The sequence below is a fragment of the Micromonospora polyrhachis genome (assembly GCF_014203835.1).
Taxonomy (GTDB): Bacteria; Actinomycetota; Actinomycetes; order Mycobacteriales; family Micromonosporaceae; genus Micromonospora_H; species Micromonospora_H polyrhachis.
In genome coordinates, this window is sequence record NZ_JACHJW010000001.1 from 1959837 (window position 1) to 2017507 (window position 57671).

At 67.6% G+C, this 57671-nt stretch carries 55 protein-coding genes, 1 tRNA gene and 1 other RNA gene (2 of these 57 cut by a window edge); 19 read left to right on the forward strand and 38 right to left on the reverse strand.

The window, feature by feature from the left end; genetic code table 11:
- The 3 genes from FHR38_RS08005 to FHR38_RS08015 form a co-directional block, all read left to right on the forward strand.
- Positions 1-738, forward strand: the end of a protein-coding gene (locus FHR38_RS08005) for an alpha/beta hydrolase (protein ID WP_184534074.1). It extends 897 nt beyond the left edge of the window; 738 of the gene's 1635 nt are visible here — the last part of the coding sequence; its start codon lies off the left edge, out of view; it ends in the stop codon at positions 736-738.
- 83 nt (positions 739-821) lie between these two features.
- Positions 822-1253, forward strand: coding sequence for a hypothetical protein (locus FHR38_RS08010; RefSeq protein ID WP_184534075.1), 432 nt, complete (start codon positions 822-824; stop codon positions 1251-1253).
- 101 nt (positions 1254-1354) lie between these two features.
- Complete coding sequence (locus FHR38_RS08015; RefSeq protein ID WP_184534076.1) at positions 1355-1687, forward strand: hypothetical protein; 333 nt, start codon at positions 1355-1357, stop codon at positions 1685-1687.
- Between the two features lie 74 nt (positions 1688-1761).
- On the opposite strand, the gene FHR38_RS08020 is transcribed toward FHR38_RS08015, so the two are convergent.
- The 6 genes from FHR38_RS08020 to FHR38_RS08045 all read right to left on the reverse strand — a co-directional run bounded on the left by FHR38_RS08020 (position 1762) and on the right by FHR38_RS08045 (position 5190).
- A complete protein-coding gene (locus tag FHR38_RS08020; protein WP_184534077.1) occupies positions 1762-2424 on the reverse strand; it encodes a hypothetical protein in 663 nt (220 codons plus the stop codon).
- Positions 2421-3059, reverse strand: coding sequence for a hypothetical protein (locus tag FHR38_RS08025; RefSeq protein WP_184534078.1), 639 nt, complete (start codon positions 3057-3059; stop codon positions 2421-2423). The genes FHR38_RS08020 and FHR38_RS08025 overlap by 4 nt, the downstream gene beginning before the upstream one ends.
- Before the next feature lie 15 nt (positions 3060-3074).
- Positions 3075-3335, reverse strand: a complete 261-nt coding sequence (locus tag FHR38_RS08030; RefSeq protein WP_184534079.1) for a hypothetical protein — start codon at positions 3333-3335, stop codon at positions 3075-3077.
- A 159-nt stretch (positions 3336-3494) separates the two neighbouring features.
- Complete coding sequence (locus FHR38_RS08035) at positions 3495-3917, reverse strand: hypothetical protein (RefSeq protein WP_184534080.1); 423 nt, start codon at positions 3915-3917, stop codon at positions 3495-3497.
- 158 nt (positions 3918-4075) lie between these two features.
- Positions 4076-4285, reverse strand: a complete 210-nt coding sequence (locus tag FHR38_RS08040; RefSeq protein ID WP_184534081.1) for a DUF397 domain-containing protein — start codon at positions 4283-4285, stop codon at positions 4076-4078.
- Complete coding sequence (locus FHR38_RS08045; protein ID WP_221448948.1) at positions 4282-5190, reverse strand: helix-turn-helix domain-containing protein; 909 nt, start codon at positions 5188-5190, stop codon at positions 4282-4284. Before FHR38_RS08045 ends, FHR38_RS08040 begins: the two co-directional genes overlap by 4 nt.
- A 305-nt stretch (positions 5191-5495) precedes the next feature.
- Here FHR38_RS08045 and FHR38_RS08050 point away from each other — a divergent pair, with 305 nt between their 5' ends.
- From FHR38_RS08050 to FHR38_RS08085, 8 genes are all read left to right on the forward strand, one after another.
- On the forward strand, positions 5496-5783 hold the full coding sequence (locus FHR38_RS08050) for a hypothetical protein (RefSeq protein WP_184534082.1): 288 nt from the start codon (positions 5496-5498) through the stop codon (positions 5781-5783).
- Positions 5780-7879 (forward strand): hypothetical protein, encoded by a 2100-nt coding sequence (locus tag FHR38_RS08055; RefSeq protein ID WP_184534083.1) that lies wholly within the window; start codon positions 5780-5782, stop codon positions 7877-7879. Before FHR38_RS08050 ends, FHR38_RS08055 begins: the two co-directional genes overlap by 4 nt.
- Before the next feature lie 183 nt (positions 7880-8062).
- Positions 8063-8692 (forward strand): TetR/AcrR family transcriptional regulator, encoded by a 630-nt coding sequence (locus FHR38_RS08060; RefSeq protein WP_184534084.1) that lies wholly within the window; start codon positions 8063-8065, stop codon positions 8690-8692.
- Positions 8689-9915 carry an NADH:flavin oxidoreductase gene (locus tag FHR38_RS08065; RefSeq protein ID WP_312881959.1) on the forward strand — a complete coding sequence of 409 codons (1227 nt, stop codon included), beginning with the start codon at positions 8689-8691 and terminating at the stop codon, positions 9913-9915. The genes FHR38_RS08060 and FHR38_RS08065 overlap by 4 nt, the downstream gene beginning before the upstream one ends.
- Before the next feature lie 14 nt (positions 9916-9929).
- The gene (locus tag FHR38_RS08070; RefSeq protein ID WP_184534085.1) at positions 9930-11633 is read left to right on the forward strand and encodes a 3-ketosteroid-delta-1-dehydrogenase; all 1704 of its coding nucleotides are present in this window, start codon (positions 9930-9932) and stop codon (positions 11631-11633) included.
- A gap of 20 nt (positions 11634-11653) precedes the next feature.
- Positions 11654-12445, forward strand: coding sequence for an SDR family NAD(P)-dependent oxidoreductase (locus FHR38_RS08075; protein WP_184534086.1), 792 nt, complete (start codon positions 11654-11656; stop codon positions 12443-12445).
- A 63-nt stretch (positions 12446-12508) separates the two neighbouring features.
- The gene (locus FHR38_RS08080) at positions 12509-13354 is read left to right on the forward strand and encodes an SDR family oxidoreductase (RefSeq protein ID WP_184534087.1); all 846 of its coding nucleotides are present in this window, start codon (positions 12509-12511) and stop codon (positions 13352-13354) included.
- Between the two features lie 170 nt (positions 13355-13524).
- Entirely contained in the window at positions 13525-14121 is a 597-nt protein-coding gene (locus tag FHR38_RS08085; RefSeq protein WP_312881961.1) for a M23 family metallopeptidase, read from the forward strand.
- A 144-nt stretch (positions 14122-14265) separates the two neighbouring features.
- Here the strand turns inward: FHR38_RS08085 and FHR38_RS08090 are convergent, their stop codons facing one another.
- On the reverse strand, positions 14266-15831 hold the full coding sequence (locus FHR38_RS08090; RefSeq protein ID WP_184534089.1) for a plasmid pRiA4b ORF-3 family protein: 1566 nt from the start codon (positions 15829-15831) through the stop codon (positions 14266-14268).
- A gap of 125 nt (positions 15832-15956) precedes the next feature.
- Entirely contained in the window at positions 15957-17165 is a 1209-nt protein-coding gene (locus FHR38_RS08095; protein WP_376771391.1) for an IS30 family transposase, read from the reverse strand.
- A gap of 240 nt (positions 17166-17405) precedes the next feature.
- Between FHR38_RS08095 and FHR38_RS08100 the strand changes: the two genes are divergently transcribed.
- Positions 17406-18320, forward strand: a complete 915-nt coding sequence (locus tag FHR38_RS08100) for a DNA-processing protein DprA (RefSeq protein WP_184534090.1) — start codon at positions 17406-17408, stop codon at positions 18318-18320.
- Positions 18321-18577: 257 nt separating this feature from the next.
- Here FHR38_RS08100 and FHR38_RS08105 read toward each other — a convergent pair whose 3' ends face one another.
- Both FHR38_RS08105 and FHR38_RS08110 read right to left on the reverse strand, forming a co-directional pair.
- Positions 18578-18835, reverse strand: a complete 258-nt coding sequence (locus tag FHR38_RS08105) for a hypothetical protein (protein ID WP_184534091.1) — start codon at positions 18833-18835, stop codon at positions 18578-18580.
- Positions 18836-18913: 78 nt separating this feature from the next.
- Positions 18914-19816: an IS982 family transposase gene (locus tag FHR38_RS08110; RefSeq protein WP_184531708.1), complete on the reverse strand. Its 903-nt coding sequence runs from the start codon at positions 19814-19816 to the stop codon at positions 18914-18916.
- A 343-nt stretch (positions 19817-20159) separates the two neighbouring features.
- Between FHR38_RS08110 and drmA the strand changes: the two genes are divergently transcribed.
- The 3 genes from drmA to drmC are packed head-to-tail and all read left to right on the forward strand — an operon-like array spanning position 20160 to position 26310.
- Positions 20160-23675 (forward strand): DISARM system helicase DrmA, encoded by a 3516-nt coding sequence (drmA, locus tag FHR38_RS08115; RefSeq protein WP_184534092.1) that lies wholly within the window; start codon positions 20160-20162, stop codon positions 23673-23675.
- Positions 23672-25510: an MrfA Zn-binding domain-containing protein gene (gene drmB, locus FHR38_RS08120; protein WP_184534093.1), complete on the forward strand. Its 1839-nt coding sequence runs from the start codon at positions 23672-23674 to the stop codon at positions 25508-25510. The genes drmA and drmB overlap by 4 nt, the downstream gene beginning before the upstream one ends.
- Positions 25510-26310 (forward strand): DISARM system phospholipase D-like protein DrmC, encoded by an 801-nt coding sequence (gene drmC, locus FHR38_RS08125; protein WP_184534094.1) that lies wholly within the window; start codon positions 25510-25512, stop codon positions 26308-26310. The genes drmB and drmC overlap by 1 nt, the downstream gene beginning before the upstream one ends.
- 132 nt (positions 26311-26442) lie before the next feature.
- Here the strand turns inward: drmC and FHR38_RS08130 are convergent, their stop codons facing one another.
- From FHR38_RS08130 to FHR38_RS08210, 16 genes are all read right to left on the reverse strand, one after another.
- Positions 26443-27048 carry a TlpA family protein disulfide reductase gene (locus FHR38_RS08130; protein WP_221448949.1) on the reverse strand — a complete coding sequence of 202 codons (606 nt, stop codon included), beginning with the start codon at positions 27046-27048 and terminating at the stop codon, positions 26443-26445.
- Between the two features lie 71 nt (positions 27049-27119).
- On the reverse strand, positions 27120-28019 hold the full coding sequence (ccsA, locus tag FHR38_RS08135) for a cytochrome c biogenesis protein CcsA (protein WP_184534096.1): 900 nt from the start codon (positions 28017-28019) through the stop codon (positions 27120-27122).
- A complete protein-coding gene (locus FHR38_RS08140) occupies positions 28012-29523 on the reverse strand; it encodes a cytochrome c biogenesis ResB family protein (RefSeq protein ID WP_184534097.1) in 1512 nt (503 codons plus the stop codon). The genes ccsA and FHR38_RS08140 overlap by 8 nt, the downstream gene beginning before the upstream one ends.
- An 11-nt stretch (positions 29524-29534) precedes the next feature.
- Positions 29535-30344: a cytochrome c biogenesis CcdA family protein gene (locus FHR38_RS08145; protein ID WP_184534098.1), complete on the reverse strand. Its 810-nt coding sequence runs from the start codon at positions 30342-30344 to the stop codon at positions 29535-29537.
- 4 nt (positions 30345-30348) lie between these two features.
- A complete protein-coding gene (locus FHR38_RS08150; RefSeq protein ID WP_184534099.1) occupies positions 30349-31443 on the reverse strand; it encodes a tetratricopeptide repeat protein in 1095 nt (364 codons plus the stop codon).
- A gap of 574 nt (positions 31444-32017) precedes the next feature.
- On the reverse strand, positions 32018-33424 hold the full coding sequence (locus FHR38_RS08160; protein ID WP_184539391.1) for an ammonia-forming cytochrome c nitrite reductase subunit c552: 1407 nt from the start codon (positions 33422-33424) through the stop codon (positions 32018-32020).
- A gap of 9 nt (positions 33425-33433) precedes the next feature.
- Positions 33434-34009, reverse strand: a complete 576-nt coding sequence (gene nrfH, locus FHR38_RS08165; protein ID WP_312881963.1) for a cytochrome c nitrite reductase small subunit — start codon at positions 34007-34009, stop codon at positions 33434-33436.
- A gap of 212 nt (positions 34010-34221) precedes the next feature.
- On the reverse strand, positions 34222-34581 hold the full coding sequence (locus FHR38_RS08170) for a hypothetical protein (RefSeq protein WP_184534102.1): 360 nt from the start codon (positions 34579-34581) through the stop codon (positions 34222-34224).
- Positions 34582-34727: 146 nt separating this feature from the next.
- Positions 34728-35426 (reverse strand): response regulator, encoded by a 699-nt coding sequence (locus tag FHR38_RS08175; RefSeq protein ID WP_184534103.1) that lies wholly within the window; start codon positions 35424-35426, stop codon positions 34728-34730.
- A complete protein-coding gene (locus FHR38_RS08180) occupies positions 35423-37144 on the reverse strand; it encodes a sensor histidine kinase (RefSeq protein ID WP_184534104.1) in 1722 nt (573 codons plus the stop codon). The genes FHR38_RS08175 and FHR38_RS08180 overlap by 4 nt, the downstream gene beginning before the upstream one ends.
- Before the next feature lie 451 nt (positions 37145-37595).
- Positions 37596-38171: a TIGR03086 family metal-binding protein gene (locus FHR38_RS08185; RefSeq protein WP_184534105.1), complete on the reverse strand. Its 576-nt coding sequence runs from the start codon at positions 38169-38171 to the stop codon at positions 37596-37598.
- A complete protein-coding gene (locus FHR38_RS08190; protein ID WP_184534106.1) occupies positions 38158-38625 on the reverse strand; it encodes an SRPBCC family protein in 468 nt (155 codons plus the stop codon). Before FHR38_RS08190 ends, FHR38_RS08185 begins: the two co-directional genes overlap by 14 nt.
- Entirely contained in the window at positions 38622-38969 is a 348-nt protein-coding gene (locus FHR38_RS08195; protein WP_184534107.1) for an ArsR/SmtB family transcription factor, read from the reverse strand. Before FHR38_RS08195 ends, FHR38_RS08190 begins: the two co-directional genes overlap by 4 nt.
- A gap of 493 nt (positions 38970-39462) precedes the next feature.
- Positions 39463-40353: an aminoglycoside phosphotransferase family protein gene (locus tag FHR38_RS08200; protein WP_184539393.1), complete on the reverse strand. Its 891-nt coding sequence runs from the start codon at positions 40351-40353 to the stop codon at positions 39463-39465.
- A gap of 78 nt (positions 40354-40431) precedes the next feature.
- Positions 40432-41544, reverse strand: a complete 1113-nt coding sequence (locus tag FHR38_RS08205; RefSeq protein ID WP_184534108.1) for an FUSC family protein — start codon at positions 41542-41544, stop codon at positions 40432-40434.
- Positions 41545-41886: 342 nt separating this feature from the next.
- On the reverse strand, positions 41887-42321 hold the full coding sequence (locus FHR38_RS08210) for a VOC family protein (RefSeq protein ID WP_184534109.1): 435 nt from the start codon (positions 42319-42321) through the stop codon (positions 41887-41889).
- A gap of 238 nt (positions 42322-42559) precedes the next feature.
- On the opposite strand from FHR38_RS08210, the gene FHR38_RS08215 reads away from it, so the two are divergent.
- The gene (locus FHR38_RS08215) at positions 42560-43726 is read left to right on the forward strand and encodes an epoxide hydrolase family protein (protein ID WP_184534110.1); all 1167 of its coding nucleotides are present in this window, start codon (positions 42560-42562) and stop codon (positions 43724-43726) included.
- Positions 43727-43894: 168 nt separating this feature from the next.
- Here FHR38_RS08215 and FHR38_RS08220 read toward each other — a convergent pair.
- From FHR38_RS08220 to FHR38_RS08230, 3 genes are all read right to left on the reverse strand, one after another.
- A tRNA-Ala gene (locus tag FHR38_RS08220) sits at positions 43895-43967 on the reverse strand.
- Positions 43968-44134: 167 nt separating this feature from the next.
- Positions 44135-44725, reverse strand: coding sequence for a YqgE/AlgH family protein (locus FHR38_RS08225; RefSeq protein ID WP_184539395.1), 591 nt, complete (start codon positions 44723-44725; stop codon positions 44135-44137).
- A gap of 11 nt (positions 44726-44736) precedes the next feature.
- Positions 44737-45093 (reverse strand): VOC family protein, encoded by a 357-nt coding sequence (locus FHR38_RS08230; protein WP_184534111.1) that lies wholly within the window; start codon positions 45091-45093, stop codon positions 44737-44739.
- A gap of 79 nt (positions 45094-45172) precedes the next feature.
- Here FHR38_RS08230 and FHR38_RS08235 point away from each other — a divergent pair, with 79 nt between their 5' ends.
- Positions 45173-45976, forward strand: coding sequence for an S-methyl-5'-thioadenosine phosphorylase (locus tag FHR38_RS08235; RefSeq protein WP_184534112.1), 804 nt, complete (start codon positions 45173-45175; stop codon positions 45974-45976).
- A gap of 165 nt (positions 45977-46141) precedes the next feature.
- Entirely contained in the window at positions 46142-47752 is a 1611-nt protein-coding gene (mdlC, locus tag FHR38_RS08240) for a benzoylformate decarboxylase (protein WP_184534113.1), read from the forward strand.
- Between the two features lie 60 nt (positions 47753-47812).
- On the opposite strand, the gene FHR38_RS08245 is transcribed toward mdlC, so the two are convergent.
- The 8 genes from FHR38_RS08245 to pruA form a co-directional block, all read right to left on the reverse strand.
- Positions 47813-48760 carry a hypothetical protein gene (locus FHR38_RS08245; protein ID WP_184534114.1) on the reverse strand — a complete coding sequence of 316 codons (948 nt, stop codon included), beginning with the start codon at positions 48758-48760 and terminating at the stop codon, positions 47813-47815.
- Between the two features lie 154 nt (positions 48761-48914).
- Positions 48915-49290: a transfer-messenger RNA gene (ssrA, locus tag FHR38_RS08250) on the reverse strand.
- A 216-nt stretch (positions 49291-49506) separates the two neighbouring features.
- A complete protein-coding gene (gene smpB / locus FHR38_RS08255) occupies positions 49507-49983 on the reverse strand; it encodes an SsrA-binding protein SmpB (RefSeq protein WP_184539397.1) in 477 nt (158 codons plus the stop codon).
- A 120-nt stretch (positions 49984-50103) separates the two neighbouring features.
- On the reverse strand, positions 50104-50979 hold the full coding sequence (gene ftsX, locus FHR38_RS08260; protein ID WP_184534115.1) for a permease-like cell division protein FtsX: 876 nt from the start codon (positions 50977-50979) through the stop codon (positions 50104-50106).
- Between the two features lie 145 nt (positions 50980-51124).
- Complete coding sequence (gene ftsE, locus FHR38_RS08265) at positions 51125-51805, reverse strand: cell division ATP-binding protein FtsE (protein WP_184534116.1); 681 nt, start codon at positions 51803-51805, stop codon at positions 51125-51127.
- A gap of 118 nt (positions 51806-51923) precedes the next feature.
- Positions 51924-53045, reverse strand: coding sequence for a peptide chain release factor 2 (gene prfB, locus FHR38_RS08270; RefSeq protein ID WP_184534117.1), 1122 nt, complete (start codon positions 53043-53045; stop codon positions 51924-51926).
- 114 nt (positions 53046-53159) lie between these two features.
- Positions 53160-53675 carry a PadR family transcriptional regulator gene (locus FHR38_RS08275; protein WP_184534118.1) on the reverse strand — a complete coding sequence of 172 codons (516 nt, stop codon included), beginning with the start codon at positions 53673-53675 and terminating at the stop codon, positions 53160-53162.
- Between the two features lie 398 nt (positions 53676-54073).
- Positions 54074-55702 (reverse strand): L-glutamate gamma-semialdehyde dehydrogenase, encoded by a 1629-nt coding sequence (gene pruA / locus FHR38_RS08280; RefSeq protein ID WP_184539399.1) that lies wholly within the window; start codon positions 55700-55702, stop codon positions 54074-54076.
- 286 nt (positions 55703-55988) lie between these two features.
- Between pruA and FHR38_RS08285 the strand changes: the two genes are divergently transcribed.
- Positions 55989-57203 carry a hypothetical protein gene (locus FHR38_RS08285; protein ID WP_246446381.1) on the forward strand — a complete coding sequence of 405 codons (1215 nt, stop codon included), beginning with the start codon at positions 55989-55991 and terminating at the stop codon, positions 57201-57203.
- Between the two features lie 57 nt (positions 57204-57260).
- Here FHR38_RS08285 and FHR38_RS08290 read toward each other — a convergent pair whose 3' ends face one another.
- Positions 57261-57671 carry the 3' portion of a DUF6912 family protein gene (locus tag FHR38_RS08290; protein ID WP_184534119.1) on the reverse strand. 102 nt of this gene lie beyond the right edge of the window, so the window shows 411 of its 513 coding nt (coding positions 103-513); the start codon falls outside the window, past its right edge; it ends in the stop codon at positions 57261-57263.

The window sequence follows — 57671 nt, forward strand, 5'->3', positions numbered from 1 at the left end:
CTCGCCGACCCGACCAAGCCCCGCGCGTACCTGATCGGTTTCTCCTCTGCCGACGACGGCCGGGCCATCGTGTCGGTCGGCAACCCGGACGCGGCTAACAACGTGCTGACCTGGGTGCCGGGCACCGGCGCTGAGCTGTCCAAGATCGGCGGCGACATCATCCGGACGGACCGAATGGCAGAGGATGCCAGGAAAGCCGACCCCACTCGAGAGACAGCCGTGCTGCTGTGGCTTGGCTACGACGCGCCCGACAGCATCCCAGAAGCCGCACAGGACAAGTACGCCGACAACGGGGCGCCGGACCTGTCCCGCTTCCAGAATGGTCTGCGAGTCACCCATGACGATGAACCATCTCGCAACGTCGTACTCGGACACAGCTACGGGTCCACCGTCATCGGCCACACGGTCACCGGTCCCGGTATCAACGCCAACGACCTGATCTTCCTCGGCTCGCCCGGCGTCGACGTCAACTCGGTCAACGACCTCAACGGCTTCCCACCGGATCGGGTATGGGCCTCCCGCGCCGAACACGACATGATCAAACGCATACCCGACTGGGACCTTGCCCACGGCAACGACCCGACCCGCGACGACTTCGGTGCCCGGACCTTCCGCAGCGACCCCGGCGACCCAGACAACGAAGGCAAGACCCACTCCGCCTACTGGGACGAAGGCAACGAAGCTCGCCTCAACGTTTCTCGAATCGTCACCGGCAAACACGACGAGGTCACCAGATGAATCACTCCAGGCAATGGCGGCTCGCGCTAGTGGCACTCCTCGTCACCGCCAGCTTGGCGACGGCCTGTGGAAAGGATAAAGGCATGCAGCCCACCGAAAACAAAGAGCAGGCGACCCAGACGGTTAAGAACATCGTGCAGGAGGCATTCCAGCAGCTTCCACCGGGTGCCGAGCTGGAAATGACCCGCGCCGGTATTGGCGAGCTCCCCTGTGATGATCCCACCGACGGCGGACCCGCCGGACGAATATTTATCGAGATCGACTATCAGGTGCGCTTCAAGCAAACCTGGCCGTCCGAGCAGACGATATCCATATTGGCCGGGTACTGGGAGCGACACAACTACAAGATCGTTCGCGATTCGCGGGCCCACAAAAGCCCGCAACTTGTCGTCGAACGCCGCGACGACGGCTACCGGGTCATCATCGAACTGTGGGACCGTGGTGGCTACTACGACGTCTACCTCGGCGGCAGCTCACCCTGCGTCTGGGAAACCGGCACCCCCGACCCTCAGTAAGCGATGTCAGAGCCTTGGCGCTTCCTCCGCTCTGATGGTGATAACGATGGCGATTCAACTCGTGGTAGCAAGGCCCGGTTAGGTCGAGGCTGGAGGCACAGGTGAGGACAGTACGACGTGGCCTGCTTGAAGCGGCGGTTCTATACACGCTCGGAATGCTCGTCGCGGCGCTGGGCGCGGCCGGATGGACTCTGGCGGATAACGGCAGCTTCCGCTGGCGATTCGGCGTACTCCTTGTCGTCAGCGGCACTCTCCTCACCCTTACCGGCGGCGGCCTCCAGATGAGCCGGTTTGCGACCAAGGAGATAAGGGTGCTCCTCGGGGCATCCCCCGAGCGGGAAACCGCGACAGGCAGTCAGGTGCTCACCAGCTTCGGCGTTTTCCTGCTCGTCGCCGTCCCGCTCATCGCGACTGGCATGACCCTCACGGCGTAGGCAACCGTCGTACGTGCGCTGAACACCGGTAGCAGTAGGGCGCATCCGACGGAAGCCACCTCGGGAGCGCTGATTCAGATGCTCATCAGGTAGCCGCGCAGATCTTCGTTCGCGAGCCGCAGCAAGGTCAGGGAATCTTCGACATGAGTACGGGCGCTGGTAAGGCGCGCGTGGGTCTGCTGAACAACCTCGGACCGGCCGCCGGACAACATCATCATCACCCGGTCATGTGTCCCCCGCATCGCCTCGCTCACGCCGCCCAGCGCCTCATGCGCCCGCTCGATCTGCTGGATGACATCCCCGATGCCAGAAATGACCTGCCCGGCCTCACCGATCGGCCCGCTCCAGAAGTGCGCCACCCGTGGCGTACGGGTCCGGCCGTTGCTCCCGCTCCCCCGTCGACAGCCGCGCCCACCAGCACCGCCTACCTGACTGTCCTGAGAACCGGCCGCCGCCCGCTGTTCACGCCGTTCCCGCAGATGGTCCATGCCCGCCGCGACAAAGGCTTTGCCGCTGGAACCGAGCAGGCCACCGAGGATCGCACCACCGGTCGCAGCCATCGACGGGTTCAACGGAACCCCGAGTCGCGTGGCGGCAACCCCGAGCAGCATTCCGAGAGCCGCACCACCCCACTCCGCAAGCTTCCCGAGCCCTTCCTTCGCACCCTCATACTTCAACCGCCGCGCGAACGGCCGTTCCTTGGGCTCCTGACGCTGTCCCCTGCGGCGATACCTCATGATCCAACGAGGGGATCAAGGAAGCCGCAGCTCGTCGCGATAATCATCGGCAGATTTTGGGCGACTTCGCCCGCCACGCTCGCCGGAGTGAAGCCCAGCGGCTCCCCGCCATCGGCGACGTGTTCCGAGTCATCGGCGTAGTAGGCGCACGCCTCCCACAGATTCGGATGCAGGTAAGCGAAGGACCACTGCATGAACACTGTGTTTGGAAGGGCGACGGCGGCTTTTCCGGCGAAGCCGATGCGGTGCAGGTGAGGTTCCTCGGGTGTGGAGCCAAGCCCCTGGCCCAACGGCAGAAGCTTGTGACGCCGGAACACCGGCTCCAGGTTGCTGTCCGGGTCGAACTCGACCAGAAGGCCACGGTTGAGCAGGTCATCCACAATCTGGGCGGCCCGGCGCTCCGGCTTCGGTGCGGTCTCCAACAGCCGGATCAGCGACGCCCGGTTCACCGCCAACTTCGCATGCGACTCGGCGTCGATAAAGGCGGCTGCCCACACCGCCGCCTCAGCCTCAGTCAGCTCTACCAGGTCATCGCCTAGGTGGATCTCGTAGCACTCCGGCGTCGGGTCCGGTGGCCGGACGTAGCGAAACCGCGGCCCCATGGACAGCCCAACTGGCACGATCACGGACGACATCAAAACCTCGCTCTTCTAGAACCCAGCGACGTAGCTGCGGGTCGCCTCAACCGCGCCCTGCCCGAGCGCCGCCGCCTCGTGCAACTTCTGCTTGACCTGCTCCATCCGGGCCAACGCCTCAGCCACCCGAGGGTGGCTGGTGCCGCTGGTGACGGCTCGCAGCAACGCAACCGTCTGCTCCATCGACTCCGCAACGGCCCTGATCTGCGCCATCTGCTGAGCGGTCTGGTCGCCGAACTGGGCCACCCCCGCCTTGACCTCTTCTACGGACGCCATCGTCAGTCCCTCCCCAGTGGACACGGAAGTTCCGACGCTGACCGTACCCGAACCGGCACCATCCGTCAGCCCGCGCCCACCCCCGCCCTGCTGTTGCCTACAGGGAAACAGAGCAAAGGAAGCGAGCAAGATCGGTCCGAAATCTGGGAAAGCTCTCAATCACATGTGCTCTGCTGCAAGCTCCTCAACTTCCTTGAGAAACTCCTCAAGCTGCGCCTCGGTGAAATCGAAATCCGGGAGCAGCGTGCCGAGAAGGACAATCAGCGCCGAAAGGGCAGTCTCGGAATCGATGCTGTCGACAAGATGAGTTTCCCCGAGAACGGCTCTGATCATCCCCTCCATCTCCAACGCCGGGAGAGTTTCCCCCTCCTGGTATAGCGCTCGGGTTTCCCTAACAAAATCGGCGATCTGTTGGAGGCTCTGACCACGGAACCTGCGAGCAACGGACACCTCGAAGGCTGCCGCGAGTGCCTGCGGCCACCCCTCCCAGCCCAGATAATTCAACTCGTCCAGGAGTCGGTCAACCGCGTCCCAATCCTGCCGGGCTATCGCTCGAATAAGGTCGCTTAGCTCTCTTCTCATCGGCGCGCGCATATAACCTCTCGATCCGGCTGAAAAGTTGACCTGCTCGATGTATTGCAACGCCAATAGACGCGGACGCAAAGGCAGGCGAGAAGCACCGTGCCCGGTGGCGCGATGGCCGCCGGGCACGAGGTGGTGAGATCAGAAACGCGGTGAGATCAGGTACGCAGGGTCGGGCCAGCCTTGAGGGTGGTGACGAAGCCCGTCCAGGCGACAGCGCCGAAGGCGAGCGCCGGGCCGCTGCGGTCCTTGGAGTCGCGTACGCCCACAGCGTCAGCGGCGAACCGCACCTCGACGCAGTTGGCGTTGTTAGCGCTGCGGGAGGACTTGAACCAGTCCCGGTCGGGAGCACTGTCGAGGGGGGTCACGTCATCTCCTTGGCGATCCGCCGGATCAGGGCGAGCGAGTCCTCCGAGCTTAACGTCAGCTCGCGCGTCTCGGCGAAGGTCACCACGTAGTCCGTTACCCGGACGGACTGGTCGATGATGTCGATGGAGGTCAGGATCTCTTGCCAAACCAGGTCGGGCAGCTGTGGCGGGGCGAAGGAAAGGATCTGGAACGCTCCGCCGAGCGCGGGATGTGCTCCGACGGAGAACGGCATGACCCGGATTTCGACCTGTTCCGGCCGCTCGGTCATCAGCCTGGCAAGGTGATCGAGCTGGCCACGCATCACCGTCGGCCCGCCGACCTGCTGCCGCAGCACACCCTCACCCAACACGGCGCTGATCTGGATCGGCCGCTCACCGGTGAGTCGAGCCTGCCGGGCCATTCGGGCGGCGACCCGCCGCTCCACCTCGGTCAGTCGAATGGTGGTGGTGCCGCCCCGGATCACCGCGCGGGCGTAGTCCTCGGTCTGGAGCAGTCCATCGATAACGTCGCTCTGATAGGTGCGGACCGATGAAGCACCCGCTTCGTAGCCGAGGAAGCGGATGAACTCGGCGGGGAAGAGCTGGGAGTATTCGTGCCACCAGCCGCGCTGGGTGGCACCGGCTCGTAGCGCCTCCAACTCGGCGGCGTCCTCGGGCTCCAGCTCGTAGATCTTGATGAGTTGTTCCAGTCGCTTGGCTGGGAGCTTGACCTTGCCGGTCTCCACGCCGGTCACGTACGCCTGGATGATGCCTGCCGCGCGACCAGCGGCGGTCGCGGTCAGACCGATCTCCTCGCGGCGCTGGCGCAGTCGTATTCCCAGCTCCCAGCCCTGGACGACGGGCGAGGACAGCACACCCGAGGGTGACTCGTGCGAAGTGGACGGATCTGAGGCGCGTACTGCCACGACGACTCCTTCAACCAGCGACACATCGACATCTGACTGAATCTAAACACTGTACGCGTTCGCCTGGCAACCCTTGATATCAAACTCGGACTTGTGCATGCTGTGAGAGTCCCGTCACGGACTGCGGTCCGATGAGGAGCCGAGGACAGAAGTGTGTCCCGGCCCCAAGTTCGTTGCTGTGTGCGCTGCCAATCCCGTACCCCCTGGGGTTCCCTGCTGGCGGCGTGGGCGGCCCGGCCCCTGCGGCAGGGTGCCGGGCCGCCCCTTCATCCCCCTGTGAGCTGCGGAAAGGGTGCTCTGATCCCATGGATGAGATACGGAAGGTCGCGCCGGTCGAATCGGCGCGGTACGTGGCGCATCTGCCGTTCTCGGCAACCGACCTGAGTTCGGCACTGATCTTCGCCAGGACCCTGGTGCGGTCGCTGGCGTTCCTAGACGAGTTGGACGGCGGCGAGACCACCGTCACGCACGAGGACGAGCAGGACGGTCACCATCGGGTCTTCTGCGACCGGTTGGTCGCCAGCGGGCGGCGCTGCGAACGGCGACCCGAGCACGAGGGTGCCTGCCAACCTCGGGGAGGGCTGCGGACGTGAGCCTGGGAATGTTCAGCCCACCCGTGGTGGTCTGCGAGCAGTGCGAGGGAGAGGGTCGCGCGCTGACGGTGTGCCGCTGCGTACGCATGGGCGACCGGTTCCTCATCGACGCCAACGCGGAGCGGACCGTGGACGGCCGGGCCTATCAGGGCTGTGAGCTGTGCAAAGGCAGCGGCTACCTGACGTACGACTGTGACTCGTGCCGAGCCACCGGGCGGCAGCGCGGGCAACTCGTACTCACCGTGGTCAACCTGGACACCGGCGTAACGCGCTCGGCCAACGTCGTACCCGGTGGGGTGGAACCCCGACGCAACGCCGGCGGGCGGTGGGAGCTGGCACTCTCCCCCATCGTCGCCGCTCTCGCCGCCGAGGTGGGCGCGGTCGAATACCGCGACGCGTACGGCCTGGAACGTAAGCCCTGTGAACTCACCGTCATGCTCCCCGCCGACTGGCGGCCCGACCTGCCGGTGGCCGACCGGCAGCGGCTGGAAGGCGCGGCGATCGCGCGACTCGCCTGGCAGCCGTGGCGGCTCTACTGCGGCCGGTCCACCCCGACGCCCGACCGGGACCTGCCCGCCGAGCTGAGCCGGCTCTGCCACCTGGCCGACCTGCTCTCCCTGGACCTGGTGGTGGAGGCCCGACGGGCCCATGAGCGGGACGTGATCTGGGAGATCCGCTATGAGCTGCCCGGCGGGGCGGTGCCGGTCAAGACCCGTCGTTGGGCCAACGACCTGTCGGCGGCGATCGCCGCGACCAGCGTGTCGGACGCGATGTTCGGCCTGGTCGAACGGGCCAGGACGGCACCCGCCCACTACCTACGCCCCCACCCGGCCCACCGCGCCGGCCCGCCCACGATCGACGTGGACCAGGTCGAACGTCGCATCCACGCCGACCTGGACGGGATCGGCGGCCGGGCACCCGGCGCGCAGGCGATCTGGCGGGACGGGCGCTGGCAGCACACGCGGCTTCAGGTCGAAGACCAGGTCGAGGTGATGACCGAGGAGGCCACCGGCCAGGTCGTACGCAGCAGCGTCACCCTCCTGGCCCGCGCCTGGGAGCCGCCGGCTCCCGGGTGGCAGGACGAGTTAATCCCGTACGGCCCCTGCCCGGACTGCGACCCGGAGCATCGGCTGCGGCCCTGCCTCTGCACCCTCGCCAACCAGCCACCCGACCCGAACTGCCCCGGCTGCTCCGGTGCCGGGGTCGCGCCCACCACGATGCCCTGCCCCACCTGCGGCGACAGCCACCGGGTCCACCAGGGGCTGGTGCTCACCATGACCGACCTGGACGAGGCCACCCTGCACGTCAACTGGCTTGTCCCCGACCAGGTGATCGACGTGCCGCTGGTCGCCACCCAGCCCGGCGGGAAGCCAGTCTTCCAACTACCCCTGTGCTATCAACTCGACCACTGGGCCATGAACCTCGGCGGCCGACCCGCCGACCTCACCTACCTCGACGGTGGCCATGAGGTGGGGCAGGACCTGTGTGAGGGTACGGTCACCGTCGACCATCCCGAGGACGACCCGCTGGCCCGGTATCTCGTCAACGCGGGCGGCGGGCACCCCGCCGGGCGACTGCTGGTCTGCACCGCCCCACCGGCCGCCCCGCCACTGACCGAGCTGGTCCGGCTCGCGCTCGGCCTGCACCAGACCCTGGTGGTCACCCTCGAAGACCACCGGCTCGACGAGGACGACCCGACCAAGATCCATGGTGAGGGCTGGGGTATCGAGTTGATCCCACCCGACCGTCCCATGCCGGCCGACCCGAAGCCCTACCAGCGCAGCCCCCAGTCTGCCGCCGCGTGCTTCCTCGAATACCTCGGAAACGCCGCTCACCGCGTCGTACCGGACGATCCTCGGCAGGGCATCCCGGTCCCGCAGACGCCGGAGCCACCCCCGGCGGTCGAAGACCCGATCCGGCTCATCCGACACCTGGCCCGGCACCTCGCGGGGCGGCCGGTGAGCATCCGCTACCACCTCGGCGGCTGCCACCTCTACGTCCACGAGTACGGCGGCGCACGGCACCTGGCCAGCGCCCGTACCGTCCCGATCGCCCTGACCGCCCTCGGCCTCGGTCTCGGCCGCGACCAGTCCTGATCACTCGCCCGGCCCTGACCCGCATCCGTGCGCTTGGGCTGGGAACGTTCGTTGTTGCTGGGGCAGCAACGAACGTTCCCAGCCCAGACGTCGTTGGGCGCTCGGTCAGCGCGGGTGGACGCCAAATCGGTGATCGACGGAACTATTATTGACGGTTCCTGCCATAAATGCTTCACTGGATGCATGGCTCCGGCGACTCCGCACACCTCCGCACCCGCGCCCCGCCGACGCGGTCGCCCCACCGTGCTCGACCCCGAAGCGGTCGGGGCCACGGCGCTACAGCTGTGGGCGGAGCGTGGCTACACCGCCACCAGTTGGGACGACCTCGCCGAAGCCACGGGGGTGAGCGTCCGCACCCTGATGCGGCACTTCCCGTCCAAGGCCGCCCTCGCATGGGTGGGGGTTCCGGCGGCAACCCGACGCCTGACCGAGGCGTTCGCCAGCCTGCCCCTCGACGTACCGTTGCCGGACGCCCTGCGTACCGCGGTGGCCGCCGCCGTCTCCGACGACCCGCTCGTACGCAGCAACGGTGGCCGCTGGATGCGGCTGGTCTCGACCGAACCCGAGCTGGCCACGGCCTCCGCGCTCGCATACCAGCCCTGGACCGACACCCTCGCCCGCGAGATCGCCCGCCGTCGGCCGGGCGCACCCGAGACGATCTACCAGGCGGTCGCCACCGTATACCGCGAGGCGGCCCACTCCGCGCTGCGCGACTGGGCCCGTGATGGCGCTCGCGACTCGCCCGCCCACGCCGTCGACACCGTGCTGCGCTGGCTCGAAATCCACATCACCGCACCAGAGGACACGCAGTGACCACCACTACCCCGATCCCCGACCCACTCGCCCCGGCCATGCTCGGCCCGGTGAGCCTACGCAACCGCGTGATCAAGTCCGCCACCTTCGAGGGGGCGACCCCAGACGCCCTGGTCACCGACCGGCTGATCGAATACCACACCGCTGTCGGTCGGGGTGGCGTCGGCATGACCACCGTCGCCTACCTCGCCGTCGCACCCGAGGGGCGCACCGAACGCGGCCAGGTCTACTGGCGTCCCGAGGCGTTGCCCGGACTGCGCCGGCTGACCGACGCGGTGCACGCCACCGGTGCCAAGGTCAGCGCCCAGATCGGGCACGCGGGGCCGGTGGCGAACTCCCGCTCGAACGGGCTGCCTTCGCTCGCGTCGTCGGCACGGTTCAACCCGCTGGCGATGGGCTTCGATCGCGCCGCGACCCATGCCGACATCCGGCGGGTCGTGGCCGCCCACGGCCAGGCCGCCGCGTCCGCACGCGAGGTCGGCTTCGACGCCGTCGAAGTGCATCTGGGCCACACCTACCTGGCCGGATCGTTCCTGTCCCCCAAGATCAACCGACGCAAGGACGAGTACGGCGGTTCGTTGACCAACCGGGCCGACTTCCCGCGTCGGATCCTGGCCGCCGTCAAGGAGGCCGTGGGCGACGACATCGCCGTCATCGCGAAGATGAACATGGCCGACGGCGTACGGGGCGGCTTCGACCTTGAGGAGTCGATCCCGTTCGCCCGGATGCTCCAGGCCGACGGGCACCTGGACGCCCTCGAACTCACCGCCGGATCGTCGCTGCTCAACCCGATGTACCTGTTCCGTGGTGACGTCCCGCTGTCGGCGATGGCCGCTGCGCAGCCGCCGTTGCTGCGGGTCGGCATGAAGATGTTCGGTCGGTTCCTCTTCCACCACTACCCCTACCAGCCGCTCTACTTCCGCGACATGGCACGCCAGTTCCGCCGCGAGCTGTCCATGCCGCTGATCCTGCTCGGCGGCGTCACCGACCTCGACGGCATGCGGACCGCCATGGACGACGGCTTCGAGTACGTCGCGATGGCCCGCGCCCTGCTGCGGGAGCCCGACCTGATCAACAAGATCCAGCGGGACCGCGCGACCCGGTCGGCCTGCACCCACTGCAACCTCTGCGCCGCCAGCATCTTCACCGGCACCCACTGCCCGCTGGATGCCGAAGGCACCGCCGCACTCGTCGACGCCGGCACCCGGCCCGTCGCTGCCTAGGAGAGGACTTCCCCATGCCCGTCCCCCGGCATCCCCAGTCGACCACGGTCGACCTCGTCGTGGTCGGCTCCGGCACCGGCCTGGCCGCCGCCCTCAGCGCCCACGAGGCCGGCTTGTCCGTCGTGGTCGTGGAGAAGTCGCGCTGGGTCGGCGGCTCCACGGCCCGCTCCGGCGGTGCCTTCTGGATCCCCGCCAATCCCGTGCTAACCGACGAGGGCTCCGGCGACACGTACGAGCGCGGAGCCGCGTACCTGGAGGCCGTGGTCGCCGGCTCCGCCCCGGCGGAACGCTGGCGCAGCTTCCTCGACCACGGCACCGCCACCATCGAAATGCTCCGCCGGACCACCCCGATGCGGTTCTTCTGGGCCCGCGGTTACGCCGACTACCACCCCGAACTGCCCGGTGGCGCGGCCGTCGGGCGCAGCTGCGAGTGCCGTCCCCTCGACCTGAAGCTCCTCGGCCCCGACCGCAAGCGCCTCCGCCCCGCCGTCCTCTCCGCGCCCGTCCCCATGCCGGTCACCGGCGCGGACTACAAATGGCTCAACCTGATGGCCAAGAACCCTCGGCGCGCGATCCCCCGCATCGCGACCCGCATCGTGCAAGGGGTCGGCGGCCTGGTGCTGGGACGCGAGTACGCCGCCGGCGGGCAGGCCATCGCCGCCGGCATGTTCGCCGGGGTCCGCCGCGCCGGCATCCCGGTCTGGACCGAGACGTCGCTGGAGCGCCTGCTGGTCGAGGGGGACCGGGTCGTCGGGGTCGAGCTGCGCCACGACGAAACGACATCCACCGTACGCGCCGAGCGCGGCGTCGTACTCGCCACCGGCGGCTTCGACCACAACCTGCCGCTCCGGCACGCCCACCACCACCAGGACCTACAGGACTGGAGCCTCGGCGCGGACACCAACACCGGTGACGGAATCCACGCCGCCCAGGAGGTGGGTGCCGGCACCGACCTCATGGAGCAGGTGTGGTGGTTCCCCGCTGTCGCGCCGATCGGCGACGCCGCACCACAGGTGCTCCTCGCCGAACGGTCCCTGCCGGGGTCGCTCATCGTGGACGACACCGGCCGGCGGTTCATCAACGAGTCCCGCGACTACATGAGCTTCGGCCAGCGGGCGCTCGACCTCGCCCGTGAGCGCGGTTCGCTGCCGAACATGTGGCTGGTCTTCGACCAGAGATACCGCAACAGCTACGTATTCGCCGGAACGTACTTCCCTCGGGCTCCGCTGCCGAAGTCCTGGTACGAGGCGGGTGTCGCCCATCGCGCCGGCAACCCCCGCGACCTCGCGCGGTCCATGGGCGTGGACGCCGACGCGCTGCACGCCACCCTGGCGCGGTTCAACCAGTTCGCCGCCGCCGGGGTCGACGACGACTTCCACCGAGGGGCCAGCGCGTACGACCGCTACTACGGCGACCCGACGGTGACGCCCAACCCGAACCTCAGGCCCCTCTCGGGCAACCTGTACGCCGTCAAAATCGTACTGTCCGACCTGGGCACCTGCGGCGGCATCCAGGCCGACGGCCTCGGCCGGGCGCTGTCCGCCGCGGGAGTCCCCATCCCCGGCCTGTACGCGATCGGCAACGCCGCCGCCAACGCGTTCGGCCGCACGTACCCCGGAGCTGGCGCGACCATCGGTCAGGGCCTCGTCTACGGCTACGTCGTCGGGCGCCATGCGGCGGGCAAACTCCCCACCCAGGCTCGGCCCGAGGGCCGCTGACTCCCGTAGAAGGTGTCCCCATGCAGATCCCCGGCAGGGTCTTCGTCGTTACCGGCGGCGGCAACGGCATCGGGCGGCAGGTCGCCCTCCAACTGCTGCACAGCGGTGCCCACGTCGCCGCCGTCGACCTCGACGTCAACCGTCTCGAAGAGACCTCCGCACTCGCCGGAACGGCTGCGCAGCGGCTCTCCACGCACGTCGTCGACGTCACAGACCGGCACGCCGTCGACGCCCTCGTCGGTGCCGTACTCGACACCCACGGCCAGGTCGACGGGGTCATCAACCTGGCCGGCATCGTTCACCGTTTCGTCCGGATTCCGCAATTGACCCGTGACGAGATCGAACGCATCGTCAACGTGAACTTCTGGGGCACGGTCAACGTCTCGCTCGCGTTCCTGCCGGAACTGGTGAAGCGTCCTGCGGCCAGCCTGGTGAACGTCTCCAGCCTCTCCGGGCTCGTCTCCTTCGCCGGCCAGGCGTTCTACAGCGCCACCAAGGGGGCGGTCAAACAGTTCACCGAGGGCCTGTACCAGGAACTCATCGACACCAACGTGGCGGTGACCGTCGTCTTCCCGGGCAACATCAGCACCAACATCAGCGGCAATTCCGGCGTACGGATGATCGACGCCGGTGGCCGAAAGGTCCGGGCCACCACGCCGGAGCGTACCGCCCAGAAGATCGTGCGCGCCGTGGAGAAGGGCACGTTCCGTGTCGTCATCGGATCCGACGCCCGCCTGCTCGACGGGCTGTCCCGGGTGGCACCCCGACTGGCCGCGAACATCGTCGCCAAACAGATGAAGTCCGTCCTCTGACCGGGTTCGGACATGCAGTCGGGTTGGCCGGCTTAGCAGCTGACAGAACGGGAAGGAACCGACATGGGTACGTACGCGGTAACCGGTGCCGCCTCGGGCATGGGCAAGGCCGCAGCCGAGCGGCTGCGTGGCGACGGGCACAGCGTCATCGGCGTCGACCTACGTAACGTCGAGGTCATCGCCGACCTGTCCACGCCGCAGGGGCGTGCGGCAGCGGCGGCCGAGGTGCTGGACCGCGCCGGCGGCCGACTCGACGGCGCGGTCTGCGCCGCCGGGCTCGGCGGCATCCCGGGCCGGGACAGCCTCGTCCAGCAGGTCAACTACTTCGGCGTCGTGGACCTGCTCGAAGCGTGGCGGCCGGCGCTGGCCGCAGCCGGCAACAGCAAGGTCGTGGTGTTCGGGTCGAACTCCGTCACGCTCACCCCGATGGTGCCGGAGAAGGCCGTACGCGCCCTACTCGACCGGAAGCCCGCAAAGGCACTGCGGGTGGTGGGGCGTTTCGGTAAACGCTCGGCACCTTTCGCGTACGCGAGTTCCAAGCTGGCCGTGACGCGGTGGGCGCGTCGCGCCGCGATCTCACCGCAGTGGGCCGGTGCCGGCATCCGGGTCAACATCCTCGCCCCCGGCATCATCGCCACACCACTGCTCGACGAGCAGATCGCCCGGGGCGAGAAGGCCTCGGTCGAGCAGTTGGCCGTGCCGATCGGTGGGCGCGGCAATCCGAAGGACGTCGGCGAATGGGTCGCGTTCATGTTGTCACCGGCCGCCGACTTCCTCTGCGGCTCGGTGATCTTCCTGGACGGCGGTTCCGACGCCTACTTCCGCACCGACGACTGGCCCGTCTCGACTGGCCCAGCCGGGGTGATCCGTTACATGCGACGCGCCAAGGCATGGCGTAACCGCCACTGAGTCGGCGTGGCCGGTAGCTAAGTCGGCGTGGCCGGTAGCTAAGTCGGCGTGGCCGGTAGCTGTCCCGGCTTGAGCGGGTGGCCTTGCCTGCGTCTGGAATGCTTGCCGGCGTCTGAAATGCTCTGGCGGTGACGCCCGGCCACCCGCCCCGACGCCGTACCAAACGCATCGTGCTTACGATCACCGCAGGCGCGATCGTCCTCGCCGTTGCTCTGGTCATCGCCCTGGTCGTCGTGCCGCTGCTGCGGCCAGCGGGTCCGCGCCCGCTCTTCCAACTCCCGGTCGCCTGCGGCGAGACCTGGCAGCTCGGTACCTATCCCGGCCACGACGACTACGACGTCGACCTGTTCCCGACCGAGGGCAAGGCGTGGGGACGACCGGTGTTGGCGTCCTACGCCGGCACGGTCACCGAGGCGGGGATCAACGGATCGCTGGGCGGTCGTACGCCCGACAACCCGGACGGCCCGCGCGGCCGGGGCGGCGGCTACTGGGTGAAGATCGATCACGGCGGCAAGTGGGAAACCCAGTACCTCCACCTACTCGAACCGCCGCTTGTTCGAGAAGGTCAACGCGTTGTCCAGGGCGAGCAGATCGGGCGGGTCGGGAGCACCGGCAACTCCGGCGCTCCGCACCTGCACTACGAGCAGCGGCGAGGCTGGGAGAAGGTCGAGACCCACTTCGACGGCGTACCGTCCGGCATCACCTACGACGACCGGGAATACACGGTCGAGCGTACGAGCAACAACTGCGTCCCCAGACAACCGTGAAACGCCACGCCGGCTCCGTCTGGCTGCCCGCCTGACATTGCCGAGCTCTGCGTCGGCCCCTGATTGCGACGGCCACTGGAACACCAGGCACGTCATCCCAGTGGGATGACGTACGTGTTGTTCCAGTGACGCCTGCGTTCCGCCTCAGCGCAGTACTGCGAGCGCCTCGTTCACCTGCTCGGCGCTGAACCGGGCCGGGTCGAAGTCGGCGGGATCGTCCAACCCGAGCCACTCCACCATGTCGGCATGCTCCGGATGCTCTGGGTCGGCCAGGATCTCCTCAAGGCCGTTGTAGCGCCAGATCCCGCCGCAGTCCTCCGGCGGAGCTGCCCGCCGACCGCCGGTGCATCGCGGATAGGTCGTCGCCTTGTCCCGGTCGAGCACCTTCTCCACCACGATCTCGTGCTCCCAGGAGTCGCCGAAGTCGTACGTGTAGCTGATTTTGCTCTTCTCCCCCGGGGCGACCTGCTCCAACTTCACCGACGCCGCCGAACGGTGGCCAAGGTCCGGATCGGGGACGCCAAACTCGCCGTACGGGGTCTCGAAGACGTGCATATGACTGTGTTCCCAGGCGAAGGCGATCTGGAGGATGTCGTGCAACTTCGCCAGGGTCACATTCGCCGGCACCTCAAGCCGCCGCCAGATCGGTGGCTTCGCATCCCGCAACCCCACCTTGATCTGAAAGATGGGTGCCGGTCCGTCCGCCTTCTTGCGTTTCGGGGGCAGCGCTGGTGTACGCCGACCGCGTGGCCCCCCGCGCGCCAACAGCCTCCCGGCCTGGCCGACCAGTCCGCGCAGCATCGCCAACTGGGCGTCGTCATCATGCTCGCACTCCTCGTGCGGCAGGACGGGCTTGCTGGACGCCGGCAGTTGGGCCAACCTCGCCCCCACCAGCACCGACAGGACCGCGTAGTCAAGAACCTCCTCGTCATCCGCGAAGTCGACCCCGTTCAACGGGCCCAACTCGCGGTCGTGCGCGGCTCGCACCACCAGGGCGTTCTCCACCTGCCAGCGAAACTCAGCCGGATCCAACTCCGCATCCTCGAAGGCAAGCCCACCTCGTTCGAGGCTGTCCCGCATCATTCGCGTCGCCTCGGGGAGGTCATCCGTACCTATCAGCAGGATCTGGCTCGCCGCTCCGCAGTCCGGAGTGTCCACGCTCATCAGCAACGCCAGCGAACGATCCGCCCGGTGGAACACGCCGGAGAACATCGCGCCGGCGCCCTGCCGGTCGCTCAGTCGTCGGCAGTCGGTGACCATCACCGGCTCGTTCAGCTCGGCCACCCACGCCGGTCGAGGAGTGCCGGCTTCGGCGAGCCGGTCAGCAGCCGCCGACGCCGCCTTGCCGACCCGGCCGTCCCTGGCCACCGAACCGATGGCCAGCAGCATTGCCAGCGCCTCCGGCGTGGCCCGCGCCTCGAACGACGGGATGAGCCCGTCCACGAGCGGCTCCTCGAAGTCTGGTTCCGCCGCCATGACGGTCGCCAGAAAGGAGGCACCCACCATCTCCGCGTCCAGCGGATCGTCCGTGTCGAGCAGCTCGACCCCACCGGCAAGCAGACCGTCGAGCAGCTGTTCCCGGTCGACTTCCTCCCCGGAACACCCCGGACAGTCACAGGGATCCGGGTCACCAACCACCACCAGCGGCACCGAGCGCCGCTGTGCCCTCTTCTTCGACTGACCTTTTCGACCACGGCTCACCGGACTCATCCGCCCACTCTGCCGGCACCGGGTACCCAGACCTCGCACACCCTGTCCCCCACGCGTGGCTGGAAGGAAGGGGCCCTTCCTATCGTTTTCTGGGCGGATTCCAGGGGTCGTTGCAACACAGGTGATCAACTGGCTTCGGTCAGAAGCTTAGCGATGCGCTCGGCTGGGGTGTCCCAGCCGAGTGTTTTGCGTGGTCGGCCGTTGAGTTCGGCGGCGACGGCGGCGAGGTGCTCCGGGGCGTGGACGGCGAGGTCGGTGCCTTTGGGGAAGTACTGGCGAAGCAGACCGTTGGTGTTCTCGTTGGAGCCGCGTTGCCAGGGCGAGTGTGGATCACAGAAGTAGACGGGAATGTCCGCAGCGGTGCTGAACTGGTGGTGCAGGGCCATTTCGGTGCCTTGGTCCCAGGTCAGGGATCGTTTGAGGTGGGCCGGCAGGGTGGCGACGGTGGCCTGCAGCGCGTCACGGACACGCTCAGCGGTACGACCGCGACCCAGGTGCACCAACAGGACGTAGCGGGTAGCGCGTTCCACCAGGGTGCCGATGGCCGAGGCGCTGTCCTTACCGATGATGAGGTCGCCTTCCCAGTGGCCGGGCACGGCCCGGTCGTCGGCTTCGGCGGGCCGGTCGCTGATCATCACCATGGGCGCGGTGAAGCGAGGCTGACGTTGTCCGGGTTGGCGGCGCGGGCGGCGGACCGCGCGGCCGGTACGCAGCGCCCGAGTCAGCTCGCGGCGTAGCTCACCGCGTCCCTGCACGTAGAGCGCCTGGTAGATCGTTTCGTGGGTCACGTGCATCCCTGGCTGGTCGGGGAAGTCTCGCCGCAACCGTTGCACGATCTGTTCCGGGCTCCACTTACGGTCCAAGCCGTCCTGCACTGCCTGGCGTAGCCGCGGGTTCGCGGCGAGCTTGCCCGTCTTCGGCCGTGGGCGCCGCTGTTCGGCCCGTGCCTGAGCCGCGTGAGGGCGGTAGTCCCCTGTCCCGGGATGGGCATTACGGCGCAGTTCACGGCTGATCGTGGACGGATCCCGCCCCACCTCGGCTGCGATCGACCGAAGCGACCTGCCCTCGCGCCGCAGGTCAGCGATCAGGATCCGGTCGTCCACGGACAGAAACCGACCGGAGGAAGTCCCGGGCCGGGCAGGAGGTTGCGCCTCCTGCCCGGCCCGGGACTTCCGCCCGTGCCGCCAACGATGGCCAGTACGCCGGTTGACCCCGACGATCCGACACGCCTGTGCGGTACCTACACCCTGCGCCACAAGATCAAGATAAGCCTGACGCTCAGCATGCAACTTCTTCCGGCCCTGAGGCGCCCGGTCCTTACGGATCTCGAACACTGCAACTCCTGAACAGATCAGGTGTTGCAACCACCACTAGAACTCAAGCTGTATAGGAAGGGGCCCTTCCTAACACCCAGGGCGGCAGTCGGCGTACGTGTCGCAGCTACTTGACGAACCCCTGAGGCGAACATATGTTCGAGCAGTGCGGGACGACCTGGGCATCCGTCGCAACATCGGTCAGCGAGACCGACCTGGGGGGCCAAGGCAGGACCTCGGGGTGAGACCTAGGATCGTGACATGGAGACGGCGATGATCGAGCGGGCGGCCCTCGTCGCCCTGCTACGCCGCCCCGCTGCCAAGTGGTCGGACATCGCTCTCGACATCCAGGAGAGCGACAGCGCAATCGGAGTCCTCGACCGAACCGTCGGCCGACCGGACACCCTGTTCCCGGACACTCATGCCACCCACGAGCTCGTCAACGCTGCGGTCGAAGAGATCGCCGGTTGGCAAAGTGCGGGGATCGGCGTTCACGCCTTCTTTGACGACACCTACCCCGCGCAGCTTCTCGGCGTCAGGGAAATGCCGCCACTGCTGTTCACCCGTGGCGACCTGCGTATTCATGATCATGCCGTGGCCGTCGTGGGCAGCCGAAACGCCACCGATGACGGGTTGCGTATCGCACGTGCGGTCGCCACCTCCCTGGCTGGACGCGGCGTGACGGTGGTCAGCGGGCTCGCCAAGGGTATCGACACCGCCGCTCACACCGCCGCGCTAGAGGCCGGCGGACGCACCGTGGCGGTCATCGGCACCGGCATCCGACGCTACTATCCGCCAACCAACCGGCAACTCCAAGACCACATCGCCGATGTCGGACTCGTCATCAGCCAGTTCTGGCCCGACGCTCCGCCGACCAAGCAGAGCTTTCCCATGCGCAACGCGGTAATGAGCGGTTACGCGGTCGCGACCGTCGTCGTCGAAGCAGGGGAGACCAGCGGGGCGCGAACCCAGGCCCGACTCGCCCTCCAACACGGCCGTCCCGTCGTTCTCACCAGTCAAGTCATGCGATGTGACTGGGCCAAGAAGTTCGCCGAAAACCCGGGCGTCTACGTCGTACATGGCACGGCAGCGCTACTGGACGCCATTGACGACATCGTCAACCACCTGCCCACCGAAGCTGGCCTGGAGAACTTCCCTGACCTCGCCCTCCGCTGACCAACCATGGAGCACCATCCGCCAGTACGTGGATGTGCAGCGCAATTTCCTGCGCAACCCGTTGCCAGCACTCTCCTGGGTATGCCCGACTTGTCGGGGCGTACGCAGCGAGGGCTATCCGCTCTGCTTCCGTTGCCAGTCGCACACAACCCGGTCTGGTGCTCCCCATCTCCTACTCGCCTCGCACCGGCCAGCACCACCACAACCTCCGCACCTACAAGGGCATCGCCCCGTCCGGCCAGGCAAAATGGAGCCTGCTAGCCCTTCTGCTGCTCTTCCTTCGCGATCATCTCCACTGTGTCGAAGCTCAAACCGGTGCTGCGCCAACGCATGTGGCGATCGTCCCGAGTACCCGAGGTCGTGCCGGCACACATCCCCTCACGGCACTTGTCGGGGCTCGGCTCGATCTCCCATGGATCCTGAGCGCTCCGAGCCCTGAGTACGGCCCAGACGACCATGAGTTCCATGCTGACTGGTTCACGCCGGCCATGCCCGAGCAGCACGGGCGGGTTCACGCCCTGATCCTGGACGACACCTGGACAACTGGTGCCCGAGCGCAATCACTAGATGATTGAGTCCTAAATCCCTGCTGGTCAATGGTCGTATGCGATGAGTGATCTTGGGTTGGGTGCGCCGATGTTGGTGTTGTGCCAGATCACGGCAGCCAGGGCGAGTAGGCGTTGACCGACGCGGGCGAACAGGCCGTCGTGTCGGCGGGCTCCGTGTCGTTCCAGGGAGAGTTGGCCTTTCAGGCTCTGGAAGATCGACTCGATCCATTGGCGGGCGCGGAGCAGGGCTTTCTCGGCCGGGGTGCGTGGGGCGTCGGCCTTGGCGTTGGCGCGTTTCGGGCGGACCAGGTGGATGCTCCGCAGGTCGCAGAACTGGTCGAACTCCGGGCTGGCGAAGCCACGGTCGGCCAGGATGACCTGCCCGTCGGCGATTAGGTGGTGGTCGGCCTCGATGAGGGCGGCCATCACCTCCCGTTCGTCGAGTTTCGGGTTGGCCAGGCACCACAGCACGGGCATGCCCTCGGCTGTGGCCAGTAGATACAGGCGCATGCCCCAGAAGTAGCGGGAGTGTGAGGCGCTGTAGCCGTAGCCGGCGTCCCCGGCCAGGTCCGAACGTTTCGTGGTCTCCCGCGAGGTGCCGCACGGTACCGGGGTGGAGTCGATCAACCTGAGGATCGGGGCACTGGTCGGGGTGACATGGGCCAGGGCCCGGAGCACGGTGGCGATGAGCTGACCGCTGCCGCGGACCCGTTTGCCGTAGCCGGACGCGGTCGGCAGGTACGGGAACATGTCGCGCAGGTGGGTGCCGGCCCAGCGGATCCAGTGCCGTTCACGAGGGAAGTCGAACAGGACCTGGGTGATCATCAGGCAGACCAGTTCGGCGTCGGACAACCGCTGGGGCCGGCCGGGACGGCGGCGACGCGGTACCAGGTGATCGTCTACGAACACGTACAGTGCGGTCAGAAGGGTGTTGATGTCAGCTGTCACGAGCAGACAACGACACCCTTCCCTGTACCAGTACGCCGGCACCTCCCACCAGCAAAGATTTAGGACTCAATCATCTAGCGCATGCTCTGAAGGCCACTGGCGCCGCAACCGTGGCCACCATTGTCCTTGGCCGACACGTCGACCCGGACTATCCGCCAGCAAAGCGGCTGCTCACCGCCATTTCTGCCCCAATCTTCGACACCACCCGATGCGCACTGGACGACCATGTGACGTAAACACCAGGGCTGATCGGCGGCTATCTCCAGAGGGAAAGCGTCTTCGGTCAGCAGCTCAGCTCGGAGCGAGACGGCGGCGGTCGGCCCAACAGACTACGGTGGCGGTCATGAATGGGGAGGGTGTGCTCGCCGTACCGGATGAGCGCGTGATCCGTGCGGAGCTGGAACGGCTGGTCCGCGCCGACCTGCTCGGACCGCTCGGTGGGCAGGACGAAGAATTCCGGGAAGATCCACTTGATCGGTACATCCTGGGCCGGCTGGCACCCAACGGCATATCTGTCGAGCCGGACACCCAGGACGAGCTGTCTGACGCGACGACATCGGACATCCTGGAGGGCGACGCCGAGCCGAGCGCCCCGAACGTGCCCAGCCTCGCCCCCTCCGCACTGGGGTTCACCGCAACCGTTGCCGGCGATGTCACCGCGCTGACGATCACCGCCCACTGGGGACGCTACGAACGGACCGCCTCGACACATGAGGAACACGCCGGCAAGCGGGTCTGGCGTCGATACCAGCAGGGTGGCACGGTCAGGATTCGGCTCGATGAGGGGCTGCTGCCCAAGACCGTGGTCGACCGGGAACAGCCGGCTGTCGTCGTACGCGGGCGGGCCCGACGGCGCGACGGCCTGTGGCTCGTCTCGCTGTTCCTGGAAAACCGTCAGCCCGCCTCAGTCAAGCGGGATGCGGCGCTCTGGCTCTTCCAGGCCGAGCTGACCGCGACCGGTGTGGACGGCCAACCGGCCTTCGCGCCCCGCCCGGAGCAAATCACCGGCGGTGACGCCTCTGATCAGGCCGAACGGCGTCGACTGGCGATGGCCTACCGGTTCCAGCCCGAGTTCGCGGTCGGGCACGGCACGGCGGTGCGTGCCGAGCAGTCGGACGACGACCTGATGCGGGCACACACCATTCGCACCACGACCGTTCCCGAACACGAGGTGCCGTTCACCGACGTGCCCAGCGCCGCAGAGGACACGGACCTGCCCGAGTTGGCCAACGTGGTGTTGGACATGCGGCGGTTGGCCGAGTTGGCCGAAGACGGCCCGGTCGAGGCGCTCACGGCGGTGATCCAGCCACTCGTCGACGGCTACCGATCCTGGATCGACCGCAACGAAACCACGGCCGGTGACCCGACCCGACGGCTCGACGGCTATCGGCCGCAGGCACGCGAGGCGGTGCGGGACGCCCGCCGGGCCGCCGACCGGATCGAGGCGGGCATCCGGCTGCTCGCGTCGGACCCGGTCGCACGGCGAGCGTTCGGGTTCGCCAACCGGGCCATGTATCTGCAACGAGTGCACAGCGTGGTCGCCGCCGACCGGCGCGAGCATCCCCACACCCCACTGGCCCAGTGCATCACCGACGCCGACCAGCCGACCAACCATCGGTGGCGCCCATTCCAGCTGGCCTTCGTCCTGCTCAACCTGCCAGCGCTGGCCGACCCCCGGCACGCCGAGCGCACCGAGGACCCCAGAAAGGCCACCGCCGACCTGCTGTGGTTTCCCACCGGTGGTGGCAAGACCGAGGCATACCTGGGCCTGACCGCGTTCACCATCGCCGTACGTCGGCTCCAACCGGCATACGGCGGCATGGCGGCTGCCACTGGCCTTGCCGTCCTGATGCGTTACACCCTTCGACTGCTGACCATCCAACAGTTCGAGCGAGCCGCCACCCTGATCTGTGCTGCGGAAACGCTGCGCCGCGCCGACCAGTCCACCTGGGGTGAGCAGCCAATCCGGATCGGGCTGTGGGTCGGCGGGCGGGTCACCCCCAACCGCACCGACGATGCCGAGGAGTGGCTGTCCCGGCAGCGCCGGGGCCGGGGCATGGCGACCCGGGGCCAGGGCTCCCCGCACCAGCTCACCACCTGCCCGTGGTGCGGCACCGGCATCGAGGCGGGCCGGGACATCTCGGTGGAACAGGTATACCGACGCACCCTGGTGATCTGCCCGGAGGTGGAGTGCCCGTTCAGTGAAACGGGCGGGTTCACGCTGCCCGCGGATGAGAAGGGCCTGCCGGTCCTGCTGGTCGACGAGGAGATCTATCGTCATCCGCCCGCACTACTGATCGCCACCGTGGACAAGTTCGCCCAACTGCCGTGGAAGGGCGAGACCGCCGCCCTCTTCGGCCGGGTCGGTCGACGGTGCGAACGCCACGGCTACCTGACCGAGGACCTCGAACGGGCCGACTGGGAAAAACCGACCCACCGCATGAAAGGTGGTGCCCCACCCGCCCGCATCGTCGACTGCCCACGGTTGCGCCCGCCGGACCTGGTCATCCAGGACGAGCTACACCTGATCTCCGGGCCGCTCGGTTCCCTGGTCGGCCTCTACGAGACCGCTGTGGACCGGCTGGCGAGCTGGGAGCCGGAGCCAGGCCACTGGTCCCGCCCCAAGGTCATCGCTTCGACCGCCACCGTACGCCGCGCCCACCGGCAGATCGACGCGCTGTTCCACCGCCACACCGAAGTGTTCCCACCGCCCGGACTGGACGCCTCGGACAGCTTCTTCGCCCGCCAGCGCCCCGCCACCGGGCACCCCGGACGCCGCTACATCGGCATCTGCGCCCACGGCACACGGATCAAGTCCACCCTGATCCGGGTCTACGTCTCGGTGCTCGGCGCGGCACAGAAACTACACGACAGGTACGGCCACAACCCGATCACCGACCCCTACATGACCCTGGTCGGCTACTTCAACAGCCTGCGGGACCTGGGCGGGATGCGTCGCCTGGTAGAGGACGACGTGTCCACCCGACTCATCCGGGCCGACGAACGCGGACTGGCCCGACGATTCGACCCGCTACTCAAGGAGTTGACCTCCCGCATGCCGTCGGACGACATCCGGCCGCTGCTGGACCAACTCGCCGTACGGTTCAGTGGCACCCGCCCCAAGGGCAGCCCGCCACCGATCGACGTGCTCCTGGCCACGAGCATGATCGCTGTCGGCGTGGACGTGTCCCGGCTCGGCGTGATGGTCGTCGCCAACCAGCCCAAGTCGACCGCCGAATACATCCAGGCCACCAGCCGGGTCGGGCGAGCCGCACCGGGGCTGGTCTTCACCGTCTACAACTGGGCCAGGCCGCGTGACCTGTCGCACTACGAGAAGTTCGACCACTTCCACGCAAACGTCTACCGGCACGTCGAGGCGCTGTCGGTGACCCCGTTCGCCGAGCGCGCCATCGACCGGGGTCTGACCGGCGTACTGGTGGCACTGGTGCGTAACCTCGAACCCGGCTACAGCGGCAATCTGCGCGCTCAGGAGTTCGACCGGCACAGCAAGCTCGCCGATCACGTCGTACGGTTCCTCAAACGCCGTAGCAGCGTGGCCGCCGACAACGCCACCCGCAACCGGGTCGAGGACGAACTCGAAGCGCGCCTCGACCTGTGGGCCCGGGAACGCTCGGTGCCGGCCCGCCGGCTGGCCTACGACAAGCCGTACCGCAGCGACGACATCGCCGGCCTGCTACATCGCCCCGAGGAGGGACGCTGGCGGCAGACCACCTGCCCCACCTCGCTACGCGACGTCGAGCCCGGTATCCAGCTACAGCTGCACATCAGCGGCGTGGCCGCTGACAACCCCCCACCGTTCCGCTCCCGAGACACCAGCAACCCGGCGGCAACCTCATGACCGATCCGCAGCGCAACCTTCGCGTCGGGGCGTTGCGTCCCAACCAACTCCTGCACACCTACGGTGTCGGCTCCGTCGCCGACCTGCCCAGTCTGTCGGTCATGACGCTTGGCCTGGACCACTGGGATCTGGCCCGCTCCACCGTGACCACCGAGGATCGCCTGCTGGCGCTGATGCGGGCCAAGCTCGGCAGCCAGGTCCAGGCCCTGCGGCTGCCCCCGCACCTGCCCGAGACCTCGGACCCGTTCGCCGAATGGGCCCGGATCGGCGTGCCCGTCGCCCTGTTTCCGACCTGGTTACGCTGCTCCGACACCCGGTGCAACCGGCTGGCCCCCACCGATACCGGCATCTTCGAGCTGCTCTCCTCCCACCTGCCAGACAAGGTCCGCTATGTGCACGGGTGCCGGGGCAACGGTGGCCGGCGCCCCACCGCCGTGCCGGCCCGATTCGTGCTGGCCTGCGGCAACGGTCACCTGGACGACTTCCCCTGGTCCTATTTCGTCCACCGGGGCAACGACCCTGGCGTGGGCCACACCCTGAAGCTCTCGGAGCGTGGCAGCACCGGTGAAGCGGTCAACGTCTTCGTCTCCTGCGACGCGGACGGCTGCGGGGCGATACGACCCATGTCCGACGCGATCGGGGTGCAGGCCGAACAGCACCTGCCCGCCTGCCGGGGGCGGCATCCCCACCTCGGTACGTACGAGACGTGCGACGCGGCTACCCGCACGCTGGCTCTGGGGGCCACCAACAGCTGGTTCGCCATGCAGCTACCGGTAATCAGCCTGCCCCGGGCCGAACACCCGGTCGACCACGTCGTCGCCGACCACTGGCAGACCCTGCAACTACTGGCCGGATTGGACGCTCCGATCGCCAAGATGATCCTGCCGACGCAGACCTGCTGGCCAGAGGTGGAGCCGTACGGCGTGGACCGGGTTTGGGAGGCGATACAGCACTGCGCCCAGGCGGGGCCCGCCGAAGACGACCAGGACACCGACGACGTGCTCACGCCCGAGTGGCGGGCGTTCACCACCAACACCACAACCGAACTACCCGACTTCACCACCCGACCGGTGCCGGTGTCGGCCCAGCATGAGGACTGGCTGCGCAACGTCGTCCTCGTACCCCGACTGCGCAAGGTCGCCGCCCTGTACGGCTTCACCCGAATCGACGCGCCCGAGTGGGACGTACTCGACACTCCGGATCGGCGCAGAGCACCGCTGTCCATCGAGGACCCGACCTGGCTGCCCTGTGCGGAAATGCGCGGCGAAGGAATCTTCCTACGCTTCGACGAGGCCCGGGTCGTCGAGTGGGAACACCAGCCGGAGGTCAAGCAACGCGAGCAGCTACTGATCCGGGCGCATGACAGGTGGCGGGCCCAGCGCCAGCTGCCGCCGGGTGGGTGGCCCGGCCTGCGTTACGTCCTGCTGCACACCTTCTCCCATGTGCTTATCCGGGAACTCGCGCTGGAGTGTGGCTACAGCGCGGCCGGCATCGGCGAACGCATCTATGCCTGGCCGGGTGAGACACCCGCCGCCGGAGTCCTGCTCTACACCGCCGCCCCGGACAGCGAAGGCACCCTCGGTGGCCTGGTCTCGCTCGGCCGCGCCGACCGGCTCGGCCCACTCGTCGAACGAGCCCTGGAAACCGCCCGGCTGTGCAGCTCCGATCCGCTCTGCGCCGAGCACGATCCCACCGTGCACGGCCGGCTCTCGGCAGCCGCCTGCCACGCCTGCCTCTTCGCCGCCGAGACCTCCTGTCATCGAGGAAACCACTACCTCGACCGGGCACTGCTGGTCGACACCCTCACCGGCAGCGGGTACGGATTCTTCCCCTGATGAGCCACGAGGCGTTCGCGAACATCATCGCCGGCATCGCCGCAGAGCTGCCCGCTGGACATGTCACGGCCTGGGCTGACGTGTTGGCTGAGGTGACCGCTCCGGATCGCTCGGTGGAGGCGGCACTCATCGACGCACGACCGGGCTACGCGATCGCCTCCCACGTCCGGCAACTGCTCGTCGCCTGGCGTACCGAGGCACCCGAGCTGCCCGGCCCGGCGATCGCCCTCGCGCTACGCAGCGCTGCACACCTGCACCAGCAGGCTGCCGCCCAGCGGACCGAACTGGTCATCAGCGGCCCGACCAGCCCTTCCGTCCCGGTGCGCCTGACCAGCTCTGTCGTGGTCGGCCTGATCCGGGCAGCCCGGGACTCCCTGCTCGTCGTGAGCTTCGCCGCGTACGGCGTCACCGAGGTGGTCACCGAACTGGTGGCGGCCGCCAGTCGAGGCGTACACATCGACCTGGTCCTGGAAAGCTCGGCTGACGAAGGGGGTGCGTTGCGCGGACCGTCCGGGGCCACCACCGCCTTCGCGGAGCTGCGTGACCGGGCCGTCTTCTGGCACTGGCCGGCGCAGCGACGGGCCGCCGCCGGCAACCCCCGGTCGGCCCTGCACGCGAAGCTCATCTCCGCCGACGGCCGGGCCGCGCTGATCAGCAGCGCTAACCTCACCGACCGGGCGTTGTCGAGCAACCTCGAAGCCGGCGTCGTCCTGCACGACCCGGAGCTGGTACGACGTCTCGTCGCCCACTTCACCGCCCTGATGGACCCCGACAACGGCCCGCTGGAGCGGCTGCCGTGAGGACCGCTCCAGACGGCGGGGCCCGACTCCGTTCTCGTCAGGCCCCGCCACTCCCGTCAGGCCCGCCGCTTCGATTCGGCAAGCTCTGCGCGGCTACCCGCCCGTGACCTCATCGGAGGCGTACCGGTACGTCTATTTGCTGATCTCCGCTAGCGCGGCATCCATCCGGGCGCGGTTGAGCACACCCACCTTGATCGAGTGCAACTCGCCAGCGCGGTTGATGAAGTAGTGCGTCGGGATGCCCATCACTCGGTAGGCCGAGGCGATGCGGGTCTCCGGGTCGGCCACGTGAAGGAAGTCCAGCCCCAGTCGGATGGCGTAATCCCGCACGTCCTTGGCGTCCTCGGAGAGGTAGACCGCGATCACCACAACACCGTTGGCCTTCGCCTGGTCGTACGCGGCCTGGATGTCCGGAGCCTCAGCCCGGCAGGGCGCGCACCAACTGGCACCGAAGGTCAACCAGATGGGTTTCCCCTTGTGCTCACTCAGCGACACCGGCTGACCGTCGACGGTCGTGGCCGTGAAGTCCTGGGCGGGTTTGCCCACCGCTGGTGGCGGGCCGGACGCCGCACCGGTCAGCTCCACGGCGGTAACCCCGTCCGCGTCCGGGTCCGGCCGGTCCACCAGGTACGCCGCACCCATCACCAGGACCGTGGTCACGGCCAGCACCGCCAGCGTGCCGACGCGGCTCGTTCGGATTCGGGCGCGCCAACCAGCCGGGCGATCAGTTGTCGTCACCGACGTCATCGTGGACTCTCCTCTCCTGTCTCTTCGCGATCGCCACTAGTCCCCGCGCCCACTGGTTGTCGCTAGGCGTAGGCGTGCATCCCACCGAAGAACAGGTTGCCGAAGTAGGTGAACAGCACCGCGGCGAAGCCGAGCATGAGCAGCCAGGCGGACCGCCGGCCGCGCCAGCCCCGGACCACCCGGGCATGCAGGTACGCGCCGTAGATCAGCCAGGTGACCAGTGACGCGGTCTCCTTCGGGTCCCAGCTCCAGTACGTACCCCAGGCGATGTCGGCCCAGATCGCACCCAGGATGATCATGATGGTCATCATCGGGAACGACACCACCACGGCGCGGTAACCGATCTCGTCGAGCAACGCCGGCTTGGGCAGGCCGCGCCGGCCGCCCTCCGGCTGGATCAGGTACAGCACACCAGCCGCGCAGGCGACCGCAGCGGCACCGTAGGCGACGACCGCCGTCACGACGTGCAGGGTCAGCAGCAGGTTGTTCTGCAACGCCGGCACCAGCGGCGAGGCGGCGGCGTCGGCCGTCTCGGAGTAGAGCAGTATCGCCTCGGTGATCGGCAACACCACCAGCGCGAGCATCCGCACCTGGTACTTCCACTCGAAGTAGATGTAGGCGGCGAGCATGCCCCAGGCGAAGGACACGGCGAACTCGTACTGGTTGGAGAACGGCCCGTGTCCGGTTGCCACCGTCCGTGCCACCAGCGCGGCGGTGAGAAACAGCAAGGCCAGGACGGTGAGGCGGCTGCCGTACCAGACCAGGCCGGTCGGCTTGGCGGTCGCTCCGACACCCCGCACGCCCTCCGGTGTTTCCGTGGAGCCGCTGCCTCTTGCCCCGGCGTGTGCCAGTGCCGGCTGACGGACCGTGCGCCGCATCGCGAGGACGACCACGTACGAGACCATCGCCAAGGCGACCAGGATGCTGCTGGCGATAAGGCAGTATTGGGAGAACTCAAGCATCTTTCGCTCCTACCTTCTCGTGGTGCCCGCCCGGCTTTTCGGCGAGCGCGCCGACATCGGCGACGAACTGGCGGAACCACAACTCGAATCCCGAGTCGCGCCGCTCCGTAGAGGCGAGGAGAACCTCACTCCCCTCGTCGGTGGACCGCACCCGCACCCAGATCCGCCGGTGCCGGAAGAAGAGGACAAGACACAGGCCGAGCATCATCAGCGACGAGCCGACCCACACCCACAGCGCGCCCGGATCCCGAGAGACGATCAGTCCGGTGAACTGGCGCTCCCGCTCGAAGGTGTAGGTCAGGTCGCCGATGGTGGTCGGCTGGCCCGGCGACAGCACCTCGGCCCCGATGGCCTGCTCACTGTCCATCCGGAAGATCTCCAACCGCACCTGCCCGGCCCTGATGGTCGGATCCACCTGGCCCGACGCGGCGCTGACGACGTACACCATCAGGTTCTGGTCGGGCATCGTGAACTGGCCGATGGCGTTCTGGCCGTCGTCGGAGGTGAACGAGAGCGGCACACCCGCGTCGAAGATGTTCTTGCCGCTGCTGTCCTTGACCTGCATCACCGCGGAGACACCGAAGTACGACTGGTAGAACGTGACGCCCTCCCAGCGCAGTGGCGAGTTGACCCGCACCTCCTGGCTGGCCAGCTCCCTGTCGCCGCGGTAGAGCACCAGCTCGCTGACGTAGTCCTTCGGTCGGCCGTCCGCGTGGTACGTGTCGGAGAAGGACCTCGCCTCGACCGTCAGGCCGGTGCCGTAGCCCACATCCGCCCGCGTACCGACCGTCACCGGGAACTGCGTGTTCTTGAAACCGGTTGTGGCACTGATCAGTACCGCGCCCAGGATCACCACGAAACCCAGGTGGGCGAGGACTGTGCCGAACGGGGTGTAGCGGAACCGGTCCGAGTAGAGGTTCAGACCCGGCCCTCTCGGGTCCGTGATGGTACGGAACCGACGTCCGTTCAGCGCCGCGCGAACCTGCTCGATTGCCTGCTCAGGCGGCAGGGGCAGGGTGACCTTTGCGCGCAGCCCGGCGTGGCTGAAGAATGCCTCAGCAACATGGATACGGGGGTGCATCGCCCGTTTCCACAACTGCGGCGTCCGGTGAATGGTGCAGGCGAGAATGCTGACCGCCAGCAGGATGGTCACCGACTTGAACCAGACGGATGAGAAGACCTCGAACATCCCGGCCATGTTCAGTGGATTCGTCCAACCGCCGTACTTCGGCCGGACCGAGTCGAGCCAGCTCGCGTACGCCTGCGGGTCGTCGCGTACCCGGTCGGGCGCCTGCTCCAGCAGCGTGCCCACCAGGGTGAGCAGCCCCATGGCAAGGATCAGCGTCAGGCCGGTCCGCTTGGAGATGAGGAATCGGTAGATCCGGTCGACCAGGTCCCGTGGCGAGATCTCGATGCCCGAGTCGAGGTCGTCGCGGGCCAGGTTCCCCGGTTGCTCCCGACCGGTCACTGTTTCGTCGACATCGGTATGCGTTTTCTGGCTCATCTGATCCTCGCTCAGAGACCGAAGGTGGGCGCTAGGCCGGAGAGTTTGCCGAAAATATTGGTGATCATCAGGAAGCCGGTCAGGATGAGCAGCGCTCCCGACACAATCGACACCGCGGTGTGGTGCCGCCGCAGCCAGCCCAGGCGGCGACTCACCTCGGTCGCACCGATGGCGACCAGGATGAACGGGATGCCCAGCCCCAACGCGTATGCGACGAGTAGGGCCGTGCCCTGACCGACGCTGTCGGTGACCGAGGCCAGGCCGATGATTCCGCCGAGGATGGGGCCGATGCACGGCGTCCACCCCGCCCCGAACGCGACCCCCAGCAGTGCCGAGCGTCGGTAACTGGGGGCGAGCGCGGCCGGGCTGGACTCGGCCGCACCCGGGCCAGCATTCACACCCGAGCCGCCGTTCACACCCGAGCCGCCATTCGCACCAGGGCCACCGGCCGCACCCGGTCCACCGCCCGTGCGTACGGGTACCCGGACCTCCCGGTACAGCGCCGAGATCTCGATCAGACCGGCTACGTGCAGACCCATCACGATCAGCACGGCACCGCCGACCGTCCGCAGCACGTCGCGATAGTCGCCGAGCACGTAGCCGATCAGCCCGATCGAGGCCCACAGCGCGACGAAGACCGCGGAGAATCCGAGGACGAAGACCAGCGCCTGGGCGAAGGCGACCCGACGGGCGCGGGGCGAGTCCGCCGGTGTGGCACCGACCATGTAGCTGACGAAGACCGGCACCATGGGCAGGCAGCAGGGCGAGGCGAAGGATACGACCCCGGCGAGAACCGCGAGTGGCAGCGTAATCCCGGTCATGTCGTCACTTCCCGCCGCCGGGCGAGGTGGTCGACGGCGAGGGAGACGGGTCGACCAGGCTGTCCATGTGGGTGGAGACGGTCTTGGCAAGCTCGGAGTTGGGGTCGATCTTGATTACCTCTTCCCACGCCGCCTTCGCCTTCGCGTTGTCCGGTGGGTTCTTGCTCAGGTAAAGAAAGCCCAGGTCGTAGTGCGCCTCAGCCTGCTTCGGATCGAGTGCGACGACCTTCAACCAGTGCTGCTCCGCGCCGGTGGTGTCACCGGTGTTGAAGAGTGCGACGCCGAGCGCCAGCCGGGCGTTGATGTCGTTCGGGTTGATGTCGATGATCTTCTGCTGCCAGGTGGCCGCAGTCTTGTAGTCGGAAGCCTGGAAGTAGACGTCGCCGAGTGATCGCAACGTCTCCACGTCCTTGGGGTTCGCCTGGAGCTTGCTCATCAGCGTGGCGACCTTGGCCTCGTCGAGCGGCTGGGCGGTGGGCGAGGCAGTTGTGTTGGCGCTTGTGTTGGCGTCGGGCGAGGTGTCACCCCCCACCCGATAGACGCCGTACACCAGCGCGGCGACGATCAGCATCAGGGCGACCGGGAACATCCGGGAGTTACGCAACCGGCGTCCCAGCCCCGCTGGGGAGGACTGGCGTGGGTGGCTGCGTGCGGCCCGTCGTGCCGACTGCTTCCGGGGCTCCGCTGCCCGGCCTCGGCCCTGACCGGCGGCAGGGCGCTTGCTTGACGCGGCCCGGACGGCCTCGGCCTGGTCGACCTCATCCTCGTCGAAGTCGTCCTCGTCGAAGTCGCCCAAATTGAGAATGTTCCGGAGATCCTCGTCGGACTCGTCAGGCTCGTCGGGCTCGTCGGGCTCGTCGGGCTCGTCGGGCTCGTCGGGTTCGTCGGGCTCGTCGGGTTCGTCGGGTTCGTCCGCGTGGCTGGCGCTGCCGGAGTCGCCCGCGTCGCCATCCGTCACGGGTGCCCGGTCGTCCCGCGCCGTCGCGCCCACTGGATCCGACTCCCGGCCGGACAGCACCGCGTATGCCGCACCCGCCGTGGTGGCCTGCTGCCGGGCCCAGGACTGGAGACCGGGTGGCGCCGAATCCAGGAAGGCCACGAGACGGTCGTGGGCGGCCTCGACGTCGTCCGCACTCGCATCGGGAGGAAGACCGAGCCAGTTCAGAAGCGTATGGGGGAAGCCTGCCGAGTCTTCAGAACCCGCCACAGCCGTTCGACGCCGAGCCATCTGAATCTCCCGGTATTGATCGCGTGGTGCGGTGTCCACGCCGCTCTGAGTGACACCTCAACGATCGTCTTGAGGGTCTTCGGCAGCCATCCGTCACCCGACACGTTTCCGATAGATCCGCAGCGTGGGAGTTATAGCCGTAGCCACGAAGGGCATAGTCCCGCCTGTACCGGTCGGTCCGAAGTCGGCGACGCGCCTCCGGCGATTACACCGGGAGACCTGTGCGTGGCCGGCGCAGTGACGTGACCTGCCCCAACAGTCGGTTGCGGGCGCGATCCATGGGTGCGGCACCGATGGGTAGCCGGTAGCGGGCAAGGATCGCGGTGAGCGCCGACACCCACAAAAACTCGGGGGAGGAGGCCATCTGGCGCTCCTCCCCCGAGCACTACCGCAGTGCGGTCACTGCCGGCCGTCGGACCGAAGTACGACTAGCTGACGGTGACCCTCACCGCGTCTTCGGCGGCTGCGGCGGCATGACGCCCCGAAGTGCGAGCTGACCCTGCCGAACGTAGTTGGTGGCATCGTTCAGGACACGGAGCGTCTCACCGGGTGCGTGGAAGCCGCCCGAGTTCTCGGCCTCGACGTAGTCGATGAAGAACTGCGCCTTCCGTTGGAAGTCGCGGGCAGCGTTCAGGTTCGCCTCGGGCGTACCGTTCTTCTGCGCCGCAGCGATGTCGTTGATCAGTTCGACGAGGGCGTCGAAAGCGACATCACGGGAGTGCGTGTAGCGGTTCTGGATGTTCTCTACACGACTCTTCAAATCCTGCTCGGATGCGCGGTGGCACGTCTGGCAGGAGCGGTTGACGTCCAACAGCGGACTACGAAGCTGGTGGTCGCTGACCTTGGCAGCACCTTCCTTCTTGTACGGCATGTGGCAGTCGGCGCAGGATACGCCGGCCTTGGCGTGCACGCCCTGGTTGTACATCTCGAACTCGGGATGCTGCGCCTTGAGTACGTTGGCGCCGGTTTCCTTGTGGACGAAGTCCGAGTGCCCAACCTTGTCGTAGTAGGCGAGCGCGTCGTCAACTGTCAGACCGTTCTGCCACGGGAAGGTCAGTCGCTTTTCCGCGCCCTTGAAGTAGTACTCGACGTGACACTGGCCGCACACGTAGGAACGCATCTCCTGCGCGGTGGCGTCGCGGTTGACGTCGAAGTCCTTGACACCAATGGACGCCTTGTACGCCTTGATGCCCTCCATGAACGCGGGACGGGTGATCCGCAGTTTCATCGTCTTCGGATCGTGGCAGTCGATGCACGCCACCGGGTGCTCCGCCATGGCGGAGGCATCGTGGTAGGTCATCGAGTTCATCTTGTCGAAGCCCTTGAAGAGGTCCCCGCCGCCCAGGTCCTTCATCAGGACATAGGTGGAAGCGTGACAGTTGAGGCAGGTGCCTGGCTGTTTGAATTCCGTCACGCGCTTCGTGTACTTCTGGTCCTCAAGCATGTAGGCATGCCCACGCTCTTCCCGGAAGTCGGTCGCGAACGCATAGCCGGCCCACATCTTGACCAGGCGGGGGTCCTCCTTGAGCTTGTCCTGCGAGACGACGGTGCGCGGGTCGACCTGGGTGGGGGTTCGCCGCACCGCCTCCGAGCCGCCGTACCGGGTCTTCTGCTGCTCCGTCGTACGTTTGTAGCTGTCGTACTGTAGGGGGAAGTTCCTACCCCAGATGGCGGGGTCGGTGGTGTTGTCGTCCAACTCGACCACCGGGTAGTACGGGGTGTGCGCTTCCTGTTTACGCTCGAATATATTGACCAGGAAAGCGGTCAGCCCCACTGTGGCAAACGCGCTCAGCACGACAGCCGAAAGCAGGATCAGCCTCCTGCGTTTCGGTGTTACCTTTTTTAGTTTCATTCTCCTCACCTACCTGTGCCCAACCGTGCGATGACATTCGACGCACGATATCTTCTGGTCGTGAGAACGAGTTGCCTGAATGCCGGTGACCACATCCTTGTGACATTTTAGACAAGCGCTCTCCGTCACCTCCAGATTGCGCTTCTTGATCTGGATCTCGTCGGGGAAACGTTGCGTGGTGAAGGCGAGTGAATGGAAGAAACCGTTCTGCGCCTTACTCACGTACTTGGCCACCGTGCCCGGCGGCGTGTGACAGTCGTTACAGGTGGCCACCTTGCCGTGGCTGGACTTCAACCAGCTGTCGTGGTTCTCCTGCATGACATGGCAGTTGGCGCAGGTGGCGGGGTCGTTTCCCAGGTACGACGCGCCATCGGCATAGCCAAACGTGAAGAGGCCGAGACCCAGCACCATGCCTAACAGAACAGCCACTACGGACTGAACCGCACCACCCCGCTTCTTTGGGCCATCGCGAGGGGCATCCTCGCCGGACGGATCCGCAGGCCTGTTCGGCCTGTGGACGATATTGCGTAGTCGTCGGGTCAACAATCGACCCGAGAGCGAGACGGAGGTGTGCTTCGAGATCACAAGACCACCCGACCCTCATCACGACTGCCTCTGGCCGCCGCGTCACATTTCGCGGCGGTGAGCCAGGCATACAGAGTTTCCATCGCGACCATCGTCAGGCCAGGACGGAGAGAATCCCATCTGTCAGGCGGTAGATATCCGATACAGGGTGGGTCTGTGTGACCCGCGTACCGGCCGATAGATCCGTGCGGTGCGGCCTCGCTACGACCGGGTCAGGCGGAGCGCCCGGCACCGATGATCTGGGGTGCCGCTTCGTCGCCGCCCGCCACCAGAATGATCCGGCCCAGGTCCGTGTTTGCCGTGGGCACATGCGGGGCGGTGCTCATGGCCGACGTCACGTCGATGAGCACCGCTTTCGGTGCGAGCCGCTTGCAGTCCAGCTCACACCGGCTTCCCTCGAAGATTATGACGTTGGGCTGGCGAGCCAGGAGGACCTCCACCGCTGGTCCACTCCCGACCGACGCCAGCGCCACCTCGGCGTCGGTCTCGGCCAGCAGTATTCGCGCAATCCCCTCGCCGAGCAGCGGATGCTCGTAGAGGACCGCCACCAGACGCTGTACCCGTTCTGACACGGCTGGTCCTTCCGGTTGGCGTCTCGCTCCAACGAGAGATCACGGTAGCCACCGGCCAACCGGTCGGACCATCCCCGAAGCGACACAGATCCGGGCCAGGAAAGGTCTACCGGCTCTATCAGCGGGTAGATATGTCGGGTGACCCGCTACCTGCGGCGCGGGTTGCCGAGCCCCTGCCGGACGATGTAGGCCGCCGCCTGAATCCGGTTCTCCATCTGCAGCTTCTGCAGCGCATTGTGGATGTGGTTCTTCACCGTACCCTCGGTGATCGACAGCTTGCGTCCGATCTCCTTGTTGGTCAGGCCGTCCGCGACGAGTTGCAGGATCTCCAATTCTCGCCGGCTGACGGCTGGCTCTGGCGCGGCGGGCGAAGGGCGGCGTGAGCGGGGGTTCTCCCGCAGTTCGGCAAGCAGTCGGCTGGCGAGTACGGGCGACACCGGCGTTTCGTTACGCATCACCGAACGCAGCATGTCGTAGAGCTGTTCGGGCCGCAGGTCCTTGAGTAGGTAGCCGTGCACGCCGCCCCGAATCGCCTCGAACAGGTGATCGTCGTCCTCCGAGACGGTCAGCATGATCACCTTGATCGCGGGCAGTTGCTCCCTGATCAGCCTGGCCGCCTGGACGCCGTCCATCACCGGCATCTCGACGTCCATCACCACCAGGTCGGGGGTCAGGGCATGCGCCTTCTCCACGCCCTCCAGGCCGTTCACGGCCTCGCCGACGACCGTCAGGTCGCCCTGCTCGTTGATCAGCGTGGCGATGGCGCGACGGAACAGCGGTTGATCATCGACGAGCAGGATCCGGACCGGTACGGGCACCTCGGGTGCCTCGTTGCCCGCCCTCATGCCTCAACCGCCGACAGGGGAAGGGGCAGTACGCGGTGCGATCTGGGCACGCCGACGATGATGCGGGTGCCCCGGCCGGGCATGGAGTCTATCGTCAACCGACCGTTGACCAGCTCAATCCGCTCACGCATCGAAAGCAGCCCGAATCCTTCCCGCTCAGCCGGCACAGTTCCCGATTCGAAACCGTGCCCGTCGTCCTCCACCACAAACATCGTCAACTCCGGTGTCTCGCTGATTCGAATGACCGCTGACCGCGCCCCGGAGTGCTTCCGGACGTTGGTCAGCGCCTCCTGGATCACCCGGATCACCTGCACCTCGCACTGCGGGGTGAGAACCAGCTCCCCGTCCAGCGCGCTGTCCAGCGTGGTCTCGATGCGGCTCTGCCGCGAGAACTTCTCGGCATAGGCGCGCAGGCTCTCCAGCAGAGCGCGGTCGGTACGGCTCGACTCACGCAGGCCCAGGATCGCCTCACGGACGTCGTAGTACGCCTCATGGCAGATACCGATCAGATCCGTCAGTTCGACCTGGACCTCGGTCGCTTCCGACAGGTCGGGCCGCGAAACCAGCGCGCGCAGCCGTAGCTGGGTCACCCCGAGCACCTGGGCCAGGCTGTCGTGCATTTCGCGAGCGATCCGCTCGCGCTCGGCAAGAATCGCGCCCTGGCGTTCGTTCTCCAGCATCCGAGCATGGTTGAGGGCCACCACGGCCAGTTCGGAGAGGGTGACCAGGAAACGTTCGTCTCGACGGCTGAACTGGTTGTCCGAGCGTCGAGCGACCCAGACCTGCCCCAACAACCCGCCGGGCCCGTGCAGCGGCACCGACACGGTCACCGGGTACCCGGACGGGGTGCGGATCGGGCACGTCATCGAGCGGAGACCACACGCCTGGGCAGCACCCTCGCCCGCGATGCAGGCCAGCCCGTCGGACGCGGCCCCGAAGTTCGCGGTGGTGTCGACCAGCACGAGGCCGGATATGGCCTGGTTGAGGCAGAGCCCCGCCTCGTCCGCATCGAGCAGGTCGCGCGACGAATCGACCACGGAGGCCAAGGTCGCCGTCGGCGAACCCTGACTGGAGATCTGCAGAAGTATCTGGTAGATGGCCTGATCCTCGCGCTTACGTCGCTGAAGATCGGCGATGAGCTGCGCCCGCCGGATCGCGCTGCCCACCTGCTGACCGATGTGCTGGAGCGTGTCGGAGGTCAGCCGGCCGGGTTCGTCGCTGTCGACCAGACGCAGGGACATTACGCCCACGACTGCGGCACCGGCGAGCAGCGGGACATCGACGGTACGCGGCGGTGTCGCCGTCGGGCGGTCAATGCTGTTCGAGGGTGCGTCGGCGGTCGCGACTCGGTGCCACGTGACCGCGTCCTCATTCAGCAGTCGGTCCGCCGGCATCGCGGCGGTCAGGGCCACCTCGGTGGCTCCGGTCGACGACAGGACCCCCTCCAGCGCCGCGTCGATGATCTGATCGACGCCCAACTTTCCACGGACCGCCGTCGATACCGCGTTCACCACCGCAAGCTGGTGGTTTTGCCGGAGTATGAGCCGGTATGCACGGTCGATGAAGAAGAAGATCGCGATACCGAAGACGGCGGCTGCCAAGATGCTCAGCACACCAAGGATCAAATGCCCCCGGTCGGGCCATAGTCGATTGACGACGGGGAGCCGGATCAGCTCCAGCGCAACGATGAAGAGGACCGGCAGGGCGATGCCGATCAACCTAAGCCGTCGAAGCCGGGTCACACCGCGTCTATTCTCGCGCTCGCCAGGCAGACCGGAAGATGACGTACGGAGCAGGAACTCACTGCCCGGTCGCCCCTCGGCTGCAACGCGAACACCGGACCCCTCCCACTCGCCCGCACTCAACGGGCTGGCCCATCCGCTAGAGATGGTACGGGGTGGGGTGCCGCTCTCCGTAGCGAGGCCAGCGACACCGGCGACAGCGGCGTCGGCGTCGGCGTCGGCGTCGGCGGCAACGGCAACGGCAACGGCGCACTGGAACACCAGGCACGTTATCCGAGCAAGATGACGTACCCGGTGTTCCAGTGACGGCTCAGGTTGAGGTCAGCGTCTCAGGTTGAGGTCGGCGGGGATGGCGAAAGCCGGTCAGCGCGGAGCAGTGCGGTGCCTGGCGGCCGATCTCCGGTGGAGCGGGGAAACGGTGATCGGTTCACGCGCGCATCCAGAACGGGTCACGGCCGATGAACCCGAGGAGACGGGTTTGAGTATCGGCGTCGTCGGGGGTGGCTACACGTGGGCCGTACTGGCCTGACATGCGCAGCACCTCTTCGATCGGCTCCAATCCAGCCAGTAGTACCGCACAGAAATCAGCGTCGAGCCGGTCGTCCTGCTCGGTGGCGCGGGCCAGGTCCCACGTGTGCATGAACACGTCGGAGGTGTAGAACCGGTCGATCGCCTGGTCCAGCGGTACCTCGCCGATGTGCGGGTTGACCAGCATCCGGTGCGGGGTCTCCGGATCGTCCAGCAGTGCCTGCACCCCATCGCAGTGTGCCTGCCAGGCGGCGACCGGATCGTCGTCCACACTCGGCCCGCCGGGCAGTTCCACGCCAGCCCCGGCGGCGAGCAGCCCGGGAAGCCATTCGACGAGGTGACGTACCACGTCCCGGGCTGTCCATCCGGCCACCGGCGAGGGAGCGTCCCAGTCTTTGGCGCCATGTACGCGGTCGGTGAACGTGGCCGCGATGCGGCGGTGCCGCTCCGTGGGGCTGAGTTCAGACAGTGCCATTGGTGAGCATCCTTTCCAACTTGGTGTACCCGTCCTCCATGCCGACTTCCATGCCGCTGCGCAGCCAGGCGTCGCGCCCCTCGAAGCTGTCGACGAGCATCTGTGTACGGAGCCGGGTCCGGCCGTTTCCCAGGTCCTCGAAGCAGAGTGTCTCCAGGGCCACCCCGTCCGGGTCGCCCTCGTAGGTGAACGTCTGCACAATGCGATCCGGCCGTATCTCGTGGAAGCTGCCACGGAAGCCGGCCTCCACGTCGTCCCTGATGGAGACGAACCGAAAGCTGCCGCCAGTGCGTGCGTCCCAATGATCGATGCGAGTGCGCATGCTGTTGGGGCCGATCCACTGGGCAAAGAGCTTCGGGTCGGTATGCGCCCGTAGTAGCCGCTCGGGTGTGGCCTGGAAGTCGCGGATGATGCGGATGATGGGAACCTTGGGGTCCGCCTCCACCTCTGTCATGACTGGCGCTCCTCGTCGTCGGTCTCGTGCATCGCGGCCAACACCTGGTCGAGGCGTTGGTAGCGCTCCTCGGCCCGGCTCCGGTACCGCTCGACCCATTCGTCCAGCAGGTCGAACGCTCCGGTCTCCAGATGCACCGGGCGTGGCTGCGGGCCCGGTGGCCGGCTGACCACACCCGCCTCCTCCAGCACCCGCAGGTGCTTGTAGACCGCCTGCAGGCTCATCCGGTACGGCTCGGCGAGCTGGTTGACCGTGGCGTCGGCGGTCGAGAGCCTGGCCACGATGTCACGACGCGTCGGATCGGCGAGGGCAGCGAAGACTCTGGACAGGGTGTCGAGCGGCATCGACGCACCATTTTCAACTAACTGGTTTAAAGGCGAGGTCAGTGTAGCGCACCGGACCGCCAGCCATCCACCGGACTGTCCCCTGACGAACTGCCCACACGGTCGCCCCTTGGCTTTGCCTTGGCCAGCTAGCCTTCTCCATGTCCAAGGGCTGCCGCCCGCCCGAATCGACGGCCGCATTCATCAGGGCCACCGGAATCGGTACGGCCAGGGCTGAGAGGAGCCGACGGTGGCAGCACGACGTGGTCTACTCGAAGCCCTGGTTCTGTATGCACTCGGAGTGGTCGTCGCCGTACTGGGTGCGGGCATATGGACCCTGTTGGACGATGACAGCTTTCGCTGGCGCTTCGGCAGGTCCTCACCAGCATTGGCATCTTCCTGTTCGTCGCCATCCCGCTCATCGCCACCGGCGTGCTGACGATGGGATGTCATGGCTGGCTAATTCGGGATACCCCCGTCAGGTCGCACACCCACAGGCGGTCCGGGCTTCGGGTCAGCCGTCTGCGAGTACGGCATCCAGGGTGCGCCGGGCAATGTCCGCCATCATCGGGTTGGTGTCGACGTAGTACGACAGCGCTCCAATCGCCTGGACGATGGCCCAGCCGCGCCCACGTTGCCACGTGGCGTCGTCCACCCCGAGTTCCCGACGGTAGACCTTGCGGGCAGCGGGGGTCATCAGGTTCCACGCCGGCATGAGGTCCACCGCGGGATCACCGACAGCCACCGCGCCGAGGTCGATGACGGCGGCGAGCCGGCCGTCCCGTACCAGCAGGTTGCCCGGCATGAGGTCGGCATGAATCCACCTGTCGGCGGTGGCGTGTGGTGGCGTGTCGAGACAGTCGGCCCAGATCCGGGCCAGTCGGACCGTGTCGGTGAGGTGGCGACTCTCGGCCAGCGCGGCACGCACGTCCCCGTCCCTGGTGTGCAGCGGACCGCCCCGACTGCGGCCGTTCCACGTCCCTCCGTCGGTGTCCATGCCGTGGAGGGCACGGACGAATCCGGCGAGGTTCTGGGCGAACGCCGCCGAATCGCCCACCTCCGTTCGGTCCGCGCTCTCCCCGGTGATCCACCGGTACGCGCTCCACGGACCCGGGTAACCCTCGCCCGGCTCCCCCAGGGCGAGCGGTTCCGGCACCACGACGGGTACGTGCGCAGCGATCCGGCGCGCGTTCTCCTGCTCTCGTATCAGTGCGTCACGCTGTTCGGGGTCAAGGCTGGGTTGCAGCGGAAAGCGCAGCGCTATCTCGTCGCCGAGGCGGAAGAGGGCGTTGACCGTGCCGTGGGAGGCGACCGGACGCACCGGAAGTGCACGCCACCGGGGAAACTGGTCCGCTACGAGCCCAGCAACGGTGTCAGCCCTGACGTCGACCTGGTCGGCATGCATCCTCACGAGCCGATCCTGCTCCGGAGCGCCGGCCCGCGACAAACGCTTATCGCCGTCTCCTCGTGTCCAAGCGGAGAGTCACGCGCGGGGCAACCCGACGGCCTCGTCGATGGCGTCGAGCACGCCCTTGTTCTCGGCACCCGCGCCGCGTAACAGGTCGATCGCGGTCGCCCGAACCTGGCCGACGATCATGACAACCGGCAGCGGTGGGCTGTCGCCAGACAGCCGGCCGGCGGTACGTACCGCGTCGAGCGCCGACTCGCGGGCCTGATCGGCGTACCGGTCGACGGTCCGGCCATGGTCGGTGATGCTGGCGGCGAGTGCGTGGCCAGCGGCACGTGCAGCATCACCGAGATGCCGCACCGCGGCGATGAGATCCGGCGGCGCCGCCATCGGCAGGCGGGTCAGGGTGACCCCGACACGGGCCAGCATCCGTACGTTCCGTACCGCGTAGTCGACGTGCTGGCTGGACGCCTCGACGGCGCGCACCTGGTCGAGGTGCCGCCGACGGCGCACGTCCAACCGGAGCGATTCCGCCGCAGCCCGCACGGCAGTGCGCAGCCGCTGCACGTCGACGTCCAGCCCGCGCGCCCGTTCTAGGGCTGCGTACGCAGCCGACTCGTCCCGCCGCTGCACCGCTTCGACGATCTGCGCCAGCGCGTCGGCCAGTTCGTCGAAGGCCCGACGGGCCTCGCTGATCAACGGATCGAGTGGCGCGCGTGCAGCCAGGACCTGGCTCAGCACCAGGGCAACGGTGCCGCCGAGCAACGCGTCGACGAAACGGGTGGGTACCAGGGAGTGCGTCGGCGGCGGGATCACGACGAGATAGAGCGCGGAGACCGTGCCCTGGACCATGGTGGTGGAACCGGCCCCCAGCGCCACCCCGAGGCTGATGGTCACCACGATGACGACGAAGATCGCCCAGGCGCTGCGGTGGCCGAGCGCCGGGATGACCAGGTCGGCGACGAGGACCCCGGCGGCCACGCCGACGACAATCTCGGCAGCCCGCCGCAGTCGTTGGCCGCGTGCCTGGTTGAGCACGATCAGGACGGCGGCGGGCGCGAAGAACGGGCGCTGCTGTTTGAACAGGTCGGCGGCGAGGACCCAGGCGAGGGTGGCGGCCAGGGTCACCGCGACGATCTGCAGCCAGTCCTGCCGCAGCCGTTCGACAGCCACCCGGAACCATCTCATCCGGGTACCTCCCCCTCCCGCATCCCTCGCCCCGGCCACACGGCGACAGCAACGGTCCGCCGGACCAGGCGCACCGCGACGGCGGCGGGTCCGCCGGACCAGGCGGTACGTCAACTCCCTCTGCTAGCGATCGTTCTGAACGAATGTCGCGCCAGCGGTCGACGCCACCTGTTACGCCCACGACGGCTCGCAGAAGTGGCGGCGGTGCTGGCGGCACGATGATCTGCCGACCCGACACCACCCGGACCGAGGGTGTGGATGATCGAGGGGCAAGCTGCACAAGTAGCCGGCGGATGGCCGGTGACGATGAATCAGCGCCTAAATCGGCACGTTGGCGGCCATTCAGTCGAGGCAGAACTCGTTGCCCTCGATGTCCTGCATCACGAGGCACGACTCGTTCTCGCCATCGGCAGCCAGCAGTCGCACGCGTACCGCGCCGAGCGCGACCAGCCGTGCGCATTCGGCCTCAAGTACGGCCAGGCGCTCTTCACCCTTGAGCCCGGTGCCGACCCGCACGTCGAGATGCAGCCGATTCTTGACGACCTTACCTTCGGGTACACGCTGGAAGTACAGTCGCGGGCCCACGCCTGAGGGATCCATGCATACGAACCCCGAATCGCGCTGCTCAGGCGGTAGCGTGCGGTTGTAGTCGTCCCAGGTAGCAAACCCCTCCGGGGGCGGCGGCACGACGTACCCCAACACCTCGCACCAGAACCGAGCGACGCGCTCCGGCTTCGCGCAGTCGAAGGTGACTTGGATCTGCTTGACCGATGACACCGGTCCACCATACGGGCGGGGTCATCGTCGTCTCCACGGGCCCGCTCCTGGCTAGGCGGTGGCGCATCCGGCCGACTCTTGATCTACCCGCACGCGACCCACGATTGAACACTTCTCAGACAGCCTCGTGGTCGGTAGCATCCAAGTCACTTCCCTTGCAGCCATCGGGCGAGCCGACATGGCGAGCTGACCTGGGGAACGTGAATCCCATCCGTCCCAGGTCACGGAGGCGCTCTTCATGTTGTCCCTGCCACAAGCTGTGCCATTCACCATCGACGTCCCCGACGACCTGCTGGCGGACCTGGACGAACGGTTGGCGCGCACCCGCTTTCCCCGCACCACTGCGAGCGGGTGGCGTGCCGGCACGGACCCGGACTACCTACGCGAGCTAGTGACCTACTGGCGCAGCGACTTCGACTGGCGTGCCCGGGAACGCGAACTCAACGCAGTGCCGCACTACACCGCCACCCTGGACGACCGATGCGTGCACTTCGTGCACATACGCGCCGCAACCTCCAGCCGCACCCCCTCCCCGCTGCCGCTGGTGCTCACCCACGGCTGGCCCAGCAGCTTCGTGGAGATGCTGCCGCTAGCGGCGCGGCTGGCCAATCCCACCGCCTACGGCGGCGAGGAGGGCGACGCCTTCGACGTCGTCGTGCCGTCCCTGCCCGGCTTCGGGTTCTCGGACCTGCCGATCCACGGCCTGGTGACCCCTCCCGTAGTTGCTGACCTATGGGCCCGGCTGATGACTGATGTCCTGGGCTACTCCAGTTTTGGCGCGTACGGCGGCGACATCGGCTCCCATGTCACCGGCTTCCTCGGTGCCCGACACGCACAGCGGGTGATCGGAATCCACACCCACCATCCGAACCTGCACCCCGTGCTCGACGGCGCCCACCCATTGTCCGCAGCCGAGCAGGCCTACCTGAAAGTACGATCGAACGAGCGCGACGGCAGCGATGATGGCTACGCCGCCATCCAGAGCACCCGACCGGACACCCTCGCTGCGGCCCTGCTCGACTCCCCCGCCGGCCTAGCCGCCTGGATCGTGGAGAAGTATCGGGCCTGGAGCGACTGCGACGGCGACACGGAATCTCGGTTCAGCAAGGACCTTCTGCTCACCATCATCACTCTGTACTGGGTGACCGGGACGATCGGCTCATCCTTCAGGCCCTACTACGACGACTCCCGAACTCCGCCCCTCAGGAATGTTGACGTGCCAGCAGGAGTCCGGCTCACGATGGAGGACCGAGACTACCCCCGCGAGTACGCCGAGCGCGTTTATCGTGACCTGCGCCAATGGCGCGGCCCGACCCGCGGAGGCCACTTCCTACCCTTGGAGGAACCCGACGTGCTCGCCAACGACCTGCGAGACTTCTTCCGACCGCTGCGCGGCGGGGCTTAGCCGCCCTTCCGGTTGTCGACCCGCCAGCCCGAGGCAGGGCGCCTTGCGCAGGCTCACTCGAAGTGATGGAGCCATACCTGCGTGCGCCACCATTGTCGTCATTGCCACCTATAAACGTCGATACCCTGGTCAGTCCGTTCGGATTCTGACCAGGGTATCGACCAAGGGTGGAGCCGAGGGGACTCGAACCCCTGACCCCCACACTGCCAGTGTGGTGCGCTACCAGCTGCGCCACGGCCCCCTGCTGGTTACCTCGACATCAGCGGCGGTTGCCTCTAACCTCTCGGTGTCGTCCTGATCTCTCAGGCCCGCGCAGAATATTACACATGCTCGGCGGCCTCGTCATCTTCGAGGGGTCCCCCACCGATTTGCCGCCCGGTTCGCCCCGTTTCGTGGCATTTAGCCGGGTCAGTTCAGCGCCACATCCGCCGGGAAGTGCGCGACGGCGGACATGATCCCGCCCTGCCGGCGCAGCACCATCGGCCACAGGTCGTCCGGCCGTTCCACGAACGCGTCCCCGGGCAGCGCGTCCAGCACGAACCACGACCCTCCGGAGATCTCCGCCTCCAACTGACCCGGAGACCAGCCGGCGTAGCCAGCGAAAACCCTGATCCCGCTGACACCCTCCCGGAGCCGGTCCGGGTCGGCGGAGAGGTCGACCGTACCGATCGAGCCGGAGATCGGATGGAAGCCCTTCAACCGACGCACGGGAGTACGCATCCGGGCCAGGCAGATCGCCGACTCGGGCTGGACCGGCCCGCCCTCGAAGAGCACCGCCGGGTCGCGGGCCAACGCACCCCATTCCCCGAGTACGTCGGAGACCGCCACCTCCGTCGCCCGGTTGAGTACGACGCCCAACGCCCCGCCTGCCTCGTGCGCGACGAGCAGCACCACGGTGCGGTCGAAGTTGGGATCCTTGAGCGCGGGCGTAGCCACCAGCAGCCGCCCGGTCATCGACTCCATGGACCGTCCCCCGATCGCCTGCCCCTCCCCATGCATGCTGGACACCGCTATCCGTGCTCCGAGACGCAGAACTCGTTGCCCTCGGGATCGGCGAGCACCGTCCAGGTCAGCCCCGATGTGCTCGGGTCTCGCAGGACGGTCGCCCCGAGGCCGACGAGCCGGGCGACTTCGACCGTAGGGTCGTCGGCCAACCAGTCGACGTGCACCCGGTTCTTGCCGACCCGGGGCTCGGCGACCCGTTGGAGACCGATCTTCACCCGGTCGTCGTCGGCGGGTGGACCAAGGATCACGAACTCGTTTTCGTGCTGCCATCTCAGCTCGTAGCCGGCCGCCTCGGCCCAGAACTTCGCCAACTGTCCGGGATCGACGCAGTCGATGGTCACCATGCGCGCTGTCAACGCCATGCATCGCACCCTACTTGTCCGACTGGCGGTGGTTAAGGTCTGGAGGCGGCCAGACGGATCGTGTACGAAGGGGAGGCCCATGGGTCCTGTAGCAGAAATCGCCGTCATCGGAGGCTCCGGGCTCTACGCCCTACTGGACAAGGCGGTTGAACACACCGTCGAAACACCGTACGGCGCACCGTCCGACCCGATCACGATCGCCGAGCTCGGCGGCCGTACGGTGGCGTTCCTGCCCCGGCACGGTCGGGATCACCGCCACCCACCGCACCTGATCCCGTACCGGGCGAACCTGTGGGCGCTGCGCTCCATCGGCGTACGGCAGATTCTCGCCCCGTGTGCGGTCGGTGGCCTGCGCCCGGAGTTCGGCCCGGGTGCGTTCGTGGTGCCCGACCAGCTCATCGACCGGACCTCGGGCCGGGTGCAGACCTACTACGACCAGGGCGCGGTGCACGTCTCCTTCGCCGACCCGTACTGCCCGACCGGCCGGAGCACGCTGCTGGCGGCGGCCGGCCAACGGGGCATCGAGGCCACCGACGGCGGGACAGTGGTGGTGGTCGAGGGTCCACGCTTCTCGACCCGGGCCGAGTCCCGCTGGTACACGGCGATCGGCGGCACGGTGGTGAACATGACCGGGCATCCGGAAGCGGTGCTGGCCCGTGAGTTGGCCCTCTGCTACAGCTCGATCGCCCTGGTCACCGACCTGGACGCCGGGGTGGAGGGGGAGCACGGGGTCACCCAGGAGGAGGTGTTCCGGGTCTTCGGGGAGAACAGTGTCCGGCTGCGGGAACTGCTGCTCGACGCGATCACCGCACTGCCACTCACCCGCGATTGCCCGTGCGGCCACGCGCTGGACGGCATCACACTTCCGTTCAAGCTGCCCTGATCGTTCAAGCTGCCCTGATCGTTCAAGCTGCCCCGATCGTTCAAGCCGCCCGGATCGTTCGAGCTGCCCTGAGCGGACTGCCCCATTCTTCCGCTACACCCGATTAGGGTGATGTGAAACGCAATCGCGGATGGCTGCGGTGCGCCGAAGGTGGGGGGGGCGGTCATGGCAACGGTGCGAGACGTGACCTACGACCTGCTGCGCGACCTTGGCCTGACCACCGTCTTCGGCAACCCCGGCTCCACCGAGGAACCCTTCCTCCAGGAGTTCCCCGCCGACTTCACCTACGTACACGCCCTCCAGGAGGCCTCGGCGGTCGCGATGGCGGACGGGTACGCCCAGGCGACGGGCAAGCCCGCCCACGTCAACCTGCACACCGCCCCGGGCACCGGCAACGGAATGGGCAACCTGGTCACCGCCTGGCACAACAAGACCCCGCTGATCGTGACCGCCGGACAGCAGGCCCGCCCGATGCTGCTGCTCGAACCCCGACTGACCAGTCCCCGGGCGACCGAACTGGCCCAGCCGTACATGAAGTGGAGCTACGAACCGGTCCGGGCCCAGGACATCCCGGCGGCGGTGATGCGTGCCTACGCCATGGCCGTACAGCCGCCCGCCGGGCCGGTCTTCCTCTCCCTGCCCCTGGACGACTGGTACCAGCCGGCCGACGGCACCCCCGTCGTACGTCAGGTGAGCACCCGGATCGCCCCCGACCCGCAACGGCTACGGCACTTCGCCGACCTGCTCGCCGGAAGTCGTACGCCGCTGCTGGTGACCGGCGCGGCGGTGGACCGGGGCGGCGGCTGGCCAGCGGCGGTACGGCTGGCCGAGAAGCTACGCGCCCCGGTGTGGTCCTCGCCCGCCCCGGAACGGGCCGGCTTCCCCGAGGACCACCCGCAGTTCCAGGGCGTCCTGCCGTACGCGATCGGGCCGCTCGCGGAGCGGCTGCGCGGCCACGACCTGGTGTTGGTGGTCGGGGCACCGGTCTTCCGCTACTACCCCTACGTGCCTGGCGACTACCTGCCCCCGGGCACCCGACTGTTGCACGTCACCGACGATCCGGACGAGGCGGCCCGTGCCCCGGTCGGCGACAGCCTGCTCGCCGACGCGACACTCACCTGTACGGAGTTGGCCGAGCTGCTTCCCGACTCGGACCGGCCGATGCCCACACCCCGCCAGCCGGCACCGGCCCCGGCCGACGGGCTGCCCCTGTCGCCGGAGGCGCTCTTCGCCACGCTGGCCGGCAACTGGCCGACGGATGGCGTACTCGTGCAGGAGACCCCGTCGAACCTGACCGCGTTACGCCGGTACCTGCCGATCACCCGCCCCGCGTCCTACTTCACCATGGCCAGCGGCGGGCTGGGTTTCGGTCTGCCGGCCGCGATCGGTATCGCCCTCGGCGAGCGGGACACCGGCCGGAACCGCCCCGTCATCGCGGTCATCGGCGACGGTTCCTTCCAGTATTCGATCCAGGCGCTGTGGACCGCCGCGCAGCACCGACTACCGGTGGTGTTCGTCGTGCCGGTGAACTCGCAGTACGCCATCCTGAAGGCGTTCGCCGAGTTCAAGCACACGCCCGGGGTGCCCGGTCTGGACCTACCCGGGTTGGACATCCCGGCGATTGCGACCGGCTTCGGATGCCGGGCGAGCCGGGTCGAGACGCCCGACGAGATCGGCGAAGCACTGCGTACCGCCCTGGCCGCCGACGGACCCACCGTGCTCGCCGTACCGATCAGCACCGAGGTGCCGCCGATCCTGGAGGGTGCCGGCCGCTGACCTGGCCTGTTGTAAAGGAAGGGGTCAGCGGTGGGTGAGCAGCAACGGTGCGCGCCGGGGTCAGCTGTGGGTGAGCAGCAACGGTGCGCCGGTGACCGCGTCGAGCAAGGTACGGGCCCCCAACGGCGTGTCGAGGGTGACCGTGACCGGATGGATCACCAGTTGCTCGGTGCACACCCCGCTCGGCCGGGTCACCCGGCCGCCGACCACGACCGTGTCGTCGCGTTCCAGCACCAACGGGGTGATGTCCTTGTCGCAGGCACCTACACCGAGCCGGTAGGTCAGTTTGTTTCCTTCCACGGCGGCGACACTCTGCGCCGAGACGAGCTCCGTGCCGGGCTGGACCGGCGCCACGGACGGCGACGGTACCGCTGCGACCACCGAGGCCGCGATCGCCACCCGAGCCACCGGCGAGGACAGTTCCTCGACCGTGAACAGCCAGGCTGGCACCTGGGCCTCGCCCCGACTGGTACGGATGGCGACGGTGCCGAGCTGAGCCCCGGTCACGGTCAACGGGATACACGCAGTGCTCGGCTCCGAGCTGACGCTGCCGTCCGGCCCGGTCGTGGTGGTCGGCGGTGGGGTCGCCGGCCGTCCCGGGCATCGTGGTGGGTCACCCTGGTCGATCTGCCGGTACGCGTCAACGGCGCTGACCAGCGGCACGGTGAGGGTGCCGTCCGGGAACTTGATGGTGCCATCGGCCGGGCTGGTCGACGGCAACTCGATCTGCTGGCGGTACCAACCGGCGAGGAACGCCTGCCGGGTGTCGTCGGAGAACTTCGGGTCGGCTGGCAACACGGTGGCGTCCTGCAACGGGACGTACCCGGTCTGCCAGGGCTGGCGGTTCGGGGCGGCCTGCCAGGCGGTCGCGACGTCCACAGCCCGCTGTTCGAAGCCGGCCGCACCTCGGTCCGGCAGCGAGTCGGCGGGGGTGGGTCCGGCCTGCTGCGCGCAGGCGGCGATCGTCAACAAGAACGGAAGGCCCAGCAGGGCCGAGAACCGGCGCATGTCAGGTCAGACGTGATCGCCCCTGACCCGGTTCCACCGGCCGGACAGAGACCCTCGAAAGGGTGAATAGACCCGCTGGAGGGGGGACCGGGCCCCTTCTGAAGAGGGGAACGCACTGCGGCCCCGGTCGAAATGACCGGGGCCGCAGTATCGTCCGTGGAGGTGCCGGGAATCGAACCCGGGTCCTTCGGCGCCTTGTCAGGGCTTCTCCGAGCGCAGCTCGCTATGCCTCTACTCGGCCCCTCCGATCACGCGAGCGAGTCGGTGTGACGGGCCCAGTCGCTGATTGATCTCGCCGCACGAACCCCGCGACCGGGTTCGATTGGCCAGCCCTCTAGCTGATGCCGGCAGACTGGGTCGAAGGCACTCCCAGGCCGACAGACTTGCTACTCGCCTCAGGCGGCGAGAGCGAAGTCAGCGCGATTTTGCTTGGCGCTTATTGGTTTCCGACGACCGATTCACGAGACGACGTCGGCTTCCTCGGCTCGCTTCCCCTGCCGCAACGTACGAAGTCGAAACCAGTCACCCCCTAGTTGGCTGCCACTGTCTGTCGCAGCTATCCAAGACTAACGCCTCCGACGCTCGATCTCATCCCGGATATCGCCGGGTCGACCTCGGGACCGGCCGACTGAACCGACAAAAACCCGCAAATGTGATGAACGTCTCAGAGTTGACGAGCTGATCTCACACCCGACCGGCTGGTCTCACACGTGACGGGCTGATCTCGACGCAACGGGCTGGTCGATTCACTCCATACCCTTGCCGCGACGGCCGGCAGCCCGCCGTATCTCCCGGTCGGCGTCCCGTTTGGCCAGGTCCTGCCGCTTGTCGTATGACTTCTTGCCCTTGGCGAGTCCGATCTCCACCTTGGCCCAGCCGTCGGAGAAGTAGACCGCCAGCGGCACCAGGGTAAGCCCGGTCTCCTGGAGCTTGCCGGTCAACCGGCTGATCTCGATCCGGTTGAGCAGCAGCTTGCGAGTACGCCGAGGCTCGTGGTTGGTCCAGGTGCCCTGGGTGTACTCCGGGATGTGCATCCCGTACAGGAAGAATTCACCGTCGCGCTCCTGAGCGAAGGCATCGACCAGCGAGGCGTGACCGGCGCGTAGGGACTTGACCTCGGTTCCGGTCAGCGCCAGGCCCGCCTCGTAGGTGTCGAGGATGGCGTAGTCGTGACGCGCCTTCCGGTTGGAGGCGACGACCTTCCGCCCCTTCTCCCGTGGCATCTTGCGTCCCCACCCCTTCCGCTCCTCGCCGGACAGCCGCGCCATGCTACCCCGAAAGGAAGGGCCCCCTGTTATCGCTTTTTGCCGCGGAAGGGGCCCTTCCTTCACCTCAGGGCGAAGCTACACCCGCAGGTAGAACCGCAGGGTGACCCAGGCGGTAAGCGCGCTGAACAGGCCACCGACGCCGGCCATCAGCGGGAACATGAGCAGCACGCTGCTCCATTCCACCGGGGTCAGCAACGTGGTCAGGTCTCGCAGGGACCCGTCGAGCAGGAAGACCTTGGCCACCACCAGGGCACCGAAACTGAGGATCGAGCCGATCAGACCGGCCACCACCGCCTCCAGCACGAATGGTGCCTGGATGAACCAGTTGGAGGCGCCGACCAGTTTCATGACCGCCACCTCGCGGCGCTTGCTGTAGGCGGCGACCTGGATGGTGTTACCGACCAGCAGGAGCGCGGCGATCGCCATCACCGAGGCGGCGATCAGGGCCATCTTCTGTACGGCCCCGAGAATGGCGAAGATCTTGTTGAGGAGCGTCCGCTGGTCGACGATCTCCTCGACGCCCTCCTTGTCCTTGAAGCCCTGGTAGATCTGCTCGTACTGCTGGGGGTCCTTCAGTTTGACCCGGAACGACTCGGGCAACTGCTCCGGCTTGACGTTGTTCACCAGGTCCGGGGCGTCCCGGAACATGTCCTTGAACTGCTCGTACGCCTCCTCCTTGGAGACGTACCGCACCTCGTCCACGAGCGGATCGGCCTTCAGCTGCGAGTCGAGGTCGACACGCTGCGCTTCGGGAATCGAGATGTCGAGGAAGACGGCCACCTCGAACTTGTCGAAGTACCACTCCTTCATGCTGTTGACCTGCAGATACATCAGGCCGCTGGCACCCAGCATGGTCAACGACACCGCCATCGTGATGATCATCGCGATGGTCATGGTCACGTTGCGCCAAAGCCCGACGAGCACCTCGGACAGGACGTATTTCAAGCGCATCGGGGGTTCCTTCCGGATCTCCGCAAAGAGTTGTTCGTCGTCATCGACCGGAATCCGGCCTCCGCGTCACCGGACCTAGGGGTGACGCTCCGGGCCGAACGGAGGTCGGGTCAGTGCCAACCGGTCGGCGCGCCGCAGAGCCGGCTCACCCGTACACGCCACGGGCCTGGTCACGTACGATGCGACCGCTTTCGATCTCGATGACCCGGCGACGCATCTGGTTGACGATGTTGGAGTCGTGCGTGACCATCACGACGGTCGTACCGGTGCGGTTGATCCGGTCCAGTAGGCGCATGATCTCGATGGAGGTGTCCGGGTCGAGGTTTCCGGTAGGCTCGTCGGCCAGCAGGATCAGCGGCCGGTTCACGAACGCCCGGGCCACGGCGACACGCTGCTGTTCACCACCGGACAGCTCGTGCGGGTAGCGGTGTTCCTTACCGCCGAGCCCGACCAGTTCCAGCACCTCTGGCACCACCCGCCGGGCAACCGCCTTGGTCTTGCCGATGACCTCCAACGCGAACGCGACGTTCTCGTAAGCCGTACGGTTCGGCAGCAGCCGGAAGTCCTGGAACACGCAGCCAATCGAGCGTCGGAAGGCTGGTCGCTTCCAGGAGCGCATCGCGGTGACATCGCGGCTGTTCACGACGACCCGCCCTTTGTTCGGCGTGACCTCGTGCAGCAGCAGCTTGATGATCGTCGACTTACCGGAGCCGGAGGGACCGATGAAGAAGACGAACTCACCCTTCTCGATCGACACCGAAACGTTGTCCAGCGATGGCCGGGACGCCTTGGGGTACGTCTTCGTCACTTGCTCAAGCTGAATCACGGGTGGTGAGTCTACGCGCTGTGACAAAAACGCCAAGTCCGACGCCCATGCTCCCCGCCCGGTTTGTCGGGAAGGGAGCATTCCCTGGTCAACGGCCCTGGCATGAGCCCGATTCGGATCAGCGCGCCTCGGCTTCGAGCTGCTGCTGCTTCCGCCAGCGGATTCCCGCTTCGATGAAGGCGTCCAGTTCGCCATCGAAGACGGCGGTCGGATTGCCGGTCTCCTGCTCGGTTCGCAGATCCTTCACCATCTGATAAGGGTGCAGAACGTAGGACCGCATCTGGTCGCCCCACGAACCGGCCACGTCGACCTTGAGTCCTTCGAGCTTGGCCTGCTCCTCCTGGCGCTTGCGCTCCAACAGTCGGGCCTGGAGCACCCGCAGTGCCGACGCCTTGTTCTGTAGCTGCGATTTCTCGTTCTGGCAGGTCACCACGATCCCGGTCGGAATGTGGGTGATCCGGACGGCGGAGTCGGTGGTGTTCACGCTCTGCCCACCGGGGCCTGACGAACGGTAGACGTCGATCCGCATCTCGTTCTCGGGAATGTCGATGTGGTCGGTCTGCTCGGTCACCGGCAGCACGTCCACACCAGCGAAGCTGGTCTGCCGCCGCCCCTGATTGTCGAACGGGCTGATCCGCACCAACCGGTGCGTACCCGACTCGACGCTGAGCGTGCCGTAGGCGTACGGAGTCTTGACCGCGAAGGTCGCCGACTTGAGCCCGGCCTCCTCGGCGTACGAGGTCTCGTAGACCTCGGTCGGGTAGCCGTGCCGCTCGGCCCAGCGCAGGTACATCCGCAGCAGCATCTCCGCGAAGTCCGCCGCGTCGACACCACCGGCACCGGCCCGGATCGCCACCAGCGCCTCGCGGGAGTCGTACTCCCCGGACAGCAGGGTACGAACCTCCATCTCCTGGATCGCCTTGCCCAACCCGCCGATCTCGGTCTCGACCTCGGTCAGGGCGCCGGAGTCACCCTCGGCCTCGGCCAGCTCCAGCAGCACGTGCGCGTCGTCGAGCCGGGAACGCAGGGTCTCCAGCTTGCTGATCTCGCCGTTGACGTACGACAACTTGGAGGTCACCTGCTGGGCACGGGCCTGGTCGTCCCACAGGTCCGGCGCGGAGGCCTCCTCTTCGAGCTTCACCTTGTCCCGGCGCAGCCGGTCAAGATCCAGCACTGCCTCGATGTTGCGCAGCGTGGCGTCGAGGTCCTTGAGCTGTTCGGCGTAATCGGCAGCGGTCACGACAGTCAAGAGTACGTGGCCCGGTCCGAGACCAGGGCACCTGCCACGACCATCGACCCCACCAACGCCGTCGTCGACCCCCACCCAGCCGGACAGCCCGCCATTCGCGGTCGATCAGCCGGTAGGTGCGGTCTTCAACCAGGACAGCGCGGCCTTGTGGTAGGCGACAGCGAACTCCAGGGCGGCGGCCCCGTAGGCGTCCCCCGCCTTCTTCGCGTCCTTGGCCTGCTCACGGGCACTGGCGAGGGCCGCGGTGTGGTATTCCCCCGCCGTGGCGTAGAGGCTGCGCAGCTGGTTACCCGAGTGCTGCTCACCGAAGGCGACCCGCAGGGCGATCGGGTTGCGCACCGTACCTCCGGTGGGGTTCTCGACCAGCCAGCGGGAGAAGGTTCGCTTGCCGGCGGCGGTGATCGCGTACGGCTGGCTGGAACGGGGACCGGGCTTCCCGAGCCGGACGTAGCCCTGTTCGGCCAACGCTGGCAGTTCCCGGTAGACCTGACTGCGAGTCATCGACCAGAACGGCGCGAGCCGACGTTCGGCGGCAGCCATCAGTTGCCCGCCGGTCATCGGTCCTTCGTGGAGCAGCCCCAGGAGCGCGGCTGCGGTTGGGTTGATTCCAGATTCCGCCATGCCCCATACGCTGCCACTTTGCAGTCGCTCCGTCCAGGATTTGACACAATCACCACCGGGTCGTGTTCCTATGTGCACTGTCTGTGGCGGACTGTCCGGTGAGGACGATCGATATATTCGAGCGAAGTGGGTCTATCGAACGGCGCGTGACGAGACGCGCCCCGACGGGGCGACTCACGCCCAGAACCACCGAACAACGCCAAGGCTGACCCGGGGCACCCCAGGCTGCCCCAACGGGCAAACTACCGCAAATGGTACCATTCGCCGCATCACGCCAATCAGGCTAGACAGATCCAACGGATCTCGTGAGCAGTTCGCCGGGGACCACGCGGGCCGCCCGAGCGATTCCCCGGCTGGCTGCCCCGATCGGGGATTTGCCGCCGGACACCTCCACTAGCTCAGCCCATGTGCGGGTACCGGTGGTCCGTCGCCGGCAGGAAGGTCTCCTTGATCGTCCGGGGTGACATCCATCGCATCAGGTTGTGCCAGGAGCCAGCCTTGTCATTGGTGCCACTCGCTCGGGCCCCACCGAACGGCTGCTGCCCCACCACCGCCCCGGTGGGCTTGTCGTTGACGTAGAAGTTCCCGGCCGCGTACCGCAGCTCCCCGGCCGCCCAGTCGACCACCCGGCGGTCGGTCGCGAAGATCGAGCCGGTCAACGCGTACGGGGCCACCGCCTCGGCCTGCCGCACCACCTCCTCGAACCGGACATCGTCAAAGACGTGCACGCCGAGGAGCGGACCGAAGTACTCGGTGGCGAACGACTCGTGCTCCGGGTCGTCGCACTCGAACAGGGTCGGTTCGACGAAGTAGCCCACCGAGTCGTCCGCGCTGCCCCCGGCCAGGATCCGGCAACTACCGGCACTGGAGATCAGGTCGAGCGCGGCGGCCTGTCGAGCGAACGCCCGAGCGTCGATCACCGCGCCACCGAAGTTGGTGAAGTCGGTGACGTCGCCGTACCGCAGCGACTCCACGGTTGCCACCAGCCGATCCCGCAGCCCACCCTCCCAGAGCGAGCGGGGCAGATACGCCCGAGACGCGGCCGAGCACTTTTGTCCCTGGTATTCGTAGGCTCCCCGGATCAGCGCGGTGTGCAGGGCGTCCACGTCCGCACTGGCGTGTGCGACGACGAAGTCCTTACCCCCGGTCTCGCCGACCAGCCGCGGATAGCCGCGGTAGTTGGCGATGTTCTGCCCGACCGTTCGCCACAACTGCTGGAACACCCGCGTCGACCCGGTGAAGTGGATGCCGGCCAGGTCCGGATCGGCCAGGACCACCTCGGATACCGCGAGCCCGTCACCGGTAACCATGTTGATCACGCCGGGTGGAAGGCCGGCGGCCTCGAACAACCGCATCGTGAAGTGCGCGGCGAACTGCTGGGTCGGTGCCGGCTTCCACACCACGGTGTTGCCCATCAGGGCCGGCGCGGCCGGCAGGTTCGCCGCGATGGCGGTGAAGTTGAACGGGGTGATCGCGTAGACGAACCCCTCCAGCGGCCGATGGTCGAACCGGTTCCACGTGCCGGGCCCGGAGGCCGGCTGCTCGGCCAGCAGCTTCCGGCCGAACGAGACGTTGAACCGCAGAAAGTCGATCAGCTCGCAGGCAGAGTCGATCTCCGCCTGGATGACCGTCTTCGACTGCCCGAGCATGGTCGCGGCGTTGAGCGTGTCCCGCCACGGCCCGGCGAGCAACTCCGCCGCGCGGAGGAACACGGCAGCCCGCTCCTCGAAGGACAAATCACGCCACATCGGGGCGGCTTCCTTGGCGGCCGTCACCGCCGCCAGCGCATCCGCGTTGGTTGCGTTGTGGGTGACCCCCAGCACGTGCTGATGCCGGTGCGGCTGCACGACATCGATCGCCGCGCCCCCGCCGATCCGCTGCTCACCGCCGATGGTCATCGGCAACGACAGCTGGTCGGTAGCGAGTTCCCGGAGCCGCCGGTGCAGGCTGGCCCGCTCGGTGCTCCCGGCCCCATAGTCGCGGACCGGTTCGTTGCGTGGTTCCGGTACGGAGAAGACACCGTCCATCACAGGCTCCTGGTCGATCTCGACGACGATGACGAACCCGGATCCGCCGCTACCGGCCCCAAGGTTGGTCGGAGACACGGCGGGACCCGCGCCAATCATCCCATCGACCGCCGACATGTCCGACCCCACGACCGGGCGGTGTCACCCCGGCACCCGCACGGACCGGCACCGCGCGGGCCACACAGGATGCCCGCGTACGCTGAACAGCCGGCGGCCCACGAACGCCGTGTCCCGTCTCCACCGCCAGACCGGTGCGGCGACCCGGGCACCCGTTGAAGGGGAGAAGATGACGAAGCAGTCCGGTGCCACCGAGGTCCCGCACCCCGAGAGTTCGATCGAGCCCGAGCTGACCAAGGCGGACGACCCGGTCACGGCCGATCCGGCCGGGGCGGACGACCCGACCGCAGCCGAGCCGGCCGGAGCGAACGACCCGGACGCCGAGCTGACCGGCGCGGACGACCCGGACGCCGAGGACGATCCGGTCCTGGTGGCCGACGACGACGCGTCGTCCCCAACCGAAGATCCTGAAGTGGTCGGCGCCCCCGCCGCGAGCATCCTCGCCGTTCTCGCCGTCGCCTGGCTCGCCGCGATGCTCTGGTCGGCACAGCGGACCATCTCCTCGTCCAGCGTCGACGCGATGACGATCACCTCGACCGCGTACGCGCTGCCCGGGGTGATCTCCGCCAGCCTGATCGGCGGTGCCGCCGTCGGGCTCACCCTGACCAACCTGCTGGCGCACTGGGGGGTGACCCGGGCCACGCCACGCTTCGCCGGGGCGGTCGGTGGCGGTCTCGTCACCGGCCTACTCGCCGCGCTCGCCGTGACCCTCAGCTACGGTGACGGCCCAACGATCATGGTGCTCGCCGGCACCGCCGCCGCGGCGGCCACCCTCGGTGGCATCGCTGGAGGTCTGCGCAACGCGCCACCGGTTGGCGCGGTGGTCACCGCCGCCCTGGCGGCGTACGTGGTGGCCCCGGTGCTGAACCTCTTCGAAGGCCCGTTGATGGACCTGTACGGTGCCGGCGAGACCGAGGCGTCCCGACTCGCCGCCGCCAACTGGTACTCCCGTACCGGATGGATCATCAGCGGTCTGGTCGCCGGTCTGGTCGCGTTCGGCTACCTGCGGTGGGCCCGGCGCCGGGTGCTGACCCGTGACCCCGGGTACGCCCCGCTGCGCTGGACCGGTTACCTGGTCGCGGGTGCCGGGCCGGGCCTGCTGCTGGTCATCGCGGAGATACTCACCCGGACCGCCGGGGCCCGGGTGCTGGAACTGGCCGGTGCGCTCAGCGAAGCCGACCGGGCGGTGCAGAGCATGCTCGGCACCTCTCGGGTCGACTACGCGCTCGGGGTGCTCTTCGTGGGTGGGTTCGTCGCCCTCATCGCCTTCGGCCGTACCCTGCGTCCGGCAGCGCCGGATCCCGTGGCGGAGGCGGGAGAGGTGGACCCGGCGCAGCCCGAGAAGCAACCTGCGGTCGGCGCTGGCCGCCCGCACGGCGACTAAACCCCGACCTGGGCCGAGCCGGCTCAGCCGGCCTCGTGCGCCTCGTGCAGGGCACGCTCAGCCGGCCTCGTGCAGCAACAGATCGAGTTCGGAGACGTCGTACCACTCCAACTCGTGATCCTCGGTGCCGTCGACGGTGAACTGAGCGTCCGGGTCACCGGCCAGCGCCTGCTCCACCACCGCCGTGGCAGCGGCGACGGCGTCGACCGCCTCCGAACCGTCGACGTGGAGTGCGGCGACCGACCGGGGGTCGATCGGGCCATCCACCCGCACCGTGCTGGAGCCGAGTTCCGTGTCGGTACGGTGCACCCGATCAGCCGGCAGGTCCACCGAGACCACCACCCGCCGCGGCGGGGCGGCCGGGTCGGCATGCAACAGCCGCAGCGCGCTCTGCGCGGCCCGGGTGAAGGCGACGTACTCCAGTTCTTCCTCGTCCCCCTCGGCGTACCACTCCCGCAGGGTCGGCGT

Bases quoted from the DNA above. Each gene is read 5' to 3' on its own strand.
- FHR38_RS08230 (WP_184534111.1), bottom strand. From the start codon at position 45,093: ATGGCGTTGACAGCGCGCATGGTGACCATCGACTGCGTCGATCCCGGA.
- FHR38_RS08190 (WP_184534106.1), bottom strand. From the start codon at position 38,625: ATGACAGAGGTGGAGGCGGACCCCAAGGTTCCCATCATCCGCATCATC.
- FHR38_RS08100 (WP_184534090.1), top strand. From the start codon at position 17,406: ATGGAGACGGCGATGATCGAGCGGGCGGCCCTCGTCGCCCTGCTACGC.
- FHR38_RS08160 (WP_184539391.1), bottom strand. From the start codon at position 33,424: ATGAAACTAAAAAAGGTAACACCGAAACGCAGGAGGCTGATCCTGCTT.
- FHR38_RS08225 (WP_184539395.1), bottom strand. From the start codon at position 44,725: ATGCATGGGGAGGGGCAGGCGATCGGGGGACGGTCCATGGAGTCGATG.
- ccsA (WP_184534096.1), bottom strand. From the start codon at position 28,019: ATGCTTGAGTTCTCCCAATACTGCCTTATCGCCAGCAGCATCCTGGTC.
- drmA (WP_184534092.1), top strand. From the start codon at position 20,160: ATGAATGGGGAGGGTGTGCTCGCCGTACCGGATGAGCGCGTGATCCGT.
- FHR38_RS08140 (WP_184534097.1), bottom strand. From the start codon at position 29,523: ATGAGCCAGAAAACGCATACCGATGTCGACGAAACAGTGACCGGTCGG.
- FHR38_RS08285 (WP_246446381.1), top strand. From the start codon at position 55,989: ATGACGAAGCAGTCCGGTGCCACCGAGGTCCCGCACCCCGAGAGTTCG.
- FHR38_RS08030 (WP_184534079.1), bottom strand. From the start codon at position 3,335: ATGGCGTCCGTAGAAGAGGTCAAGGCGGGGGTGGCCCAGTTCGGCGAC.
- mdlC (WP_184534113.1), top strand. From the start codon at position 46,142: ATGGCAACGGTGCGAGACGTGACCTACGACCTGCTGCGCGACCTTGGC.
- FHR38_RS08090 (WP_184534089.1), bottom strand. From the start codon at position 15,831: ATGAGTCCGGTGAGCCGTGGTCGAAAAGGTCAGTCGAAGAAGAGGGCA.
- FHR38_RS08235 (WP_184534112.1), top strand. From the start codon at position 45,173: ATGGGTCCTGTAGCAGAAATCGCCGTCATCGGAGGCTCCGGGCTCTAC.
- pruA (WP_184539399.1), bottom strand. From the start codon at position 55,702: ATGGACGGTGTCTTCTCCGTACCGGAACCACGCAACGAACCGGTCCGC.
- FHR38_RS08070 (WP_184534085.1), top strand. From the start codon at position 9,930: ATGCCCGTCCCCCGGCATCCCCAGTCGACCACGGTCGACCTCGTCGTG.
- FHR38_RS08060 (WP_184534084.1), top strand. From the start codon at position 8,063: ATGGCTCCGGCGACTCCGCACACCTCCGCACCCGCGCCCCGCCGACGC.
- FHR38_RS08185 (WP_184534105.1), bottom strand. From the start codon at position 38,171: ATGGCACTGTCTGAACTCAGCCCCACGGAGCGGCACCGCCGCATCGCG.
- FHR38_RS08145 (WP_184534098.1), bottom strand. From the start codon at position 30,344: ATGACCGGGATTACGCTGCCACTCGCGGTTCTCGCCGGGGTCGTATCC.
- FHR38_RS08195 (WP_184534107.1), bottom strand. From the start codon at position 38,969: ATGCCGCTCGACACCCTGTCCAGAGTCTTCGCTGCCCTCGCCGATCCG.
- ftsX (WP_184534115.1), bottom strand. From the start codon at position 50,979: ATGCGCTTGAAATACGTCCTGTCCGAGGTGCTCGTCGGGCTTTGGCGC.
- FHR38_RS08205 (WP_184534108.1), bottom strand. From the start codon at position 41,544: ATGAGATGGTTCCGGGTGGCTGTCGAACGGCTGCGGCAGGACTGGCTG.
- FHR38_RS08215 (WP_184534110.1), top strand. From the start codon at position 42,560: ATGTTGTCCCTGCCACAAGCTGTGCCATTCACCATCGACGTCCCCGAC.
- FHR38_RS08050 (WP_184534082.1), top strand. From the start codon at position 5,496: ATGGATGAGATACGGAAGGTCGCGCCGGTCGAATCGGCGCGGTACGTG.
- smpB (WP_184539397.1), bottom strand. From the start codon at position 49,983: ATGCCACGGGAGAAGGGGCGGAAGGTCGTCGCCTCCAACCGGAAGGCG.
- FHR38_RS08020 (WP_184534077.1), bottom strand. From the start codon at position 2,424: ATGAGGTATCGCCGCAGGGGACAGCGTCAGGAGCCCAAGGAACGGCCG.
- FHR38_RS08025 (WP_184534078.1), bottom strand. From the start codon at position 3,059: ATGTCGTCCGTGATCGTGCCAGTTGGGCTGTCCATGGGGCCGCGGTTT.
- FHR38_RS08175 (WP_184534103.1), bottom strand. From the start codon at position 35,426: ATGAGGGCGGGCAACGAGGCACCCGAGGTGCCCGTACCGGTCCGGATC.
- FHR38_RS08275 (WP_184534118.1), bottom strand. From the start codon at position 53,675: ATGGCGGAATCTGGAATCAACCCAACCGCAGCCGCGCTCCTGGGGCTG.
- drmB (WP_184534093.1), top strand. From the start codon at position 23,672: ATGACCGATCCGCAGCGCAACCTTCGCGTCGGGGCGTTGCGTCCCAAC.
- FHR38_RS08245 (WP_184534114.1), bottom strand. From the start codon at position 48,760: ATGCGCCGGTTCTCGGCCCTGCTGGGCCTTCCGTTCTTGTTGACGATC.
- FHR38_RS08080 (WP_184534087.1), top strand. From the start codon at position 12,509: ATGGGTACGTACGCGGTAACCGGTGCCGCCTCGGGCATGGGCAAGGCC.
- FHR38_RS08075 (WP_184534086.1), top strand. From the start codon at position 11,654: ATGCAGATCCCCGGCAGGGTCTTCGTCGTTACCGGCGGCGGCAACGGC.
- FHR38_RS08200 (WP_184539393.1), bottom strand. From the start codon at position 40,353: ATGCATGCCGACCAGGTCGACGTCAGGGCTGACACCGTTGCTGGGCTC.
- drmC (WP_184534094.1), top strand. From the start codon at position 25,510: ATGAGCCACGAGGCGTTCGCGAACATCATCGCCGGCATCGCCGCAGAG.
- FHR38_RS08010 (WP_184534075.1), top strand. From the start codon at position 822: ATGCAGCCCACCGAAAACAAAGAGCAGGCGACCCAGACGGTTAAGAAC.
- FHR38_RS08035 (WP_184534080.1), bottom strand. From the start codon at position 3,917: ATGAGAAGAGAGCTAAGCGACCTTATTCGAGCGATAGCCCGGCAGGAT.